Annotated in this window: 46 protein-coding genes, 2 tRNA genes and 3 pseudogenes (1 of these 51 running past the window's edge); 19 read left to right on the plus strand and 32 right to left on the minus strand. The window is 69.1% G+C overall.

Translation table 11 applies throughout. The features are described from left to right. Nucleotides 1-1,384, plus strand: the 3' portion of a protein-coding gene (locus LXT13_RS08010; RefSeq protein ID WP_233371317.1) for a transposase. 5 nt of this gene lie to the left of the window's left edge; 1,384 of the gene's 1,389 nt are visible here — the last part of the coding sequence; its start codon lies beyond the left edge, outside the window; its stop codon occupies nucleotides 1,382-1,384. 123 nt (nucleotides 1,385-1,507) lie between these two features. Here LXT13_RS08010 and LXT13_RS08015 read toward each other — a convergent pair whose 3' ends face one another. Beyond that, complete coding sequence (locus LXT13_RS08015; protein ID WP_233371318.1) at nucleotides 1,508-1,840, minus strand: helix-turn-helix domain-containing protein; 333 nt, start codon at nucleotides 1,838-1,840, stop codon at nucleotides 1,508-1,510. A 152-nt stretch (nucleotides 1,841-1,992) separates the two neighbouring features. After that, nucleotides 1,993-2,865: a LysR family transcriptional regulator gene (locus tag LXT13_RS08020; protein WP_233371319.1), complete on the minus strand. Its 873-nt coding sequence runs from the start codon at nucleotides 2,863-2,865 to the stop codon at nucleotides 1,993-1,995. Nucleotides 2,866-2,906: 41 nt separating this feature from the next. On the opposite strand from LXT13_RS08020, the gene LXT13_RS08025 reads away from it, so the two are divergent. The 5 genes and pseudogenes from LXT13_RS08025 to LXT13_RS08045 form a co-directional block, all read left to right on the plus strand. Continuing rightward, nucleotides 2,907-3,974, plus strand: a complete 1,068-nt coding sequence (locus LXT13_RS08025; protein ID WP_233371320.1) for a zinc-binding dehydrogenase — start codon at nucleotides 2,907-2,909, stop codon at nucleotides 3,972-3,974. 226 nt (nucleotides 3,975-4,200) lie between these two features. After that, nucleotides 4,201-5,139 (plus strand): alpha/beta fold hydrolase, encoded by a 939-nt coding sequence (locus tag LXT13_RS08030; protein WP_233371321.1) that lies wholly within the window; start codon nucleotides 4,201-4,203, stop codon nucleotides 5,137-5,139. Nucleotides 5,140-5,309: 170 nt separating this feature from the next. Continuing rightward, entirely contained in the window at nucleotides 5,310-5,792 is a 483-nt protein-coding gene (locus tag LXT13_RS08035; protein WP_233371322.1) for a nuclear transport factor 2 family protein, read from the plus strand. 58 nt (nucleotides 5,793-5,850) lie between these two features. Beyond that, nucleotides 5,851-6,156 (plus strand): hypothetical protein, encoded by a 306-nt coding sequence (locus tag LXT13_RS08040; protein ID WP_233371323.1) that lies wholly within the window; start codon nucleotides 5,851-5,853, stop codon nucleotides 6,154-6,156. Continuing rightward, a pseudogene (locus LXT13_RS08045) lies at nucleotides 6,102-6,464 on the plus strand (DDE-type integrase/transposase/recombinase); the annotation flags it as partial. The gene LXT13_RS08040 and the pseudogene LXT13_RS08045, both read left to right, overlap by 55 nt. 70 nt (nucleotides 6,465-6,534) lie before the next feature. Here LXT13_RS08045 and LXT13_RS08050 read toward each other — a convergent pair. The 8 genes and pseudogenes from LXT13_RS08050 to LXT13_RS08085 all read right to left on the minus strand — a co-directional run. Beyond that, a pseudogene (locus LXT13_RS08050) lies at nucleotides 6,535-6,858 on the minus strand (VIT1/CCC1 transporter family protein); the annotation flags it as partial. 49 nt (nucleotides 6,859-6,907) lie between these two features. Next, nucleotides 6,908-7,225: a chaperone modulator CbpM gene (locus LXT13_RS08055; RefSeq protein WP_233371324.1), complete on the minus strand. Its 318-nt coding sequence runs from the start codon at nucleotides 7,223-7,225 to the stop codon at nucleotides 6,908-6,910. 5 nt (nucleotides 7,226-7,230) lie between these two features. Further along, nucleotides 7,231-8,199 (minus strand): DnaJ C-terminal domain-containing protein, encoded by a 969-nt coding sequence (locus LXT13_RS08060; RefSeq protein ID WP_233371325.1) that lies wholly within the window; start codon nucleotides 8,197-8,199, stop codon nucleotides 7,231-7,233. Between the two features lie 22 nt (nucleotides 8,200-8,221). Further along, nucleotides 8,222-10,246 (minus strand): arsenical pump-driving ATPase, encoded by a 2,025-nt coding sequence (gene arsA / locus LXT13_RS08065; protein WP_233371326.1) that lies wholly within the window; start codon nucleotides 10,244-10,246, stop codon nucleotides 8,222-8,224. A gap of 10 nt (nucleotides 10,247-10,256) precedes the next feature. After that, nucleotides 10,257-13,061 (minus strand): cation-translocating P-type ATPase, encoded by a 2,805-nt coding sequence (locus tag LXT13_RS08070; protein ID WP_233371327.1) that lies wholly within the window; start codon nucleotides 13,059-13,061, stop codon nucleotides 10,257-10,259. Continuing rightward, nucleotides 13,058-13,417, minus strand: coding sequence for a GNAT family N-acetyltransferase (locus LXT13_RS08075; protein ID WP_349254825.1), 360 nt, complete (start codon nucleotides 13,415-13,417; stop codon nucleotides 13,058-13,060). Before LXT13_RS08075 ends, LXT13_RS08070 begins: the two co-directional genes overlap by 4 nt. A gap of 272 nt (nucleotides 13,418-13,689) precedes the next feature. Then, nucleotides 13,690-15,720: pseudogene (locus tag LXT13_RS08080) on the minus strand (acetate--CoA ligase family protein); the annotation flags it as partial. 12 nt (nucleotides 15,721-15,732) lie between these two features. Beyond that, nucleotides 15,733-16,806, minus strand: a complete 1,074-nt coding sequence (locus LXT13_RS08085) for an NAD(P)-dependent alcohol dehydrogenase (RefSeq protein ID WP_233371329.1) — start codon at nucleotides 16,804-16,806, stop codon at nucleotides 15,733-15,735. Between the two features lie 526 nt (nucleotides 16,807-17,332). Here LXT13_RS08085 and LXT13_RS08090 point away from each other — a divergent pair. Next, a complete protein-coding gene (locus LXT13_RS08090; RefSeq protein WP_233371330.1) occupies nucleotides 17,333-17,644 on the plus strand; it encodes a putative quinol monooxygenase in 312 nt (103 codons plus the stop codon). Here the strand turns inward: LXT13_RS08090 and LXT13_RS08095 are convergent. The 10 genes from LXT13_RS08095 to LXT13_RS08140 form a co-directional block, all read right to left on the minus strand. Continuing rightward, the gene (locus LXT13_RS08095) at nucleotides 17,641-19,344 is read right to left on the minus strand and encodes a magnesium chelatase subunit D (protein ID WP_233371331.1); all 1,704 of its coding nucleotides are present in this window, start codon (nucleotides 19,342-19,344) and stop codon (nucleotides 17,641-17,643) included. The two genes, LXT13_RS08090 and LXT13_RS08095, sit on opposite strands and share 4 nt — an antisense overlap. A 106-nt stretch (nucleotides 19,345-19,450) precedes the next feature. Further along, a complete protein-coding gene (bchI, locus tag LXT13_RS08100) occupies nucleotides 19,451-20,470 on the minus strand; it encodes a magnesium chelatase ATPase subunit I (RefSeq protein ID WP_233371332.1) in 1,020 nt (339 codons plus the stop codon). Between the two features lies 1 nt (nucleotide 20,471). Continuing rightward, the gene (locus tag LXT13_RS08105; RefSeq protein WP_233371333.1) at nucleotides 20,472-21,770 is read right to left on the minus strand and encodes a DUF3422 family protein; all 1,299 of its coding nucleotides are present in this window, start codon (nucleotides 21,768-21,770) and stop codon (nucleotides 20,472-20,474) included. A 41-nt stretch (nucleotides 21,771-21,811) separates the two neighbouring features. Further along, nucleotides 21,812-22,114 carry a high-potential iron-sulfur protein gene (locus LXT13_RS08110; protein ID WP_233371334.1) on the minus strand — a complete coding sequence of 101 codons (303 nt, stop codon included), beginning with the start codon at nucleotides 22,112-22,114 and terminating at the stop codon, nucleotides 21,812-21,814. After that, nucleotides 22,111-22,422, minus strand: coding sequence for a hypothetical protein (locus LXT13_RS08115; protein WP_233371335.1), 312 nt, complete (start codon nucleotides 22,420-22,422; stop codon nucleotides 22,111-22,113). Before LXT13_RS08115 ends, LXT13_RS08110 begins: the two co-directional genes overlap by 4 nt. Next, nucleotides 22,422-23,612 carry a geranylgeranyl diphosphate reductase gene (locus LXT13_RS08120; RefSeq protein ID WP_233371336.1) on the minus strand — a complete coding sequence of 397 codons (1,191 nt, stop codon included), beginning with the start codon at nucleotides 23,610-23,612 and terminating at the stop codon, nucleotides 22,422-22,424. The genes LXT13_RS08115 and LXT13_RS08120 overlap by 1 nt, the downstream gene beginning before the upstream one ends. Continuing rightward, the gene (locus LXT13_RS08125; protein ID WP_233371337.1) at nucleotides 23,609-24,934 is read right to left on the minus strand and encodes a BCD family MFS transporter; all 1,326 of its coding nucleotides are present in this window, start codon (nucleotides 24,932-24,934) and stop codon (nucleotides 23,609-23,611) included. The genes LXT13_RS08120 and LXT13_RS08125 overlap by 4 nt, the downstream gene beginning before the upstream one ends. Further along, nucleotides 24,931-25,809 (minus strand): chlorophyll synthase ChlG, encoded by an 879-nt coding sequence (gene chlG, locus LXT13_RS08130; RefSeq protein ID WP_233371338.1) that lies wholly within the window; start codon nucleotides 25,807-25,809, stop codon nucleotides 24,931-24,933. Before chlG ends, LXT13_RS08125 begins: the two co-directional genes overlap by 4 nt. Before the next feature lie 57 nt (nucleotides 25,810-25,866). Next, nucleotides 25,867-27,372 (minus strand): transcriptional regulator PpsR, encoded by a 1,506-nt coding sequence (ppsR, locus tag LXT13_RS08135; RefSeq protein WP_233371339.1) that lies wholly within the window; start codon nucleotides 27,370-27,372, stop codon nucleotides 25,867-25,869. A 95-nt stretch (nucleotides 27,373-27,467) separates the two neighbouring features. Further along, a complete protein-coding gene (locus tag LXT13_RS08140; protein ID WP_233371340.1) occupies nucleotides 27,468-28,376 on the minus strand; it encodes a cobalamin B12-binding domain-containing protein in 909 nt (302 codons plus the stop codon). A 356-nt stretch (nucleotides 28,377-28,732) separates the two neighbouring features. On the opposite strand from LXT13_RS08140, the gene bchF reads away from it, so the two are divergent. The 12 genes from bchF to puhE are packed head-to-tail and all read left to right on the plus strand — an operon-like array spanning nucleotide 28,733 to nucleotide 42,733. Then, nucleotides 28,733-29,242, plus strand: a complete 510-nt coding sequence (gene bchF / locus LXT13_RS08145) for a 2-vinyl bacteriochlorophyllide hydratase (protein WP_233371341.1) — start codon at nucleotides 28,733-28,735, stop codon at nucleotides 29,240-29,242. Beyond that, nucleotides 29,239-30,522 carry a ferredoxin:protochlorophyllide reductase (ATP-dependent) subunit N gene (locus tag LXT13_RS08150; protein ID WP_233371342.1) on the plus strand — a complete coding sequence of 428 codons (1,284 nt, stop codon included), beginning with the start codon at nucleotides 29,239-29,241 and terminating at the stop codon, nucleotides 30,520-30,522. The genes bchF and LXT13_RS08150 overlap by 4 nt, the downstream gene beginning before the upstream one ends. Nucleotides 30,523-30,534: 12 nt before the next feature. After that, nucleotides 30,535-32,070, plus strand: coding sequence for a ferredoxin:protochlorophyllide reductase (ATP-dependent) subunit B (gene bchB / locus LXT13_RS08155; protein WP_233371343.1), 1,536 nt, complete (start codon nucleotides 30,535-30,537; stop codon nucleotides 32,068-32,070). Between the two features lie 16 nt (nucleotides 32,071-32,086). Further along, complete coding sequence (locus tag LXT13_RS08160; protein ID WP_233371344.1) at nucleotides 32,087-35,845, plus strand: magnesium chelatase subunit H; 3,759 nt, start codon at nucleotides 32,087-32,089, stop codon at nucleotides 35,843-35,845. Further along, nucleotides 35,842-36,750, plus strand: coding sequence for a ferredoxin:protochlorophyllide reductase (ATP-dependent) iron-sulfur ATP-binding protein (gene bchL, locus LXT13_RS08165; RefSeq protein ID WP_233371345.1), 909 nt, complete (start codon nucleotides 35,842-35,844; stop codon nucleotides 36,748-36,750). Before LXT13_RS08160 ends, bchL begins: the two co-directional genes overlap by 4 nt. Then, complete coding sequence (bchM, locus tag LXT13_RS08170; RefSeq protein ID WP_233371346.1) at nucleotides 36,750-37,451, plus strand: magnesium protoporphyrin IX methyltransferase; 702 nt, start codon at nucleotides 36,750-36,752, stop codon at nucleotides 37,449-37,451. Before bchL ends, bchM begins: the two co-directional genes overlap by 1 nt. Then, complete coding sequence (locus LXT13_RS08175; RefSeq protein WP_233371347.1) at nucleotides 37,448-38,911, plus strand: BCD family MFS transporter; 1,464 nt, start codon at nucleotides 37,448-37,450, stop codon at nucleotides 38,909-38,911. The genes bchM and LXT13_RS08175 overlap by 4 nt, the downstream gene beginning before the upstream one ends. 9 nt (nucleotides 38,912-38,920) lie before the next feature. Further along, complete coding sequence (puhA, locus tag LXT13_RS08180) at nucleotides 38,921-39,676, plus strand: photosynthetic reaction center subunit H (RefSeq protein ID WP_233371348.1); 756 nt, start codon at nucleotides 38,921-38,923, stop codon at nucleotides 39,674-39,676. After that, the gene (gene puhB, locus LXT13_RS08185; RefSeq protein WP_233371349.1) at nucleotides 39,673-40,395 is read left to right on the plus strand and encodes a photosynthetic complex putative assembly protein PuhB; all 723 of its coding nucleotides are present in this window, start codon (nucleotides 39,673-39,675) and stop codon (nucleotides 40,393-40,395) included. The genes puhA and puhB overlap by 4 nt, the downstream gene beginning before the upstream one ends. A gap of 12 nt (nucleotides 40,396-40,407) precedes the next feature. Further along, nucleotides 40,408-40,881, plus strand: coding sequence for a photosynthetic complex assembly protein PuhC (gene puhC, locus LXT13_RS08190; RefSeq protein ID WP_233371350.1), 474 nt, complete (start codon nucleotides 40,408-40,410; stop codon nucleotides 40,879-40,881). After that, entirely contained in the window at nucleotides 40,865-41,941 is a 1,077-nt protein-coding gene (gene acsF / locus LXT13_RS08195; RefSeq protein WP_233371351.1) for a magnesium-protoporphyrin IX monomethyl ester (oxidative) cyclase, read from the plus strand. The genes puhC and acsF overlap by 17 nt, the downstream gene beginning before the upstream one ends. Nucleotides 41,942-41,965: 24 nt before the next feature. Then, on the plus strand, nucleotides 41,966-42,733 hold the full coding sequence (puhE, locus tag LXT13_RS08200) for a putative photosynthetic complex assembly protein PuhE (RefSeq protein WP_233371352.1): 768 nt from the start codon (nucleotides 41,966-41,968) through the stop codon (nucleotides 42,731-42,733). A 41-nt stretch (nucleotides 42,734-42,774) separates the two neighbouring features. Here puhE and LXT13_RS08205 read toward each other — a convergent pair whose 3' ends face one another. The 12 genes from LXT13_RS08205 to LXT13_RS08260 form a co-directional block, all read right to left on the minus strand. After that, nucleotides 42,775-43,575 (minus strand): response regulator, encoded by an 801-nt coding sequence (locus tag LXT13_RS08205; protein ID WP_233371353.1) that lies wholly within the window; start codon nucleotides 43,573-43,575, stop codon nucleotides 42,775-42,777. A gap of 121 nt (nucleotides 43,576-43,696) precedes the next feature. Beyond that, nucleotides 43,697-43,773, minus strand: a tRNA-Arg gene (locus LXT13_RS08210). Nucleotides 43,774-43,841: 68 nt separating this feature from the next. Beyond that, nucleotides 43,842-43,918, minus strand: a tRNA-Arg gene (locus LXT13_RS08215). Nucleotides 43,919-44,000: 82 nt separating this feature from the next. Continuing rightward, the gene (locus LXT13_RS08220) at nucleotides 44,001-45,248 is read right to left on the minus strand and encodes a heme biosynthesis HemY N-terminal domain-containing protein (RefSeq protein ID WP_233371354.1); all 1,248 of its coding nucleotides are present in this window, start codon (nucleotides 45,246-45,248) and stop codon (nucleotides 44,001-44,003) included. A gap of 13 nt (nucleotides 45,249-45,261) precedes the next feature. Next, nucleotides 45,262-46,326 carry a uroporphyrinogen-III C-methyltransferase gene (locus tag LXT13_RS08225; RefSeq protein WP_233371355.1) on the minus strand — a complete coding sequence of 355 codons (1,065 nt, stop codon included), beginning with the start codon at nucleotides 46,324-46,326 and terminating at the stop codon, nucleotides 45,262-45,264. Between the two features lie 85 nt (nucleotides 46,327-46,411). Beyond that, nucleotides 46,412-47,155 (minus strand): uroporphyrinogen-III synthase, encoded by a 744-nt coding sequence (locus LXT13_RS08230; RefSeq protein WP_233371356.1) that lies wholly within the window; start codon nucleotides 47,153-47,155, stop codon nucleotides 46,412-46,414. Beyond that, entirely contained in the window at nucleotides 47,152-48,084 is a 933-nt protein-coding gene (gene hemC / locus LXT13_RS08235; RefSeq protein ID WP_233371359.1) for a hydroxymethylbilane synthase, read from the minus strand. The genes LXT13_RS08230 and hemC overlap by 4 nt, the downstream gene beginning before the upstream one ends. A gap of 82 nt (nucleotides 48,085-48,166) precedes the next feature. Next, a complete protein-coding gene (locus LXT13_RS08240) occupies nucleotides 48,167-50,413 on the minus strand; it encodes a DUF6445 family protein (protein WP_233371360.1) in 2,247 nt (748 codons plus the stop codon). A gap of 11 nt (nucleotides 50,414-50,424) precedes the next feature. Continuing rightward, nucleotides 50,425-51,408 carry a cupin-like domain-containing protein gene (locus LXT13_RS08245; RefSeq protein WP_233371362.1) on the minus strand — a complete coding sequence of 328 codons (984 nt, stop codon included), beginning with the start codon at nucleotides 51,406-51,408 and terminating at the stop codon, nucleotides 50,425-50,427. A gap of 5 nt (nucleotides 51,409-51,413) precedes the next feature. Further along, nucleotides 51,414-52,112, minus strand: a complete 699-nt coding sequence (locus tag LXT13_RS08250) for a SapC family protein (RefSeq protein WP_233371363.1) — start codon at nucleotides 52,110-52,112, stop codon at nucleotides 51,414-51,416. 10 nt (nucleotides 52,113-52,122) lie between these two features. Then, the gene (locus LXT13_RS08255) at nucleotides 52,123-53,706 is read right to left on the minus strand and encodes a tryptophan halogenase family protein (protein ID WP_233371364.1); all 1,584 of its coding nucleotides are present in this window, start codon (nucleotides 53,704-53,706) and stop codon (nucleotides 52,123-52,125) included. A gap of 149 nt (nucleotides 53,707-53,855) precedes the next feature. Then, complete coding sequence (locus LXT13_RS08260) at nucleotides 53,856-56,834, minus strand: TonB-dependent receptor (RefSeq protein WP_233371365.1); 2,979 nt, start codon at nucleotides 56,832-56,834, stop codon at nucleotides 53,856-53,858. Between the last annotated feature and the right edge of the window lie 107 nt (nucleotides 56,835-56,941).

Genomic DNA, 56,941 nt, shown 5'->3' on the forward strand with positions numbered 1-56,941 from the left:
GGGACGACAAGCGAGCGGGCAGGATCGGCTCTTCTACTCGTTCAATCTCGAAGACCACGTCCCTCAGAACCACCTGCTGCGCGGCATCGACCGCTGCCTCGACTTCGGCGGTCTGCGCGAGCACCTCGCTGAGCACTACAGCCCGATCGGGCGCCCGTCCATCGACCCCGAGCTGATGCTGCGCATGCTGATCGTGGGTTACTGCTACGGCATCCGCTCCGAGCGCCGCCTGTGCGAGGAACTCCACCTCAACCTGGCCTACCGCTGGTTCTGCCGCCTGAGTCTTGAAGACTCGGTGCCCGATCACTCCACCTTCTCCAAGAACCGCCATGGCCGCTTCCGCGACAGCGGCGTCTTCCGCTGGCTGTTCGACGAGGTCGTGCGTCGCTGCATGGCGGCCGGCCTGGTCAAGGCCGAAGGCTTTGCCGTGGACGCCAGCATCGTGGCGGCTGACGCCAGCAGTCAGCGCGGCGTCCCTGGCACGGATGCCGTCGACTGGAAGGACCCGGCGCTGAGCACCCGCGCCGTGCGCGAGTACCTCCAGGGCTTGGACGCCGAAGCCTTGGGCAAGGTGCTCCCCAAGAAGATCTCGTTGACCGACCCGCAAGCCAGTTGGACGGCGGCCGTGGGCGGGCCCGCCTTCTACGCCTACTCGACCAACTACCTCATCGATGTCGCGCATGGCGTGATCCTGGACGTTCAGGCCACGCCGGCGCACCGCACTGCCGAAACTGAGTCCACCAAAGTGATGGTCGATCGGGTGCAGGCGCAGTTTGAACTCAAGCCCCAACGACTGATCGGTGACACGGCCTATGGCACGGCGGCCATGCTGAGCTGGATGGTCGACGACAAGGGCATCGAGCCGCACGTACCCGTGTGGGATCGCACGCAGCGCGACGACGACACGTTCTCCAGCAGCGAGTTCACCTGGGACGAGCAAGCCAACGAGTACACCTGCCCGCAAGGCCGTCCGCTTCGCAGCCAGTGGCGGGCCTTCAAGATCGAGCGCAGTCACGTCACCAAGGCCGACACCATCATCTACACCGCCAGGAAGCAAGATTGCTCGAGCTGTCCCATGAAGCAGCGCTGCTGCCCCAACACTCCGGTGCGCAAGATCGTCCGCAGCGTTCACGAAGCTGCGCGTGACGTGGCGCGCAAGATCGCCACGACCGAGCAGTACGAGCGCTCACGATGCGAACGCAAGAAGGTGGAAATGCTCTTCGCCCACCTGAAGCGAATCCTGCGGCTGGATCGGCTGCGCCTGCGAGGGCTCAGCGGAGCGAGCGACGAGTTCACGATGGCAGCGGTAGTGCAGAACCTGCGTCGTCTGGCGATCCTGGTGCCGCAAGGTCCGCCGACTCAAGGCATTGGTGCGCCCGCTTGAGGCGAAACCCCACCGACTAACCTCAAAACCGGGTCGAAAGACCTGGCTCTGACGAACAAAGGTGAACTGCGATCGACCGCAACCGGCCTGGCATGACTGAACCTGTGCCGATCACCGACTTCTTCAACAGAATCTGCCCAAAGCGGAAACTCGCCGAACCGCAGCAACATGCTCGCAGCTAGACAGGATCAGAAGCGATCCCCTCGCTGCCTGGCTTCGCCTCGCCCCACGAGGCGTGGCGAGATATTTTGCGGGAGGCAGTCCAAACGCGCGCGAGTATTCGCGGCTCAACTGAATCGGGCTCTCGTAGCCGACGTCGTGTGCAATGGGCGCCACGCTGGCACCCGATGTGAGAAGCACCCGCCTCGCATGAAGGCGCCGCATTTCCTTTTGATACTGAAGCGGACTGAGCGCTGTTGCTGCGTTGAAATGACGAGGGAAGGACGAAACACTCATCGCCGAATGCTTCGGCCAGCTCTTCAACACTAGGAGGGTCGAAGAAGTTCGCACGAATTCTCTGGATGGCCTGGTTGATTCTTGCCAGTGCGGAGTCCGGTGCCACGATGTCGTACAGCATCCAGCCCAGCTCCGGCAACCCTTGACGCAGCTCACTCGACCTGAAGCCCTGGCTCGTGCTCGAGAACGAATTCCAGGAACGCCCTGATCCGCGGGGTTTGCCGAAGGTCCTGGTGGTACCCGACCCAAACGTCACGGCTCGGCGGCGGCTCGGAAACCGGGACTTCGCGTAACCCGGGTATCCCTTTTGCCAGGACTCTGGGCAAGACCGCCAGGCCGCCGCCGTCCGCGCAATGGCGGGCCTGCGCCTCCCGGCTGTTGCTTCCAAAGACGGTTCGCCCCAGTGGATATTGCTTCTTCAGCCAAACGACATCCGGCAGGTCTTCGAACGCCTCGTTCATCGTGACGAGATCGACCTCGGACCCGGCCTTCGGGAAACTTCGCGGCATCGTGTTCGAGCAATAGAGACCGTACGACAGGCGACTGAAGCGTCTTTGGATCACGCCCGCTTCATTGAACGGCGCAATCCGAAACGCGATATCCGCCTCTCGGTGCGTCAGGCTCATCTGCCTTGCATCCGTCAGGAGTTCGATGACGATGCCGGGGTGCGTTCGTCTGAACTCCGCTGCCCATCTGGAAAGAATGGTGGCTCCGAACCAATCAGACGAGGCGACGCGGAGTTGCCCCTGGAGCTCTGCGACCGCGCCCTGTAGCTGTCGCTCCATGGCAAGGAACTCCTCCTCGATGCGCATGGCGTGCGGCAGCAGACGCAGCCCTTCGTCGGTGAGGGAGAAGCCATTGCCGGTGCGCTGAAAGGCTTTCTGTCCCAGTGAGCCCTCCATCGACCGCAGCCGTCGACTCAACGTTGGCTGGCTCAGGCCCGTCAGTCGGGCAGCGCCCGTCAAGGTGCCCGCGCGATGAATCGCCAGCATCAGCCGGATGTCGTCCCATTCGATGCTATTCATATTTGAATTTCCATCATGCATCCCTATGCGTCGACAAATGTATGGCGGAACCCCAGACTTCTTCCACCCCACTACAGGAGCCCGTCATGAGCACCACTGTTCAAGTCGCCACGCAGGAAACGATGCGCGTGGCTGTCGCTGCAAGCGCTGGCGCAGACCTTGTCTTCGAGCAACGTGCCAAGCCGGCGCTCGTTGCTGGCCGCGTCATGGTGAAAGTCGTCGCTGCCGGCCTGAATCCGCTCGACGGCAAGATCCGCATGGCCCAGGCCGCGCATGCCCGGCAGCCACTGCCATCGACCATCGGGATGGATATGTCGGGCGTGGTCGTCGACGTTGCACCGGATGTCAAGGGCTTCAAGATCGGCGATGAAGTGTTTGGCATGGTGGGTGGCGTGGGTGGCAACCCTGGCACGCTCGCGGAATACATCGCCGCCGATGCCCGGTTGCTGGCCACAAAGCCGAGCGCCTTGAATTGGCATGAGGCAGCCGCACTGCCACTGATCTTCATCACCGCATGGGAAGGGCTGGTCGACCGCGCCAAGGTCAAGGCTGGCGACAAGGTGCTGGTGCACGGCGGTGCGGGCGGCGTCGGACATGTCGCCATCCAGATCGCGAAGTCCTTCGGCGCTGAAGTATGGGCGACCGGAACTTCCGCGCAGCGGGGCGTCATCGAGCGGCTCGGTGCCGTGGCCATTGACTACGAGGCCGAGTCAGTGGAGGAGTACGTGAACCGCGCCACAGCAGGCGAGGGCTTTGACGTGGTGTATGACACCGTGGGCGGCAAGACCATCGATGCGGCATTCGCCGCAATCCGCACCTACACAGGACACGTGGTGACCTCGCTCGGGTGGGGCACGCACTCCCTGGCGCCGCTGTCCTTCCGGGGCGCCACCTACTCGGGCGTCTTCACCCTGCTGCCGCTGCTGACCGGGAAGGGCCGCGAACACCACGGCGAGATCTTGCGTGCTGCTGCGGCACTGGCTGATGAAGGCAAGCTGCGCCCCCTGCTTTCGCCTCACCCGTTCGACTTGTCGCAAGCGAACAGCGCCTTTGCGCAGATGGCCGCCCCAAGCAATATCGGCAAGGTCGTCGTCGGCCTGCATGGCTGAACTCGGCGCCTGGCCGGATGCCCGCCCTCATGCAGACGACCTGATGAGCCCCGCTCGCTGACACCTCCTCTGCGGGCGATGCCCAGATTGCCGACCAGCCCGCGCAATCGCGGGCACCCCCTCCCATCAATCTCGAAACGCTTGTCGTGACGAGGCGAGGTGGTGTCTCGCCTTGCAGACCTTTTCACTCACTCACTCACCAAACCGTTCAATTGAAGGACACACCATGAACCGCCTTCCCCGTCTTCTTGCCGCCATGCTCATCGGCGTCACAGCCCTGGCCACCGGCCCGGCTACCGCTTCAGCCCAGCCTCCGGCTGCTGCACAGCAGGTTGTCTCCCAATACATCGCAGCCAACGACGGCACGCCACTGTTCTACAAGGACTGGGGACCAAAAGACGGCCCCGTCGTCTCATTCAGCCATGGATGGCCCCTGAACTCCGATAGCTGGGAGTCCCAGATGCTGTTCCTCGCTGAGCGCGGCTTCCGGGTTATCGCCCATGACCGTCGAGGCCATGGCCGCTCCGGCCAAGCCTGGGCCAACAACAACATGGACCAGTACGCCGACGACCTCGCAGCGGTCCTCGACGCGCTCAATGTTCGCGACGTCACCCTCGTCGGCTTCTCCACCGGGGGCGGGGAAGTGACGCGCTACCTCGGTCGCCATGGCTCAGCACGCGTCAAGCGCCTGGTTCTCGTCAGCGCCGTGACGCCGATCATGGTCAGGAACGCCGACAACCCGAACGGTGTGCCGCTGGACGTCTTTGACGGTCTGCGCAAGGCCTCGCTGGACAACCGCGCGCAGCTCTACAGGGACATCGCCAGCGGCCCATTCTTCGGTTTCAATCGTGCCGGCGCCAAGGTCTCTCCCGGCCTGATCGAGAGCTTCTGGGTCCAGGGCATGCAGGCCAGCCACAAGTCCACGTTCGACGCCATCCAGGCCTTCTCCGAATCCAATTTTGTCGAAGACCTGAAGCGCGTGACCGTCCCCACGCTCGTCATCCATGGGGACGACGACCAGATCGTGCCGATCCAGACCAGTGCCCGGGCCACCGTGAAGCTGGTCAAGGGCGCTCGGTTGATCGAGTACGCCGGCGGTCCGCACGGCATCACGGACACCCACAAGGATCGCCTGAACCAGGACCTGCTGAACTTCCTGAAGTAGGCAGGCCAGCCGCCGCACTTCATGAATTGCGCTACCTCTTGGAATCCACGATCACTGCTGAAGGAGCATGAGATGAAAGCCGTCCAAGTCACCCGTCGTGGCGATCCCGCCGTTCTTGAACTGATGGAGTTGCCCGATCCGTCGCTCAGCCAACTTTCAGGGGTGACGTCATGAGCGATGGACGACAAGTCGAGCAGGTTCTTGCCCGGTATGTGCGGGCGGCTGACCGCCGCAGCAGTGTCGACGTGGCAGCCTTGTTCGCTGCCGACGCCGAGGTCGAGATCCTCCTCAACCAGGACGGCATCAGCCACCCGATCGGGGCGCTCGTGGGTGCCGACACGATCGGACACGCGGTGGCGGGCCTGATGCGCCCCCATCCTGAGCGGGGCTGGAGCCCTCACATGACCAGCAACGCGATCGTCGAAGTGCGCGGGGACAGCGCCACCCTCGAGGCCCAGTTCGTCGTCTTCAATACCGTCGGCTCGCCCCGGCCGGCTGGCGACTGGCCTGATGGTGCTGCCGGCGCCCAGGGTGTGGTGCAGCCGATCGAAGCAGGGTACTACGCGTCGGCGCTGCAGCGCGTTGACGGCGTCTGGAAGATCACCAGGCACCGCATCACGCACGACTTGCCCTATGCATTTCCCGGCGCCTGAGCGGCGCCGGACCACCGCCCATCCCGCGCGGCGCGCGCTGCCTGAAGCCTGGAGTGCCATGACCTCAGCCCTCGAGATCACCACCTTTCGTCTGGTCAAGGGCAAGACGCTGACTGACTTCATCGCCGCCAACCGGGATGTCGATGCGTGGCTGCTGCGCCAGCCGGGATTCAGGTCGCGCTGGATCGCCGAAAGCGATGACCATGAGGTCGTCGATGTATTGCTCTGGGCTTCCTCCGCCGCAGCGCGCGACGCCATGGGCCGGCTCATGGTGGAGCTGGGCGAATCTCCCGTGCATGCCTTGATCCGTCAGGCGACCGTGTCGTGGACGGTCTGCGAGGTCGGACAAACATCAAGTGCCTGACCGTGACCGACGACTTCAGCCACGAGTGCGTGAACATTGCCGTCGCCCACGGCATCGGCAGTGAGTACGACGTGCGGGTGCTGGACCAGGTGGCGCGGTTCCGTGGCTACCCGCAGGCTGTAAGAACCGACCAGGGGCCGGAGTTCACCAGCCGGGCCTTCATGGCCTGGGCCCAGGCCAAGGGCGCGCGCCACATCCTCACCCAGCCGGGCAAGCCCACGCAGAATGCCTACATCGAGCGCTTCAACGGCAAGTTCCGCGATGGGTGCCTCAGCGAGCACTGGTTCCACAGCCTGAAGCAGGCGCGTGTTGCACATTCCTGCAGCTCGGTTCTGCGACCCTGAGGGTTGCTTCGTGCCCAAAGCCGAAGCCCAAGTTGCCGCGCTGCACGTAGATGCCGGCCAGTTCGGCCGTCTCGTGGGTGGCGTCGGTGGCCAGTTCCTCGCGTTCGCGCGCGATGTCGGCCCGCTCGGTGTCGGACTGCGAGCTCACAGAGACGTACTCCCCCGCCGCCATCGACATCGCGCCGGCAACCAGCCCGGCCACGCCAGCCACCAGCACGGCGCCAGGCCCGGCATTGGCGGCGGCCACGCCGAGGATCAGGCTGGCTGTGGAGACGATGCCGTCGTTGGCCCCCAGCACGGCGGCGCGCAGCCAGCCGATGCTGTGCGTGCGATGGCCTTCAATGGGCAGTCCGGGCATGGCGCAACTTTCAATCAAGGGTGGACGGTCAAGGTGTCGTCGGCCCGCGTCATTCGAGGCCGGCGCGCCTCAGCCTGGCGCGCAAGGCACTGATCTCCTCTAGCAGGTCCAGAACCAGGGCTGCGCCAGCGGTGCCGAGGGCGAGATCGGCGTTCAGGCGCAAGGCCGTGCGCGTCGCGCGCAGCGATGGCCCCGTGAAGGCCCAGCGTTGCGGCGCGTCGCCCTCTGGTTGCAGCACGCCTTCGTCGACCAGCGACAGCACCTGGGCCGGGCTGGCACCGGCGGCCTGGCACAGGCCACTCAGGCTGAAGACGATCTCTTCCTCGACGATGACAGCGTCGATCGCATCACTTGAGTTGTCGGCCATGGTTGTCATCCTTCCTGCGCGACGCGTGGATCAAAGTCTGGAAACGCCACCCGAAGCGCGGCATAGGCCGCCTGGGCCGCGTCAGAACCAGCGCGCGGCAGCGTGAGGGTCAGCACGGCATACAGGTCACCGGGCGGCTTGCCCGGCAGGCCACGGCCCTTCAGGCGCAGCTTGCGGCCCTGGGTGGAGCCGGCGGGAACGGTCAGATGCACCTCACCCGAGGGGGTGGGCGCTGCGACGGTGGCGCCCAGCGCGGCTTCCCAGGGCGACACCGGCAGGTCGACATACACGTTTCGGCCATCGACCCGGAACTGCGGGTGCGGCTTCAAGGCGATCTCCAGGTACAGGTCGCCCGCAGGTTCGCCACCGTGGCCAGGGCCGCCCTGGCCCGCGAGGCGCAGGTGCTGCCCCTCGCACACGCCGGGCGGAATGTTGACCTCCAGCTGGCGGTCATGCAGGGCGACATGCCCCCGGGCATCGACCACCGGTACGCGCAGCGAGATCGTGCGGCTTGCACCGCGGTAGCTGTCTTCCAGGTCGATCATCACCTTGGCGTGGTGGTCGCCGCCGGGCGCCTGCCGGCGGCCGCCGTCAGCGGGCCGTACGCCCGGCCCACCGCGCCCGAAGTTCGACTCGAAAAAGGCGCTGAAGTCCTCGGCGCTGGGCGCTTGCCGCCCCCTGGGCCCGGCGCCGCCCCGGCCGCTGAATTCGAAGCCGCCGTCCCAACCCGGCGGCGGCTCAAAGGTTTCGCCGCGCGCGTGGCGCTGGCTGATGTCGTCGTAGGCCGCACGGCGCTCGGGGTCGATCAGGGCTTCATGCGCCTCGGCCACCTCCTTGAACCGCGCCTCGGCATCCGCCTCCTTGCTTACGTCGGGGTGGTACTTGCGTGCCAGCTTGCGGTAGGCGCGCTTGATCTCGTCCTGGTTGGCGTCTCGCTGCACCCCAAGCGTGGCGTAGTAGTCCTTGAATTCCATAGCGTTCCCCTGTGCGGTGGCGTCAGTCAGAGCCGGCGGGTGCGTTGGATGCCTTGGCGACCAGCCTGGACAACTCGGCAAATCCGATCGGCGGCACCGTCAGCCAGGGCAGCGTGAAGAGGCGCCTGGCCAGGCCATGGGCCATGCGTTCCATCTGCTTGCGTTCGCCCGCCAGCCGCGCCGCCAGCAAGGGGTCGCGCGTGCCGGCGGCCAGCACGCTCTTGTTCAGCACCCAGGCATAGGGCTCGATGCCGGCGCGGCGCAGGTCGTCCTGCAGCGCAGCCGCCTGCGACACGGGCGTCGCCTCCGGCAGCGTGACCAGGATGATCTTGGTGTACGTGCCGTCCTGCAGCCGCATCAAGGGCGTCACCACGCGGGCCGCTCCCGGCCCCTCGAATTCCCGCATCATCTGGCGGTGATAGGCGCCGGTGGCGTCCATCAGCAGCATGGAATGGCCCGTGGGCGCGGTGTCGAGCACGACGAAGGCACTGCGGCCCTCGCTGACGATGCGCGAGAAGGCGTGGAAGACGGCCACCTCTTCCGTGCAGGGCGATTTCAGGTCTTCCAGCAGCAGCGCCTGCTCGGCCGCGTCGAGCTTGGGTGACCTGGCCGCCATGATCTTGTCGATGTAGCGCTGCGTCTCGACCTTCGGGTTGATGCGGCTCACGTTCAAGCCCGCCACATCGCCGGCCAAGGTCGAGGCCAGGTGGGCCGCCGGATCGGTCGTGCTGAGGTGCACGGTCTTGCCCCGCGCGACCAGCCCCAGGGCCAGCGCCGCCGCGACCGTCGTCTTGCCGACGCCGCCCTTGCCCATCACCATGATCAGCCCGTGCCCGGCGGCGGCCAGTTCGTCGGCCAGCGCGTCAAGGCCCAGGAGCTGGCTGCGGGCTTCCACGGCCGAAGTCGTGCGCGGCGCGATCGGGCCGGCATCGGGGGTCAGCAGTGCGCGCAACGCGGGGAGGCCGACCGTGTCGAAAGCCCGCAGCAGCACGCGGTCCTGCGGCAGCGCACGCAGCGTTGCTGGCATCGCGTCCAGCGCCTGCTGCCCCAGGTCTTCGATGGCGCGGGCCACGGCGTCGCTGCGCTCACTGGCATGGAACACGCCGTTGATGGCCAGCCGCTGGTTGTGCAAGCCCAGCTCATGCAGCTCAGCCGAGGTGTGCGCCGCTTCATTGATCGCGCCCTTGTCGGGCCGCGTCACCAAAATGACGGTAGTCTGGGCCGGGTCGCTCAGCGCTTCCAGCGCCGCCTTGAAGCGCTCCTCCTGCATCTTCAGCCCCGAATGAGGGCCCAGGCAGGAGGCGCCTCGGTCGTTGCCGTCGAGAAATCCGCTCCAGGCCTTGGGCAGGCTCAGCAGCCGCAGCGTGTGGCCGGTCGGCGCGGTGTCGAAGACGATGTGATCGAAGCGCCCGTCCTTGTCGGACAGCAGCGCGGCGAACTCGTCGAACGAGGCGATCTCGGTGGTGCAGGCGCCGGACAGCTGCTCGCGCACCGTGGAGAGTTCGGTGTCGCTGGCGCCAGTGCCCATCTGCGCCAGCACCCGCTGCCGGTAGGACTCGGCCGCCGTGTCGGGGTCGATGTTCAATACGGACAACCCCGGCGCGCCGGGCACCGGCGTTGGACTGTTGCGCAGCTCGACGCCCAGCATCTCATCGAGGTTGGAGGCCGCATCGGTGCTCACCAGCAGCACCTTCTTGCCGCCATCGGCCAGCGTCAGTGCGGCGGCGGTGGACAGCGAGGTCTTGCCAACGCCGCCCTTGCCGGTGAAGAACAGGTGCCGCGTGGCCTGGGTCAGGAAGCCGGGCGCCTGCGCGGCCGGCGTCAACCAGGCTCGCACCTCGGCATGCGAGGGCAGCCCGCCGCTGTGCACGGCCCGGCCGTCGATGACGACCGCCGGCGTCGCGCTGACGCCGTAACCCAGGATGGTGTCGTGATCCTCGACCTTGATGACCTCGACCTCGGCGCCCTGATCCTTCGCCACCCGCTCGATCATCGCGATGGTGGCGTGGCATTTGCTGCAACCCGAACCTAGAACCTTGATCTGCATTGGGACCTCCTCATGCTGGGCGGAAAGACTGCTTGACTCGCACCACCGCCTTGCGCAGCTCGCCCACCCACAACACGCCACTCGCCATCCCCACGCACACAGCCCACTGCTGCAAGCTCAACGGCGCGGTGCCAAATGCCAGGTTCAGCGGCGGGAAGTGAACCACCGCCACCTGCAACAGCGCCGACAGCATGATCGCGCCCCACAGCCAGCGGTTGACGAACAAGTTGCGGAAGGCGCTGGCCGTCTCCGACCGGGCGTTGAAGCAGTTGAACAGCTGCGCCAGCACCAGCACCGTGAAGCCCGCCGTACGCGCGGTGGCGAGGTCACCCTCCCCTGTAATCAAGCCGCCGGGCAGGTAGAGGTCAATCGTTGCCAGCGTGGCGAGCGCCATCGTCAGGCCCGTCCACACCACGCCCCACAGCATGGGCGCGTCGATGGCGCGCTCGTCCGGCCGGCGCGGCGGGCGGGCCATCACGTCTTCGGTCTGCGGGTCCACGCCCATGGCCAGCGCGGGGCCGGAGTCGGTGATGAGGTTGATCCACAGGATCTGCGTCGCCAGCAGTGGCAGCACCAGCTCCTCGCCTGCGCCGGCACCCAGGCCGATCACGCTGGCGCCGACGACGCCGAGGAAGACGGTCAGCACTTCGCCCATGTTGGACGACAGCAGGTAGCGCAGGAACTTGCGGATGTTGTCGAACAGCGCGCGGCCCTCGCGCACGGCGTCGACGATGGAGGCGAAGTTGTCGTCGGCCAGGATCATCTTGGCCGCTTCCTTCGTCACCTCGGTGCCGGTCTGACCCATGGCCACGCCGATGTCGGCAGCCTTCAGCGCCGGGGCGTCGTTAACGCCGTCTCCCGTCATCGCGACGACGCTGCCGTCGGCCTGCAACGCGGCCACGATGCGCAGCTTGTGCGCCGGGGCGACGCGGGCGTAGACCGAGACGGTGCGCACGGCGTTGGCAAAGCCGGCGGCGTCCAGCCCGTCCAGTTCCGCACCCGTGAGCGCCGGGCCGCATGGCTCGATGATGCCGAGGTCGGCGGCGATGTGGGCCGCCGTGCGCGGGTGGTCGCCGGTGATCATGATGACGCGGATACCGGCGCGCCGTGCCTGCGCGATAGCCTCACCCGCTTCCGGTCGCGGCGGGTCGATCATGCCGACCGTGCCGGCGTAGATGAGCCGGTGCTCCAGGCCTTCGGCGAGCGCCGGATCTTCGGCATCGGACAGCGGCCGGTAGGCCACGGCCAGAGTGCGCAGGGCCGCGCTGGACAGGCGGTCCACATCGGCCAGCACACGCGCCCGCGCCGCATCGTCCAGCGCGATGACTGCCGTGCCCACGCGCTGCCGGTCGCAGCGCTTGAGCAGCACGTCGGGCGCGCCCTTGGTGACGACGACGTGGGCACCGGCCTGCTCATGGTCGCGCTCGACGGTGGACATCATCTTGCGGTCGGAGCTGAACGGCACTTCGGCCACCCGCTCGAAGCGCCGCTGCCGCCGCTCGTCGACGCCCAGCTTGCGCTCGGCGACGAGGAAGGCCGCCTCGGTGGCGTCGCCCTGGATCTCCCACTCGCCACCCGCGCCCTGGCGCAGGTCGGCATTGCCCGCCAGGCTGCCGCCGCTGAGCACGACGATGGCCTCGGCGCGCGCCGGGCCGTCGGCCAGCGGGCGGCCGTGCAACTCGACCGCGCCGTCGGGCGCGTAGCCGACGCCGGTGACGTGGGTCTCGCCCGAGGCCGTGACGATGCGCTCGATGGTCATCTCCGAGCGCGTCAGCGTGCCGGTCTTGTCGGTGCAAATGACCGAGGCCGAGCCCAGCGTCTCGACCGACGACAGCTGCTTGACGACCGCGTTCTTGCGGGCCATGCGCTGCACGCCCAGCGCCAGCACGACGGACAGGATGGCCGGCAGGCCCTCGGGCACGGCGGCCACCGCCAACGACACGCCCAGCAGCAGCACGGTGAACACCACGGCCGCAGAGCGCACGTCACTGAGCAGCAGCAGCGTCGCGACGATCACCACCGCGATGACGACGACCGCGATGCCCAACACTCGGCCGATGCGCACCACTTCCTTTTGCAGCGGTGTCGGCTGCTCGGTCGATGACTCCAGCATGCGGGCGATGGCGCCCACCTCGGTGGCCATGCCGGTGGCGGTGACGACGGCAAGACCTGTCCCCTGCGCCACGGCGCTGCCCTTGAACACCATGTTGAGCCGGTCGGCCAGCGGCGCGGGCGCGGCGAGCGGCGCCGGGCCCTTCAGCACGGCCTCGCTCTCGCCGGTGAGTGACGCCTCCTGGATGAGCAGGCCGGCGCAGCGCAGCAGCCGCGCATCGGCGCCGACGGCATCGCCCTCGGCCAGCACCAGCAGGTCGCCGCGCACCAGGCCATCACTAGTGATGCGCAGCGGCGCGCCGTCGCGCAGCACCGCCGAGGTGGCCGCCGTCATGCGCGCCAGCGCGGCCACCGCGTTGGCCGCGCGCGCCTCCTGGGCAAAGCCGAGCACGGCGTTCAGCACCACCACCAGGGCGATGACGATGGCGTCGACCGGCCAGCCAGCGCGGCCCTCCAACGCCCAGGCAACGAGCGCAATGACGACCGCGACGAGCAGCAGGTAGACCAGCGGGTCTTGCAGCTGCGCCAGCAGCCGGCGCCAGGCCGGCGTGGGTGGCTTGGCGCGCAGGCTGTTGGGGCCGTCGGCGGCCAGGCGGCGTGCGGCCTCGGCGGCAGTGAGGCCGCGCTCGGCGTCGGTGCCGAGCCGGGCCGCGAGGTCCGCTGCGCTGCCGAGCGAGGGATCGACAGCGGGCGAAGGCGTCATGCGGGCGCCGCTTTCGTCGTCAAGTCCAGCACATAGCGCAAGGTCTCATGGTCCGACCCCGCCTGATCGAGCGTGAAGCCGCCCTGCGTCGCCAGCTCGCGCATGCCGGTGTTCTCGCGCAGCACCATGGCCACCACGCGCTGGGTGCCGTGGCCGCGCAGGTAGGCCACCATCTTGTCGAGCAGGCGCTGGCCCAGGCCCTGCCCTTGCAGCTCGGTCGCCAGGATGATGGCGAACTCGGCCTCGACGTTGTCGGGGTCGGCCATGGCGCGCACGACACCGAGCGTGCGCTGCACGCCGTCGGGCTGGGCCTCCATGACGACAAAAGCCATCTCGCGGTCGTAGTCGATCTGCACCAGGCGGGCCAACTCGCTGCGCGGCAGCTCGCGGCGCGTGGTGAAGAAGCGAAGGCGGATGTCCTCCGGTGCCAGCTGTTCGGCGAAGGCGAGGTGCCGCGCCTCGTCCTCGGGCCGGATAGCTGCCGGCCCTGCCAGGCCCAGGTCTCGGCGAGTTCCGCCGGGTAGGGCTGGATGGCGAAGCGCGCCGCGCCCACGCTCGTTGCGGGCAGCACACGCAGCCGGGCGTCCAGCGCGATGACGCCGTCGCCGTCGGCCAGCAGCGGGTTGATGTCCAGCTCGGCCAGCTCCGGCAGGTCGACCAGCATCTGCGACACGGTCACCAGCACGTCGCAGATGGCGGTCATGCGTGCAGGCGCATGGTCGCGGTAGCCGGCCAGCAGCCGGGCCACGCGGGTGCCGGCCACCAGCTCGCGCGCCAGCACGCGGTTCAGCGGCGGCAGGCCGATGGCGCGGTCGGCCATCACCTTCACCGCCGTGCCGCCCTGGCCGAACAGGATGACCGGGCCGAACACCGGGTCCACGCTGGCGCCGACGATCAGCTCCTGCGCATGCGGCCGGCTCACCATCGCCTGCACGGTGAACCCGCTGATGCGGGCTAGTGGCTTGACCGAGTGCACCCGCGCCAGCATCTGGTCGGCGGCCTGCCGCAGCGCCGCAGCGTCGGCCAGCGCCAGCACGACGCCGCCCACATCGGACTTGTGGCTGATGTCGGGCGACAGGATCTTCAAGGCAACGGGGTAGCCGATGCTGGCTGCGGCAGGCACCGCCTCGCCGGCCGAGGGGCCGACGGCGACCGTGGGCACGACCGGGATGCCATAGGCCTGCAACACGGCCTTGGCCTCCAGCTCGTCGAGCATCTCGCGGCCAGCGGCGATTGCCGCCTCGACGACGGCGCGCGCGGCCGCGCGATCCGCCGGCCCGGCCTCGCTGGCGGTCGGCGCCTCGCTGAGCAGAGCCTGGTTGCCGGCGTAGCGGGCCAGCATGGAGAACGCGCGCACGGCTTCCTCGGGCGTGTCGTAGCCGGCCACGCCTGCGCCCTCGAACGTGCGCCGCGCCTCGGCCACACCGGCGTCGCCCAGCCAGCAGCTCATCAGCCGGCCGGCGGCCTCGCGCGCCAGCGGGGCGCAGGCCAGCGCAATGTCCTCGCTGCGCACGATGGCCGTGGGCGCGTGCATGAACAGCACCGTGCCGATGTCGGGGTCGTCGAGCAGCGTGCGCAGCGTGGCGGTGTAGCGCTCGACCGGCGCGTCGCCAATGATGTCGACGGGGTTGCCGCGCGACCAGGTGGGCGGCAGCACGGCGTCGAGCTTGCCGCGCAGCGCGTCGCTCAACGGCGGCAGCTCCACGCCGGTCAGCGCGGCGGCATCGGCCGCCATGACGCCGGGGCCGCCGCCGTTGGTCATCAGCGTCAGCCCGCGCTGTGGACTGCCGCGGAAATGCGCCAGCGTCTCGGCCGCCATGAACAGGTCTTGCAGCGTGTCCACGCGCAGCATGCCGGCGCGGCTGATGGCGGCGTCTATGACCACGTCCGACCCCGCCAGCGCGCCGGTGTGCGAGGCCGCAGCCTGCAAGCCGTTGCCGGCGCGGCCGGCCTTCACAACGATGACCGGCTTGTTGCGCGCCGCCGCGCGCGCCGCCGACATGAACTTGCGCGGCGACTCGAGGGACTCCATGTAGAGCAGGATGGCGCGGGTGTTCGGGTCGCTGGCCAAATGGTCCAGCAGGTCGCCGAAGTCCACGTCGGCCCGCTCGCCGAGCGACACCATGTGCGAGAAGCCGATGCGCCGCGAGCGCGCCCAGTCCAGCACCGCCGTGACCAGCGCGCCCGACTGCGACACGAAGGCGATGTCGCCGGGCAAGGCATCGACATGGGCGAAGCTGGCGTTCAGGCCGATGCGCGGCGACAGCAGGCCCAGGCAGTTGGGGCCCAGCAGGCGCAGCAGATGCGGCCGGGCGGCTTCCAGCGCGGCCTGCTTCTGGGCAGCGCTGAGGCCGGCCGTCATGACGATGGCGGCGCGCGTGCCCAGCCGTCCCAGCTCGGCGATGAGGCTGGCCACCGTGTCGGGCGGCGTGCACAGCACCGCCAGGTCGGGCGGCTCGGGGAGATCGCTAACGCGGCGGAGCAGCGCCACACCATCAAGCTCGGCGTGCTTCGGGTTGACGCCGAACACGCGGCCCGCGAACGTGCCGGCGCGCAAGTTGCGCCAGACGGTCGCGCCGACGCTGCCGGGGCGGCTGGAGGCGCCGACCACCACGACCGAGCGCGGTGAGAGAAGCTGGTCGAGGTGGCGGATGCTCATGCAGCTTTCGCGTTAGGGAGTGATGGCGACCTTGAGTACGCCGTCGCGCTGGTGGCCGAACAGCTCGTAGGCCGCCTCGATGTCGTCGAGCTTGAAGCGGTGGGTCACCATCGCCTCCAGGTTGACGCGCCGCGCGGCGATGACGGCCATCAACCGGCGCATGCGCTCCTTGCCGCCGGGGCAGAGCGTGGTGACGATTTTGTGGTCGCCCAGTCCAGCTGCAAAGGCGCCGAGCGGGATGGTCAGGTCCGTCGAATACACGCCCAGGCTGGACAGCGTACCGCCCGGCCGCAGCACGCGCAAGGACGCCTCGAAGGTCTGCTGCGTGCCCAGCGCCTCGATGGCAACGTCCACGCCGCGGCCATCGGTGAGCCGCATGATTTCTTCCACCGGGTCAACCTTGCTGGCGTCGATGACATGGTCGGCGCCCATCTGCGTGGCGATGGCCAGGCGGTTGGCGAGCCGGTCGACGCCGATCACCATGGCGGCCCCGCTGAGCTTGGCGCCGGCCGCGGCGCACAGGCCAATGGGGCCTTGCGCGAACACGGCCACCGTGTCGCCGATGCGCACGCCCGCGCTCTCGGCGCCGCTGAAGCCGGTGGACATGATGTCGGGGCACATCAGCACCTGCTCGTCGGTCAGCGAGTCGGGCACGGGCGCCAGGTTGGCCATGGCATCGGGCACCAGCACGTACTCGGCCTGGCAGCCGTCGATGGTGTTGCCGAACTTCCAGCCGCCCATGGCCTTGAAGCCGTGCTTGGTGCCGGCACCGTCCTGCGAACCGCAACCGCACAGGCAGGCGGTGCTCCAGCCGCTGGGCGTGATGGCGCCGGCGATGACGCGCTGGCCCTCGCGGTAGCCGCGCACGCCGGAGCCCAGCTTCTCGAGGACGCCCACGGGCTCGTGGCCGATGGTCAGGCCGCGCTCGACCGGGTACTCGCCCTTGAGGATGTGGATGTCGGTGCCGCAGATGGTTGTCGTGGTGATGCGGATCAACGCGTCCTGCGGGCCGACCTCGGGCATGGGCTTGTCGGCGAGCACGATGCGCCCGGGCTCGACGAAGACAGCGGCTTTCATCATGACCATGCGAACCTCCAAATGACGCAACGCGCCCGGAAGAGCCCAGGACGTGAGGGCACCCTACGCCGATGTCAGCGACCGGGTTCAGGTGCAAGCGCTGTCGTCGCGTAGGACAGTGAGCGCAACGCCGTCACCCGCGGCGTTGCTGAACGTTGGTCCCACGGGGTCAATTTCGGCTTTGGGCACAAAGCCACCATCTAGCCGCGGTATCTGCGAGGCAACTACCGCTGCAAAGCAGACCGCCTCAGCCGCGCGCGCGATCGTGCGCAGTCTTGAGCCTTGTGCTGCCCTTGCCGACCTCGCTGCGCTACTCGCGATGTGCGGCCACCGCTGACCTTGCATTTTCCCGGGCCTGCTCCAGGGCGGACTCTATGCGGCTTGTCAGGGCAGTCAGCCTGGTCATTGATCAGCGGTTGCGCGCCTTCCCTTGGCTGCAAACAACAGCTATTCGGGGACCGAACAAATGCGAGCCCGAGACTGCCCGCATGCAGCTCAAAGCCTGAGGATGCGACGAAACCCTCCGAGACTGTGAATGATCATCGTCTTTGGCAATGTGCAAATCGCCCCGCAGCACATGGAGCAGGCCAGGCGGGTCGCCAACGAGCATGTGCAACGCTCACGGGCCGAGCCCGGCTGTATTTCTCATGCCTTCTACGAGGATCCAGAGCGGCCGAGCCGGCTTGTGTTTGTGGAAGAGTGGGAGTCCGCGCAGGCGCTGCAGCAGCACTTTGCCGTGCCGGCGTCGGGCGCCTTCGTGCGTCAGATGGAAGAACTGGCTGCCAGCCCCAGCCATATCAAGCTCTACCAAGCCACCGAGCTGCCCTTTCCCAGGGCCTCGACCTAGCGCATCGCGCCCACCACCCCATGCACCTCCGCCGCCTGCCCATGCGGCAGCGGCACGTAGCGCGCGCCCATCGCCTGGGCCAGCGCCATCGCGGCGGGTTCGGGGCGGGGTGAGGTGTCGATGAGCAGGCTGTGCAGTGCCTCTGCTCGCAGTCGCTTTGCCATGGTGAGCGCATCCTGCGCGGCCTGGGCGCGGCCGGGGGCACCGTCGCGGGCGATGTTGGCGCGGGCGTCGGTCAGGAAGACAAGCACCGCCCTCCCCTCTTCGCGGGCCTGCACGCCGCGGCCGAGCAGCCAGGCGGCTTCCAAGCCGGCGGCCAGCGGCGTGCCGCCGCCGCCGGGCAGGCTGGCAAGCGACCGCCGCGCACGCGCGAGCGAGCGCGTGGGCGGCAGCAGCAGCTCCGCGCCAGTGCCACGGAAGGCAATCAGCGCGACGCAATCGCGGCGCACGTAGCAATCGGCCAGCAGCAGTTCCACCGCGCCCTTGGCCTCGGCCAGGCGATGCAGAGCCTGGGAGCCGGACGCGTCCACGACGAAGACGGTGGTGGTCTGCTCAGGGCGGCGGTAGCGCTTCAGGTGGAAGTCATCCTTGCGCAGCAGCAGCCGGGTGGGTGCGTCGGGCAGGCCGCGTTGATCGCGCTCGCGGCCGCGCAGGCGCTGCCAGGGGATGGCGGCGCGCAGCGTGGCAAGCAGGTCCAGCCGGTGGCCGGCGTGCAGCGTGCCGCGACGTGGGCTCAGCGGCCGGCCGCTCTGCGCCGGGCGGGCCGCGTCGCCGCGGCGGCCAGTGCCGCCGCCAGCGCGCGGCGTGCACCCGGCCAGGCTTTCGAGCAGGCCGGGCGGGATGGCGGCCTGCGCGGCGGCGAGGGTCTGGTCCTGCAGCTCGCGCAACTCGGCAGGCATGGGCGGGTCGCGGTCGTCTGGTGGCGGCGCGGGGTCGGCCGAGGGGTCGGGCGGGGGAGGTGCGGTGCTGGCTTCGGGCGGCTCTGGCGGCGCCGGCAGCGTGCGGGCGCGGGGCGCGAGCACGAGGCGCGCGGCGAGTTCGGCATCGGCCTGCGTGACAGCGCTGCGCCCGGCCAGCGCCGCGGACGCACGGGCCGCGCACCAGGCTTGCCATGCGGTGCGCAGCGACGCGATGCCCAGCGCTGCTGCCGTGGCGCACAGAGCCTGCACGGTAGCGTCATCGCACGTGATGGCCGCGAGGCGGGCGCGGGCGGCGTCGATGGCCGCCGGGTCGGGCAGCGTGCCGGCGGTTGCCGCCGTGACCGTGGCGATGAGGCCCAGCCGCTCGCGCAGCGACGCGGGCAGCGTTTCGTCGGGCTCGATGCCTTCATCCAGCGCCACGAGGCTGAGCGGCACGTGGCGGCCGTCCAGCGCGGCGGCCAGCCGGGCGGCGAGGTGGGCGTCGGCGCGTTCGGCCATCGACAGCAGCAGCACACCACCGGCGGCTTCGGCCAGCAGGCCGGGCTGCTGCACGGGCCGGCCGGCGACGAGGCTGGCGCCCAGGTCCAGGCCGCCGAGCAGCCGGTCGTCGTCCACCTGCAGCGGCACGCGGCGCCAGGGGGTGCCGGCGGGCAGCGCGGCGCGCAGGCCGGCCAGCAGCGCGTCCCGGGCCGGACCGCCCCCCCCGCGAAGACACAGGCCGCCCAGACCGACCGGGTCTACGGCCAGCAGGCAGGCGGCGTAGGTGGCTGGGTCGGTCATGCAGGCCTGCCGGCATCGGTGGGGGTGAGCGCAGCGAACCCCAACATCGAGCGGCGTGGGGGACGTTGGGGATTGAGGGGCTCACCCCAACCTGCGGGTGTCGGTTTCATGCCCACAACTCAGCGACCGCCCGCTCGATGCGCTCGCCCGAGGCCGTTTCGTCCAGCGGGTTGCGGCGCAAGCGGTGGCGCAGCGCGGGCTGGGCCACCTCGCGCAGATGGGTGAGCGTCACGTCGTCGGCGCCTTCCAGCGCAGCCAGCGCGCGGGCAGCGCGCATCAGCGTGAGTTCACCACGCAGGCCGTCGCTGCCCACGGCCAAGCACAGCTCTGCGGCGCGCTGCAGCAGCGCGTCGCCGACGTTCAGCACGGGCAGGCGCTCGCGCGCCTGCAGGATCTGGCGGCGCACTTTGGCATCGGCCTTGGCCCAGGTGGCGGCGAAAGCGGTAGGGTCACGCTCGTAGGCGTCGCGGCGGCGCACGACCTCCACGCGCTGCGCGATGTCGGTGGGCGTGCGCACCTCCACGCTGAGGCCGAAACGGTCCTGCAGCTGCGGGCGTAGCTCGCCCTCCTCGGGGTTGCCGCTGCCGATGAGCACAAAACGCGCGGGGTGGCGCAGGCTCAGGCCCTCGCGCTCGATGACGTTCTCGCCGGACGCGGCCACGTCGATGAGCAGGTCGACGAGGTGGTCTTCCAGCAGGTTCACCTCGTCGATGTACAGAAAGCCGCGGTGGGCCTTGGCGAGCAGGCCGGGCTCGAAGACCTTGACGCCGTCGACGAGCGCGCGCTCCAGGTCCAGCGCGCCGAGCACGCGGTCTTCGCTGGCGCCCAACGGCAGGTCCACCACGGGCACGGCCAGCTCCTCGGTGCGCACGCGCACGCCGGACTTGAGGTGCACGCAGTCGTCGCAGCCGCCGCTGGCCTGCGGGTCGCAGTGGTAGCGGCAGCCCTGCACGGCGCGCATCTTCGGCAGCAGCGCGGCCAGGCCGCGCACGGCGGTAGATTTGCCAGTGCCGCGGTCGCCCAGCACGAGCAGGCCGCCGATGGCGGGCTCCACGGCGCCGATGAGGATGGCGCGCTTCATCTCGTCCTGCCCGACGAGCGCGGAGAAGGGATAGGGGGTGCTCATGTCAATGTGCGTCCTGTTCGCTCGCCCGGTGTCGTGCCCGCCGCACGGCGCGCAGGGCCAGCAGGCCCAGCACCGGCACGGCCATACCAACGACGAGATCCACGTCGAGCCGCAGCCCGAGCGACCGCCCGCCCTTGGCGATGTAGCCGACGACGCCGGCCATGTAGTACACGATGGCCGCGACGGACAGGCCCTCGACAGTCTGCTGCAGCCGCAGCTGCAGCTTGGCGCGGCGGTCCATGGACGCGAGCAGAGCCAGGTTCTGCTGCTCGCGCACGATGTCGACACGCGTGGACAGCAGGTGGCTGGCCTGGGCCACGCGCTCGGAGAGGTCGTGCATGCGCTGCGACACGGTGGCGCAGGTGGCCACAGCGGGCGTGAAGCGGCGGCCCATGAATTCGTCCAGCGTCTGCAGGCCGGTCAGGCGGCGCTCGCGCAGCTCGCCGATGCGGGTGCGCACGAGCGCCGCATAGGCGCGGCAGGCGCCGAAGCGGAACTGGCTGGCGGCCAGGCCGCTCTCGATCTCGGCGGCCAGGCGGGTGAGCTCCTGCAGCAGCTCTTCGTCGTGGCTGGGCTCGCGGGCGCTGCCGGCGGCAATGCTGTCGGCCAGCGCGGCCAGCGACCGCTCGATGGCCAGCAACCGCGGCGACAGCCGACGCGCCACCGGGAAGGCCAGCAAGGCCATCATGCGATAGGCCTCGATCTCGAACAGCCGCTGCAACATGCGGCCGGCAACGAGCGGCGTGAAGCCCTGGTCGATGAGCACGAAGCGACCGAAGCCGTCGGGGTGGGTCAGGAAATCGGAGTAGGCCAGGCCTGCGCCGTCGCCCACGGCGCTGCCGACGACGGTGCTGGTGCCGAAGCTGGCGCGCAGCAGGTCACCCACGGCGTGCCCGTCGTCGGGCGACAGCAGCTCGGCATGGCCTGCGTAAACGGTAAGCCCGGGCACGGCCGACAGCCAGCCGGGCGGCAGTCGCTCGGCAGCCGTGTCGGCGAAGGGCTCGCCCGCCTTGGCCGGCATCAGCAGCGTGTAGCTGGAGAACTCGCCGTGGCGCTCCCACTTCACGCGCAGCGCGCCGATGGCGCCGCTCCAGTGCACCGCATCGGCCGCGGGTGCAGGCTGGCCATGCTGGCGGCACAGCCGGGCCAGATGCGCCAGCTCGCGATCGCGCTCGTCGGCATCCACCAGCACGGCCACATAGCTGCCGCGGCCGGGCGCAGCCAGCGGCTCGGACGGGCGCGCATGCACCTCCAGCGCCAGCGCGCCTCGCTCGGGCAGGTCGGCTGGCAGCAACCTCATGCGATGTGGCCGGCTGGGTCAGCGGATGGAGCCGACGCGCCTCAAGGCTTTTTCACGTAGGCTGTGCACCAGCCCTTGGCCGAGACCTGCTTGCCCGCAAAGATGGGGCATGGGCCCGACGCGGCGCCAGCCTTGCCCTGGTACAGCGCGCAGTTGCCGCAGGCCGAGCCGGGCACGTACTTGGGTTGCTTGGCCTTGTCGATCTTTGACGCATCGGCGTGATAGCCGAGCGACACGGCGGTGGCGTCCTTCTCGTCGACCATGGCCTGGGACCAGGCGCTGCCAGCCACGAGGCTGGCACCGGCAAAGGGAACGAGGCGAATGAACTGGCGGCGGCTGTTCATGGAGTGGACCTTTCGGGGCTGCTGGCGACGGAGGACGGAGATGCGACCGGTCGGCGCCAGCGGGCCCGAAGGTCGAACACATGGCTAAGCCCGGCGGCCGCCAGGCAGGCGGCGATCCAGGCCACACCGGCGCCGCCGAGCCCCAGGCGCAAGGCCAGAGCCAGGCAGAAGCCGGCGAGCAGATTGGGAAGCAGCCCGCGCGGCGCTGCACGGCCCCGGGCCAAAAGCCAGAGCAACTCGATCAGGCTTGCGGCCAGCACCAGCTCGGCGAGCCGCAACGCCAGCGCGGTGTCGTCGAGCGCGGCCATCACACCCGCGCCAGACCCAGCAAGTGGGCCATGTCCTTGAAGAAGATGCGCATATGGGCCAGCGGCCGGGCACGCACGAGGCGCTTGTGCATGTAGGCGTCGAAGGTGAGCTGCTGCACGTCTTTGTCCCGGCAAATGCTGACGAACCGCTCCCGGCGCTTGTCACTGCTGTACCAGAAGCGCTGCATGAGGCCCAGCACCCAGAACACGCGGCCGTGCTCGCGCATGAAGCGCCGGCGCGCGGTGGCTAGCGCGCGAGCATCGCCGGTGGTGAGCAGTTGCGCGACGGCCTCGGCCGCCAGGCGGCCGCCGAGCATCGCGTAATAGATACCCTCGCCCGAGGCCGGCGCGACGACGCCAGCGGCGTCGCCGGCCAGCACCACGTCGCGGCCGTTGTCCCAGCGCGGCAGCGGCTTCATCGGAATGGGCGCCCCCTCGCGACGCAGCGTTCGCGCGTGCGCCAGCCCCGCCGCTGCGCGCAGCTGCATGACGCCGCGGCGCAACGAGAAGCCCTTGTCCGCGCTGCCGGTGCCGACGCTGACGCTGGCACCGTGCGGGAAGACCCAGCCGTAGAAGTCGGGCGACAGCGTGCCGTTGTAGTGCACCTCGCAGCGGCCGGGCGCGTAGCCGGGCGGCAGCGCGTCGGGCACGGCGATGACCTCGTGATACGCGAACACGAAGCGGCCACGGTCGGCGGCGGGCACGGCCTGCTGCGCAACCTGCGAGCGCGCGCCATCGGCGCCGATGACGGCCCGGGTGCGCACGCTGCGCGCGCCACCGTCTGCGCTGAAGTGCACGACGCTGAGTCCGTCGTCATCACGCGTCATACGCTCGAAGCTGCCGACGCACCGCACCGCGCCATGCGACGCCGCGCGTTCGCGCAGCCACTCGTCGAACTGCTGGCGGTCGACCATGCCGACGAAGCCGCCTTCGATCGGGATGTCCACCTCGACGGCCTTCGGCGACACCATGCGTGCGGCGGTGGCCCGGGCCACCAGCAGGTGTTCAGGGATGGCGAAGTCCTGGATGAGCCGCGGCGGAATGGCGCCGCCGCAGGGCTTGATGCGGCCGGCCCGGTCCAGCAGTAGCACGCGGTGGCCCAGGCGGGCGAGGTCGTCCGCCGCCGTGGCGCCCGCGGGGCCGCCGCCGATGACGACGGCATCGAAGTCCACCGCTGCGGCAGCGCTCATGCGGCCCTCCCCAGCGTGCCGACGAAGACCGGCGGTCGCGGCGTGGCCGCAGGCTCGACCCGCGCCGCCAGTCGGGCCGCGGCGAGGAACAACGCCCCATTGGCCGCGAACACCAGCGCATACGCCGCCCCGGTGCCGGGGATCAGCCAGCGGGCCAGGTCGCTCGCCGCCGTGCCGACGATGCCGCCTAGCGCAAAGGCCTGAGCCTGCGCGGCGCCCCACAGGCCCATGCGCACACCCTCCCGGCCCGGCCCGCCTGCGCCGGCCAGGCCCATCATCGAGCCGATGGCGGCAATGGAGAACGCGCCGGTGCACAACCCGAGCAGAAAGACATTGGCCTTCAGCGGCCAGCCCGGGCCGACGAGCCCTGCCATGACGAGACCCGACAACGCGAGGCCGGAGGCCACACAGCCCCAGACCGTCCAGCCCCGCAGGGTGCCCCAGCGCCCGCCAGCCCAGCGGCTGCCGCTGCCGGCGGCCAGCAGCATGCCGAGCAGCGCGCCGCCATGCTGCGTGCCCGACAGGCGGGTGGTGCCGCCAGGCGTCAGACCGAAGACCAGGCCGGCGAAGGGCTCCAGGATGAGGTCTTGCATGCTGTAGGCCAGCATCGAGACGAACACGAAGACCGTGAAGCGACGCGCCAGCGGCTCGGCCCAGGCGCTGCGCAGGGCCTGACCGAACGGCGCCGGTACCGCGGCCCGTTCGGCCGGCTCGGTGCTGTCTGAGGTGCCTTCCAACCGGAACAGTGCGAGCGCCGCCACGCCTACGGCCACCACCGCTACGCCGCCGGCCACGGCCAGCAGCCGTTGCGGCGAGAACGGGTCCAGCAGCGCGCCGGACACGCCGGCCGTCACGACGAAGCCGGCAATCATCAGCATCCACACCGTGGTGGCCGCCGCCGCGCGCCGCTCGGCGGGCACGCGCTTGGCCAGCAGCGTCAGCAGCGAGGTTCCGCTGGCCGCCACGCCCAGGCCGATGAGGCCGTAGGCCAGCAGCGCCAGCACGACGCCCGCAGCCAGGTGCTCCCCCATCAGCACGGTGGCGAGCGCCGCCAGCCAGCCGCCGGCCGCCAGCGTCACCATGCCACCCAGAATCCACGGCGTACAGCGCCGGCCCTGGTCGGCCCCGTGTCCCATGCGCGGGCGTGCCACCTGTACAGCGTAATGCCAGCCCAGCAGCAGGCCCGGCAGCAGCGCAGGCAGCGCCATCTCCACCACCATCACGCGGTTCAGCGTGGACGTGGTCAGCACGACGATGGCACCGAGCGCGGACTGCACCAGCCCGAGCCTCAGCACGCCCAGCCATCCCAGGGATCTGCTCATGCCATCACTCCCCGCAGCGCGAACGCGCTGACCAGCATGCCCGACACGTAGAGTGGCACGCCAGCACCGCTGTACCAGAGCGCCCGCTGCACCGGCTGCGCGATGAAGCGGGCCATCATCAGCCCCTGCACGGCCAGCAGCCCGGCCACGCCGGCCGCGTGAGCGGGCTGGCCCCAGCTCAATAGCAGCGCGACAACGACCGCCTGCGGCAGCGCCATGACCGCCGACGCCACGCGGGCGGCGCGGTCCGCACCGAGCATGACGGGCAGCGAGCGGATGCCCATCTGCCGGTCGCCGGCCATGGACTTGAAGTCGTTCAGCGTCATGATGCCGTGGGCGCCCAAGCTGTAGAGCAACGCCAGTGCGAGAGAGCGGGTGTCCGGCCACTGGCCCATGGCCATCACGGCGGCGCCGGTCGTCCAGGCGAGCCCCTCGTAGCACAGGCCACAGGCGGCATTGCCCCACCAGCCGTTTCGCTTGAGCCGTAGCGGCGGCGCGCTGTAGGCCCAGGCCAGCAGCAGCCCGAGGCCCGCAGCGATAAAGCCCGCCGGCCCCAGCTGCCACGCCAAAAGCAGCGACAGCACGGTCCACAACAGGGCGATGTAGAGGCCCCAATGCCCCGGCATGCGGCCCGACGGGATGGGGCGCTGCGGCTCATTGATCGCATCCACATGGCGGTCGAACCAGTCGTTGACGGCCTGGCTGGTGGCACAGACGAAGGGCCCAGCGAGCAGGACGCCGGCGACGATGACCGGCCAGCGCCCCTCGGCCGGTAGGCCAGAGGCCACGACGCCGCAGCCAAAAGCCCACATCGGCGGAAACCAGGTGATGGGCTTGAGCAGTTCGGCGACGGCCGAAAGAGCTGGGCGCTGCATGCAGCCTATTCTGGGCTGACGCAGGCGAATGTCAATATAGATTTACATTGCAGACCGTCAGTCAGCTCGACTGCGATCCTCCGCCGGGAGGCGTCCCTCCTGCCCGAACTCCAGGATGCCGTAACGACGCAGCTTCACATACAGGCTCTGCCGCGACAGCCCCAGCATCTCGGCGGCCGAGGCGCGGTGATCGCGTGTGAGCTCCAAGGCGGCCTCGATGCACAGCCGCTCGATGAGATCGGTCGTCTCGCCGACGATGTCCTTCAGCGGCAAGCGGCCCACCAGGCCAGTGAGTTGTTCGACCGATCGTGGAAGCTGGCGCGGCGTGCGGCCGTCGGCCGGCAGGCGACGCGCGACATCACGAATCGCAAAGCCCAGACAGGCCTGCGGGCCATCGGGCACGGCCACGGCCGAGATCTCGACGGGGCTGGGCTCGCCCAGCCCGCTACGCAACGTCGTCGGGAACAGGCGCAGCACACCGTGCTGGCGCAGGTTACCGACCAGCACGTTCATGTCGACGGACGTGCGCCCGAGCCAGCGGTCCAGCGGCTGGCCCTGCACCGAGTCGCCGGGCGGGAGCTGCACCATCTCGCTGAACGCCTGGTTCGCGCTCAGGATGCGCCCCTGCATGTCGGTCAACACGAACGCGTCGGGCAAGCTGTTGACGACGTCCAGCAGCGACGGCCCTTCGGGCGCGCGGGTGGACGATGCCGACGCGCGCGGCGCCTCGGTGCACGGAGCCGACAGCCTCACCATCAACAGTATCGTGCTGTCCTGCTTGAAGGCCGAGGCCGCCAGACGCAGATCGGCCGGCGCGTTGGCCAGGCGCACGCTCGCATCGTCGCTGCGACCGGCGCTGCGGGCCTGGGCGAGCCGCGCTTGAGCATCGCCCAGACTGTCCGCCGCCAGCAGCTCCATGAAACTGCGACCCACGATGCGCTTGTTGGCCTCGCCCACAAGCCGCGCTGCCGCGGCGTTGTGCTCCAGCACGACCAGCGAGTTGGCGTCCAGCACCATCACGGCCTCCTCGACGGCCTCGAACAGCAGCCGGTAGCGTGCCTCCGTGTGGCGCAGCCGCAGGTAGTCACGCTCCATGGACTGCTGCGCGTCCACCAGACGCTGCTGCACGGCGGCGACGTCGCGCAGGTCTCGCCCGAGGGCCAGCACGCCCGCCTGCGCCCCCAGCGGCACGACGCTGTAACTGACCGGCAGGTCCACGCCACCCGCCAGCGCGTGCGTGACTTGGCGTTCCGGTCGCGGACCCTGGCCATCGAGCGCGGTGCCGTGCACGGCAGTGGCCAGCATGGCGGTAACCTTGCCGCGGTTCTCGATGGTGACAGTCTCGATCCAGCGCCGCCCGATCCACTGGCGCAGTTCGACGAGCTCGGCGGCATGGCTGCCACCCAGGGAGACGTCACGGATGACGCCCTGGGCATCGACGACGAGGGCCAGGTCCGTCGCCGCCGCGACGACGCCCGCGAGAACGTCGGCACTGAGCTCCGGGAAATGGCGCTCTGGCGCTTCGAACAGCTGGCTGGCGACCGAGGTGCCGGGGGTTTGCATCAAGCGTCCTGCGTTTCAAAGGGCTTCGCACGAGGCGCCGCCGAAAGACCTGAGGGCTGATCGGTGCAGTCGGGTGGACTAGAAGGCGCCTGACGTCAGGCTCTCCTGACATTGGGGCTGAGGCTGTCCTGAGCCAGCGACACGGCCACCCGCGCCTCGCTGGCCATCGCATCAGCCCCGCAAAGCCGAGCCAGGTCAGGCACCTGGGCCGCCATGGGCCCACCGACCATCACGTAAAGCCGCGGGTTGGCCGCCGCCTTGCGCATGTCAAGAATAGCAGACGCTATCTGCGGCAGCCCCTCGCTCGCGGAGATTGACAGCCCGAAGACGTCGAACCACTGACGCGCCAAGCGCTCGCCGATGTCATGCCAACTGGACTTGGGTTCGCAATCGACGTCCCAGCCGGCGCGGCTAAAGAACTCTGCAGCCATCGTCACGCCGAAGGTGTGCTGCGCACCAGGCACGGCCGCCAACAGGATGCGGCGGCTGTTGGCATCAAAAGGGACGACACGGTCCGGCCGGATCGACTCCTCGTGGAGGACGCGCTGCAACCGCCACAGGCCGATGGTCACCTGGGAAAAGTTGTAGACGTCCTCCTCCCATAGCTCGCCCAGATGGCGGGCGCACGGGGCAAGCAAGTCCAGGAAGACCTGCTCCTGCGTGGCACCGGCCTCGATGAGACTGCGGACATAACGGATGGCGCGCTCGGCATCGTCATGCACCGCGAGTTCGCTGAGCGCATGCACATGGGCCTCGGTCAGCACCAACGGCGGCCCCGGCTCCCGCAGACTCAGCGGCTGCGAACGGTGCAGCAGCATCAGCCGCGGGATGATCTCCAGCTCGACGATGCGCGACAGCTGCAGCTGCTGAGAACTGACCAGCCGGTGTGGCCGGTCATCGCGGGCCGACGCGGCGGCCAGCATGCTGTCCAGCGTCAAAGGAGCAGCCGCACCCGCATCGGGGCCGCCCGGCGACGGCGCAGGCGCCGTGGGTTGGGGTTGCAATGGCTGCTCGACCAGCCTGTTTGTCGTCCATCCAGCCACCACAGGTCTCCTCGGCGGTGGATTGGCAGCAAGGGTTCCATCTGAGCGACCGGAGAACTTGGCCCCGGAACTCGACGCACGGTGGCGTCAGAAATCGCTACTGCTAACCGTTTCGATAGCTCTGAACCGTGTTCTTGTTCGTGACTGCGTTCTGGTCGATCAGCTTTCGTTGACAGACTGGCCTGACTAGCCTGACTGAATGTCTGCGCTGAACTGGCTGTCGTCAACCTGATTTACCTGAAGCTCATTTGAATGTCCATTTTTCATTACGTCAATCTGGATTGACATTCCGGAATGACGGGCCTAGATTCGCCCACATGCTGCATCCGGCCGCCCCCCACCTCCCGCTGAGGCCGCATGCGCCCGCGCAGCGCCTCCCGCTCTACAGCCCGGCCGAGCGGGCCCGCCGCGACGCCACGCGCTGGACGCTGGTGCAGGGTGTGCTGGCTCCTGTGCAGTTCCTGGTGTTCATGGTCAGCCTGGGGTTGGTGCTGCGCTTTCTGATCACCGGCCACGGCGAACACGCAGCCGTGCTGTCGGTGCTGGTCAAGACGATGACGCTCTACGCCATCATGATCACCGGCTGCGCCTGGGAGAAGGTCGTCTTTGGACGCTGGCTGTTTGCGCCGGCCTTCTTCTGGGAGGACGTGTTCAGCATGCTGGTACTGGCCCTGCACACGGCCTACGTTTGCGCCTGGATCACGGGCTGGCTGGACGCCAGGCAGCAGATGCTGCTGGCTCTGGCGGCCTATGCCAGCTATCTCGTCAATGCCGCGCAGTTCCTGCTGAAGCTGCGCGCGGCGCGCCTGGAGGGAGCCGCCGCATGAGCCCCGTCATCCCCATCCAGGCCGACGCTGGCTGCAACAGTGCCCCCGTGCTGCGCGAACGCGGTCAGCGCGAGGTGTTCTGCGGGCTGACCGGCATCATCTGGCTGCACCGCAAGATGCAGGACGCCTTTTTCCTGGTGGTGGGTTCGCGCACCTGCGCGCACCTGATCCAGTCGGCGGCCGGCGTCATGATCTTTGCCGAGCCTCGCTTCGCGACCGCCATCCTCGACGAGCGCGATCTCGCCGGCCTGGCCGATGCCCAGGAGGAACTGGATCGCGTGGTGCAGCGGCTGCTGGAACGCCGTCCAGACATCCGGCTGCTGTTCCTCGTAGGCTCCTGCCCATCGGAAGTTATCAAGCTGGACCTGTCGCGTGCGGCCGGCCGACTGAACCAGCGATTCAGCCCGCGGGTGCGGGTTCTGAACTACTCCGGCAGCGGCATCGAAACGACGTTCACGCAGGGCGAGGACGCCTGTCTCGCCGCGCTGGTGCCCGAGCTCCCGGCCGCGCCGGCCCGGGCGGTTGCGGAGCTGCTGGTGGTCGGTACTTTGGCCGATGTGGTGGAGGACCAATTCCGCCGGCTGTTTGAGGCGATGGGACTCCGTCGGGTGACCTTCTTCCCGTCGCGCAGTTCGACCGCATTGCCGGCCGTGGGCCCGTCCACGCGCCTGCTGCTGGCCCAACCCTTCCTCGGCGACACCGCCAAGGCTCTGGAAGCGCGTGGTGCCCGGCGCGTGCCGGCCCCCTTCCCTCTCGGCGCCGAAGGCAGCGCGGCCTGGCTGCTGGCGGCCGCGCTCGCGATGGGCGTCGATGCCACAGCAGCCGAGAAGGCTATCGCCCCCGCACGTCAGCGGGCCATGCAGGCGCTGGCCCCGCACCGCGCCACGCTGGCCGGCAAGCAGGTGTTCTTCTTCCCCGATTCGCAGCTGGAGATCCCGCTGGCCCGCTTCCTGGCCCGCGAGCTTGGCATGCGGCTGACCGAGGTCGGCACGCCTTATCTGCACCGCCAGCACCTGGCCGAAGAGCTGGCCCTGCTGCCTGCCGGCACGGCGCTTTCCGAAGGCCAGGACGTCGAGCGACAGCTCGACCGCTGCCGCGCTGCGCAGCCGGACCTGGTCGTCTGCGGCCTGGGTCTGGCCAACCCGCTGGAAGCCGAGGGTCTGACGACCAAGTGGGCCATCGAGCTGGTGTTCACACCCATCCAGGGTTTCGAGCAGGCGGGCGACCTCGCGGGCTTGTTCACCCGTCCCTTGCGGCGCCGTCAGCTGCTGGCGGCCTGAAGCGAGCACGGCATGCAGCTCACCCTCTGGACTTACGAAGGCCCGCCCCACGTCGGCGCGATGCGAGTAGCCACGGCCATGCGTGGCGTGCACTACGTGCTGCACGCGCCCCAGGGAGACACCTACGCCGACCTGTTGTTCACGATGATCGAGCGTCGTGGGGAGCGCCCGCCGGTGACCTACACCACCTTCCAGGCGCGCGACCTGGGCGGCGACACCGCCCAGCTGTTCAAGGACGCAGCCCGCGACGCCTACGCGCGCTTCCAGCCGCAGGCGCTGCTGGTGGGCGCGTCCTGCACGGCCGAGCTGATTCAGGACGACCCCGGGGGGCTGGCTGCCGCCCTGCAGTTGCCGGTGCCGGTCATCCCGCTGGAGCTTCCGGCCTACCAGAAGAAAGAGAACTGGGGCGCTTCCGAAACCTTCTACCAGTTGGTGCGCACGCTGGCTGTCAAGCCCGCCACGCCGCGCGTCAAGGGGCCGCAGCCGCGCTGCAACCTGCTGGGCCCGACGGCGCTGGGCTTCCACCACCGCGACGACTTGCGCGAGATCACACAGCTGCTCGTGCAGCTCGGCATTGCAATCAATGTCATCGCGCCATGGAGCACCACACCGGCCGACCTGGCACGGCTGGCGGACGCCGACTTCAACGTCGTGCTCTACCCAGAGATCGCCCAAACGGCCGCCGCATGGCTCACGCGCAGCTTCGGCCAGCCAGCGACGAAGACCATTCCCATCGGCGTCCAGGGCACCCGCGAGTTCATCGCCGAGGTCGTCGAGCTGGCCGGGCTGGAGGCGAACGCCGCCGGCCCGCAGGACGCCGCGTCGCGTTCGCCCTGGTACGCACGCTCGGTCGATTCCACCTACCTGACCGGCAAGCGCGTATTCGTGTTCGGTGACGCCACGCACGCGATCGCTGCCGCACGCGTCGCGTCGCGGGAGTTCGGCTTCCAGGTCGTGGGCCTGGGCAGCTACAGCCGAGAGTTCGGCCGCGAGCTGCGCGCCGCCGCCGCCGGCTACGGGCTGGAGGCGCTGATCACGGACGACTACCTGGAGGTTGAGGCCGCCATCACCGCCGCCGCGCCCGAGCTGGTGCTGGGCACGCAGATGGAGCGCCACATCGCCAAGCGGCTAGGCCTTCCGTGCGCGGTGATCTCGGCGCCCATGCATGTGCAGGACTTCCCGGCCCGCCATGCCCCGCAGATGGGGTTCGAAGGCGCCAACGTGTTGTTCGACACCTGGGTGCATCCGCTGATGATGGGGCTGGAGGAGCATCTGCTGAGCATGTTCCGCGGCGACTTCGAGTTCCACGAGGATGCCGCGCCGTCCCACCTGGGCCGTGCCGCTGCGCCGGCATCGTCGGCACCCATCGAGCTGCCCGCCACGAGCCCGGCCGCATGGACAGCCGATGCCGAGCAGGAGCTGCGCAAGATCCCCTTCTTCGTGCGGGCCAAGGCCCGCCGCAACACCGAGGCGTTTGCGCTCAGCCGCAGCCTGCCTCTGATCACGCTGGAGACGCTCTATGACGCCAAGGCGCACTTCAGCAAGTAGCGCCGCAGCGCCGGCGATGAACGTGGTCATCGTGACCATGGACAGCCACCTGGCCAGCGCCGCCGAGCGTGCGCACGTCGCGCTGGCGCGCAGTCTACCGGGCATGCGTCTGACCGTGCATGCCGCCGCCGAGTGGGGCGACCAGCCCCAGGCGTTGGCGCGATGCAAGGCCGACATCGCCTCGGCCCACATCGTCATCGCGTCCATGCTGTTCCTGGAGGACCACTTCCTGCCCGTTCTGGCCGACTTGCAGGCCCGCCGCGAGCACTGCGATGCGATGGTCTGCGCGATGTCTGCCGGCGAGGTCACGCGGCTCACGCGCATGGGTCGCTTCGACATGGCCACCCCGGCCAGCGGCGCGCTGGCCTTGCTGAAGCGGCTGCGCGGCAAGCCCGGCGGCAAGGGTCCGGCTCAGGGCAGCGCCGGCGCCCAGCAGATGAAGACGCTGCGCATGCTGCCCAAGATCCTGCGCTTCATCCCCGGCACCGCGCAGGACGTGCGGGCCTACTTCCTGACCCTGCAGTACTGGCTGGCCGGCTCGCAGGACAACATCGCCAACATGGTCAGGCTGCTCGTCGAGCGCTATGCCGATGGCCCGCGGCGGGTGCTGCGCGCCGCGGCGCTGCCGCAGCAACCCATCAGCTATCCCGAGGTGGGCGTCTACCACCCGCAGATGAACCACCCCTCGGCCACCGGCCTGATGGCCACTGCACTGGACGCGCTGCCCAAGGTGGCCACCACCGGCACGCGCGGCACGGTGGGACTGCTTCTGATGCGCTCTTACGTGCTGGCTGGGAACGCGGACCACTACAACGGCGTCATCACCGCGCTGGAGGCGCGCGGCCTGCGCGTGATCCCGGCGTTCGCGACCGGCCTGGACCAGCGACCCGCCATCAGTGCCTACTTTCAGGACGAGACCGGCCGCCCGCGCATCGACGCACTAGTGTCGCTGACCGGCTTCTCCCTCGTCGGCGGCCCGGCCTACAACGATTCCAAGGCCGCTGAGGACGTGCTGGCCGCGCTGGATGTGCCCTACCTCGCGGTGCACCCGGTGGAGTTCCAGACGCTCGACCAGTGGGGCGGCTCCTCGCGTGGCCTGCTGCCGGTGGAATCCACCATCATGGTGGCCATCCCCGAGCTAGACGGCGCCACCGGCGCGATGGTGTTCGGCGGCCGGGCCAACGGCACTCACATCGCCTGCACCGGCTGCAGCCACGCCTGCCGGTTCGATAACGTCGTCGACTCGCACGACATGCACAGCTGCATCGAGCGCGCCGACGCGCTGGCCGCCCGCGTCGGCAAGCTGGTGGACCTGCGCCGCAGCGAGCGCGCCGAGCGCCGCGTCGCGGCCGTGATCTTCAACTTCCCGCCCAACGCGGGGGCGACCGGCACGGCCGCCTTCCTCTCGGTGTTCGAGTCGCTGCACAACACGCTGGCGGCGATGGCCCGCCAGGGCTATACGGTGGAGCTGCCCGCCAGCGTCGACGAGCTGCGTGAACGGATCATTCGGGGCAATGCCGAACGCTTCGGCGCGCTAGCCAACGTGCACCACCGCATCCACGCCAACGAGCACCTGCGGCGCGAGAAGCACCTCAAGGAGATCGAGGCGCATTGGGGCCCCTGCCCCGGCAAGCAGCAGACCGACGGCAGCCACATCCAGATCCTCGGCGAGCGCTTCGGCAATGTCTTCGTTGGCATCCAGCCCGCCTTCGGCTACGAAGGCGATCCGATGCGGCTGCTGTTCGAGCAAGGCTTCGCGCCCACGCATGCGTTCTCGGCCTTCTATCGGTGGCTGCGCGAAGACTTCGGTGCCCACGCGGTGCTGCACTTCGGCACGCATGGCGCGCTGGAGTTCATGCCCGGCAAGCAGTCCGGCATGTCGGCACGCTGCTGGCCCGACCGGCTGATCGGCGACCTGCCCAACCTCTACCTCTACGCGGCCAACAACCCGTCGGAAGGCAGCATCGCCAAGCGCCGCGCCGCCGCCACGCTGGTCAGCTACATGACGCCGCCGGTGGCCGAGGCCGGGCTCTATAAGGGGCTGGTGGAGCTCAAGGAGCTGCTGGAACGCTACCGAGGGCTGGAACCCGAGGCTGCAGCCGAGCGCGGCGAGCTCGCCACCATGATCCAGGCGCAGGCCGCCACCTTGGACCTTGCCGCCATCGAGCCGGCCTGGCTGGATGCAGAAAACGCGATCGGGCGCCTCCGCGAGGCCGTGCTGGAGCTGGAATACACGCTGATCCCCTACGGCCTGCACGTAGTGGGCCAGGCGCCCAGCGCGGCGGAGCGGGTGGATCTGCTGATGTCTTTCGCCGAGGCGTCCGAAGGCGTCAAGCCGGACCGGGCCGTCATCGAGGCGCTGGTCACCAACGGAATGCCGGCCGACAACGACGACCTGGAAGACCTGGCCTTGCTGCAGCGACTGGCCGACATGGACCAGTTGATGGCCGAGGACCGCGAGATCGACGGCATCCTGCGCGCGCTGGACGGCCGCTTCCTGCGCCCCGCGCCGGGCGGCGACCTGCTGCGCACGCCCTCCATCCTGCCCACTGGCCGCAACCTGCATGGCTTCGACCCCTTCCGTCTGCCAAGCGCCTATGCCGTGAAGGACGGCGCCCGCCAGGCCCAGCGCCTGCTGGACAAGCACATGGCGTCCGGTGCATCGCTGCCCGAGTCCATCGCGATGGTGCTGTGGGGCACCGACAACTTGAAGAGCGAAGGCGGCCCCATCGCGCAGGCGCTGGCGCTGATGGGCGCACGTCCGCGCTTCGACAGCTACGGGCGGCTGGCAGGCGCGCAACTGCTGCCGCTGGCCGAACTGGGAAGGCCTCGCATCGACGTGGTCATCACGCTGTCGGGCATCTTCCGCGACCTGCTGCCGCTTCAGATCAAGCTGCTGGCCGAGGCCGCCTTCCTCGCGGCCAGCGCCGACGAGCCGCTGGCGCAGAACTTCATCCGCAAGCATGCGCTGGCCTTCCAGGCCCAGCATGGCGGCGACCTGGAGGCCGCCTCGCTGCGGGTATTCGGCAATGCCGAGGGCGCTTACGGCGCCAATATCAACAGCCTCATCGACAACAGCCGCTGGCATGACGGCGACGAACTGGCCGAGACCTACAGTCGCCGCAAAGGCTTTGCCTACGGCCGCGCGGGCCGGCCGGTGCAGCAAGCCGCGCTACTGCAGAGTGTGCTGGCCGACGTGCAACTGGCCTACCAGAATCTCGACTCGGTGGAGCTGGGGGTCACGACGGTGGACACCTACTTCGACACGCTGGGCGGCGTCAGCCGCGCCATCAAGCGCGCCAAAGTCGCCAAGGATGGCGCCGCGGCCGCGATGGCACCGGTCTACATCGGCGACCAGACCCGCGACGGTCTGGGCGGCGGCACCGTCCGCACGCTCAGCGAGCAGGTCGCGCTCGAGACACGCACCCGCATGCTCAACCCAAAGTGGTTCGAGGCCATGCTGCAGCACGGCTACGAAGGCGTGCGCCAGATCGAGGTGCATGTCACCAACACGCTGGGCTGGTCCGCCACCACAGGTCAGGTGGCGCCCTGGGTCTATGAGCAGCTCAGCGCCACCTTCGTGCTCGACCCGGCCATGCGCGAGCGCCTGGCCCAGCTGAACCCGACGGCCTCGACGCGCGTCGCCCACCGCCTGCTGGAAGCCGTGGACCGCGACTTCTGGCAGCCCGACGCCGCCACGCTGCAGGCCTTGCGCCAGGCCGGCGACGAGTTGGAAGACCGCCTCGAAGGCGTCACTGAAAAGGCTGCCGCATGACGACGACCACTGCCATCCCCCTCGCCGAGATCGGCAACCGACGACCGGACGGCGCCGGCAGCGTCCAGGTGCAGATGGACCCCACGGTCCAGATCGGCACCGCCAAGTGCTTCGCGATCTACGGCAAGGGCGGCATCGGCAAGAGCACGACGTCCAGCAACCTGTCGGCGGCGTTTTCCAAGCTGGGCAAGCGCGTGCTGCAGATCGGCTGCGACCCCAAGCATGACTCCACGTTCACGCTGACCAAGCGCATGCTACCCACCGTCATCGACGTGCTGGAAACCGTGAACTTCCATGCCGAGGAACTGCGCGTCGAGGACTTCGTCTACGAGGGCTACAACGGCGTGATGTGCGTGGAGGCCGGCGGCCCGCCCGCGGGCACGGGCTGCGGCGGCTACGTGGTGGGCCAGACGGTCAAGCTGCTGAAGGAGCACCACCTGCTGGAGGACACCGACGTCGTCATCTTCGACGTTCTGGGCGACGTGGTGTGCGGCGGCTTTGCGGCGCCGCTGCAGCATGCCGACCGCGCCATGATCGTGACGGCCAACGACTTCGACTCCATCTTCGCGATGAACCGCATCGTGCAGGCCATTGGCGCGAAGGCGAAGAACTACAAGGTGCGGCTGGGCGGCGTCATCGCCAACCGCAGCGCCGCCACCGACCAGATCGACAAGTACAACGAGCGCATCGGCCTCAAGCTCGCGGCCCACTTCCCGGACCTCGACGTCATCCGCCGCAGCCGGCTGAAGAAGTCGACGCTGTTCGAGATGGAGGGCTCGCCGGAGCTGGAGAAGGTGCAGGCCGAGTACCTGCGCCTGGCCGCATCGATGTGGCTGGGCGGTGCCCCCCTCGCAGCGGTCCCGATGAAGGATCGCGACCTGTTCGACCTGCTGGGGTTCGACTGATGAAGCCCGCCGACTACGTCCAGCGCCGCGCGCAGATCGAGACCTACTTCGACCGCACCGCAGCCGAGGCCTGGGCGCGCCTCACGTCCGATGCGCCCGTGGGCCGCATCCGCGCCAGCGTGCGCGCAGGCCGGGACCGCATGCGCGGCACGCTGCTGTCTTGGCTGCCTGCCGACCTGCGCGGGCGCCGGCTGCTGGATGCCGGCTGTGGCACCGGCGCGCTGGCCGTGGAGGCGGCGCGCCGTGGTGCCGAGGTGGTGGCCATCGACCTGTCCCCCACGCTGGTGGACCTGGCCCGGCAGCGCCAGCCGGTGTTCGACAGCGGCGGCAGCATCGAGTTCCGCTCGGGTGACATGCTGGACCCGGCCCTGGGCGCCTTCGATCACGTCGTCGGCATGGACTCGCTGATCCACTACGAGCCGGCCGACGCCGTCGCGGTGCTGGCCGGGCTGGCCGAACGCACGCACCGCTCGGTGCTGTTCACCTTCGCGCCGAGCAACCCGGCGCTACAGCTGATGAAAGCCGTCGGCCAGCTGTTCCCGCGCGGCAACCGCTCACCTGCCATCGTGCCCGTCACGGAACAGCGGTTGTACCGGCTCATCGATGCCCACCCACGGCTGCCGGCCTGGGAACTGCGTCGCAGCGAGCGCATTTCCGGCGGCTTCTACACATCGCAGGCCATGGAACTGGTGCGGCCATGAGCGTCGTCTCGCCCCGCCAGCTGAACCAGCGCCTGGCGCTGAAGTGGGCGCGGCTGAGCCTGAAATTCCTGCCGTTCGCCGATGTCGCCACCACAGAGCTGCCGGTGCCGCGACTGCTGCGGCTGGCGCTATTCCAGGTGTCGGTCGGCATGGCCTACGCGCTGCTGGTGGGCACGCTGAACCGCGTCATGATCGTGGAGCTGGGCGTGGCCGCCTGGGCGGTGTCGCTGATGGTGGCGCTCCCGCTGCTGGCGGCGCCGTTCCGCGCGCTGGTGGGCCACCGGTCGGACCATCACCTGTCCGCGCTGGGCTGGCGGCGTGTTCCCTACCTGTGGTTCGGCTCGCTGCTGCAGTTCGGCGGTCTGGCCATCATGCCGTTCGCGCTCATCCTGCTGCAGCCCGGTGCCGAGGCCAGCGCCCAGCCCGGCGGCGTATGGGCCGGGCGGCTGGCGGCGGGCCTTGCTTTCGTCATGGTGGGTGCCGGCATGCAGACCACGCAGACCGCCGGCCTGGCTCTGGCCACCGACCAGGCCCGGCCCGACACGCGGCCCCGCGTCGTCGCGCTGATGTACCTGATGCTGCTGCTGGGCATGGTGGCGGCCAGCGGCATCTTCAGCCTGGTGCTGCAGGACTTCTCGCCGACGCGGCTCGTCGCCGTGGTGCAGGGCGCGGCGCTGTCGACGATGCTGTTGAACACGCTGGCGCTGTGGAAGCAGGAGGCGCGCGGCACCGTCAGACGCGTGGCTGCGGCCGATGCGACGCCGCCGTTCCGCGAGGTCTGGCGGCGCTTCGCGGCCCAGCCGCAGACGCGCCGATTTCTCATCGCTGTCGCACTGGGCACCGCTGCGTTCAACATGCAGGACATCGTGCTGGAGCCCTATGGCGGCGCCATCCTGAAGCTGCCGGTGGCCGCCACCAGCCTGCTGACCGCCGGCATGGCGCTGGGCTCGGTCGTCGCCTTCGCGTTGGCCGCGCGGCTGCTCGCGCGCGGGTTCGACGCGCACCGGCTCGCCGCCCTCGGACTGCTGGTGGGCATCGTGGCGTTCTCGGCCGTCATCTTCGCAGCGCCGCTGGACTCGGGCTGGCTATTCCGCGCCGGCAACATGCTCATCGGCCTGGGCGGCGGGCTTTTCGCCGTCAGCACGCTGGTCGTGGCCATGGGGCTGGAAAACGCTGGCGGCGCAGGCCTTGCGCTGGGCGCCTGGGGCGCCATGCAGGCCACCGCCGGCGGCCTGGCCGTCGCACTGGGCGGCGTGCTGCGAGACGGCTTCGAGGCGCTGGCCGCCCACGGCTGGCTGGGCTCGGCGATGTCCGAGCCGCAGGTGGCCTACAGCGTCGTCTATCACCTGGAGATCGCGCTGCTGTTCGGCACGCTGATCGCCATCGGTCCCCTGGTGCGTCCCCACAGCGCGCCATCCCCTTCGCGCCAGCACTTCGGGCTGGCGGAGTTCCCAGGCTAGGAGGCCTCCATGCAAACCGGTGCCATCACGGGCTATGTCGACGTCGCCCAGCTCGTGCTCTACGCGTTCTGGATCTTCTTCGCGGGCCTCATCTACTACCTGCACCGCGAGAACAAGCGCGAGGGCTACCCGCTGGAGTCCGACCGCTCGCGGGCCATCACCGTGCAGGGCTGGCCGGCCGTTCCCGAGCCCAAGACCTTCAGCCTTGCCAACGGCGACACGGTGCAGGCACCCAACGCCCGACGCGACCAGCAGCCGCCGCTGCACGAAGGGGCCTACCGCGGCGCGCCGCTGCAGCCCGAAGGTGACCCGCTGCTGGCCGGCGTGGGCCCGGGCAGCTGGGCCGACCGCGCCGACGTGGCCGACCTGACCTACGAAGGCGTTCCGAAGATCGTGCCACTGCGCGCCGCGCCCGGCTTCGCTGTGGCCCACCAGGACGTGGACCCGCGCGGCTTGCCGGTGCTGGGCGACGACGGCGCCGAGGGCGGCCGCGTCGTGGACCTTTGGGTGGACCGCTCCGAAATGCTCTTCCGCTACCTGGAGGTGCAGGTGGCCAGCGGCGCCCGCGTGCTGCTGCCAATGAACTTCGCCCGCGTGCGCGAGCGCCACGTGCTCGTGAAGTCGCTGCTCAGCCACCAGTTCGCCCGCGTGCCCGCCACGCGCTCGCCCGAACAGGTAACGCTGCTGGAAGAGGAAAAAATCATGGCCTACTACGGCGCCGGAACGCTCTACGCGACGCCGCAGCGCCAGGAGCCGCTGCTGTGAGAGCCGCGCGTTCTCTCGTCAGCGTGCTGGCGCCGGCCCACGAGCATGAGTTCGAGGCGCGGCGCGGTCTGCCCGAGGCGCTGCCGGAGGGCGAGACGCAGCTGTGGCAGGGCAGCCCGAGTGCCTGGTTGCTGGCACGGCAGGCGTTGCATGTGGACATGGTGGCGGCGTACTTCGGCGCGCTGGTACTGTGGCGCGCCGCTGCGAACTGGCATGACGGCGCGTCGACGGGCGACATGCTGAGGGCTGTGGCCGGCATGCTGCCGCTGATCGCGCTGGCGCTCGGCCTGCTTGCCACCATCGCGGCGCTGATGGCGCACACGACGGTCTACACCGTCACCAACCGCCGCGTCGTCATGCGCGTGGGCATCGTGCTGAGCATCAGCTTCAACCTGCCGTTTGCGCAGATCGCTTCCGCGGGCTGGCGCCAGCGTGGCGCGGGCGGCGACATCGTGCTGACGCTAGCCGGTCCCGACCGCATTGCCTACTTGCACCTGTGGCCGCATGTGCGGCCCTGGCGGCTACGGCACACGGAGCCGATGCTGCGTGCACTGGCCGACGCGCCGGCCGTGGCGGGGGTGCTGGCCACCGCCTTGCGGCAGGCCGAGGCCGAACGGCAGCCGGCGCCGATGAGGGCCGTCATGCTCGCGCCTGCGGCGGCCTCGCCGGCGGCGGGGCCGGTCACCGCCACGCCGCAGGCGTTGCCACAGGCCAGCTGAGCCGACGCTGCCATGAACACCCCGGCCTCCTCCACCGTGCCCACGTTGCCGCTGTCGGCGCTGGCGACGCTGGTCCTGGTCAGCCTCGTCAGCGTCGCCGTGCTGCGGCTGTCGGGCGTGAGCCCCGTGCAGCAGGCCGACGCTGCGACGCAGGCGGCGCGCCAGCTGCGCTTCGAAGACCGGGCCGATGGCGGCATCGCGGTGCGCGACGCCGCGACCGGCGCGCTGCTGGACACCGTCGCACCGGGCACCAACGGCTTCCTGCGCAGCGCCATGCGTGGCCTCGTGCGCGAGCGCAAGCGCCAGGGCCTGGGGCCCGAGCAGCCGTTCGAGCTGCTGGGCCGCGCGGACGGCCGACTGACGCTCGTCGACCCCGGCACGGGCCGGCGCATCGACCTCGAATCCTTCGGCCCCAGCAACGCGGCGGCGTTCGCCCGGCTGCTGCCGCCCCCACCCACCGGAGACCGCCATGACGCTGACCGCTGAACTGCAGACGCCCGAGGACGCCGCCCGCCTGGCCAAGGCCGAGACGATGCTGACGCCGCGCTTCTACAAGACCGACTACGCGGCGATGGACCGGCTCGACATGAGCCCCATCCGCGCCGAGTGGGATGCGATGCTGGCCGAGTACGAGGGGGACAACAACCACGACCACTTCACCCGCACACCCGAGTTCGCAGCCGAAGTAGCGGCGCTGTCGGCCGACTGGTCGCCGCAGCTGCGGCGCGACTTCCAGGACTTCCTCGTCAGCTCGCTGACCAGCGAATACTCCGGCTGCGTGCTCTACAACGAGATCGCCAAGGCCGTCAGCAACCCCGACATCAAGCAGCTGATGCGCTACCTGACGCGCGACGAATCACGCCACGCGAACTTCATCAACCAGTCGCTGAAGGACTTCGGCCTGCAGGTCGATCTCGTCGGCCTCAAGCGCACCAAGGCCTACACCTACTTCAAGCCCAAGTACATCTTCTACGCGACCTACCTGTCCGAGAAGATCGGCTATGCGCGCTACATCAGCATCTACCGCCAGCTGGAGCGGCATCCGGAGAAGCGCTTTCATCCGATCTTCAAGTGGTTCGAGCGCTGGTGCAACGACGAGTTCCGCCACGGCGAATCGTTCGCGCTGATGATGCGCGCCCAACCCCACCTGCTGCAGGGTGCCAACACGCTGTGGATCCGCTTCTTCCTGCTGGCCGTCTACGCGACCATGTACGTACGCGACCACACGCGGCCCTGGCTCAGCGAGGCGCTGGGCATGGACCCAACGGACTACGACTACCGCGTGTTCGACATCACAACGGCCATCTCGCGCCAGGTGTTCCCGCTGAGCCTGGACACCGACGCGCCGGCCTTCCGCGCCGGCATGGACAGGCTCTGCACCATCGCCGTCGCCAATGACCGCGCCAAGGCACGCGGCGGCCTGCTGGGCAAGCTGCAGCAGGGCTGGTGCGCCGCGCGCGCCTCGCTGTGCTTCGCGCGTCTGTACCTGCTGCCGGTGAAGCACAGCGAGCTGCCGCGCGAGATGCGCGTCGCACCGAGCTGGTAGGCCCTGGCTCCACCGAGAACCACCATGCAACACGGCTGGCCCGCGCTGTACACGCTGCTGCTGTGGTGGTTCAGCACGGGCGTCATTCTCTACCTCAACGGCCTGCCGCGCGAGACGCACAAGTGGACGATGCTGTCGGCCACCGTGCTGCTGGGCGTCTCGCTGCTGGGCGTGGCGGTGACGGCGTCCGACACGCGCGTCACCGGCGCCTACCTGGCGTTCACCGCCGGGCTGATGATCTGGGCCTGGCAGGAGGTGGGCTTCCTGCTGGGCTACGTGACCGGCCCGCGCCGGCGCGCCTGCCCGCCGCAGGCCCGCGGCTGGCGCCGGGCGGGGCATGCCGTCATGGCCATCCTGTATCACGAGTTGGCACTGATGGTGCTGGGCGCAGCCGTGCTGGCGCTGACCTGGGGGCGTCCCAACCAGGTCGCCACCTGGACCTTCGGCGTGCTGTGGCTGATGAGACTGTCGGCCAAGCTCAATGTGTTCCTCGGTGTGCGCAACCTCAACGAGCAGTTCCTTCCAGAGCACATCCGCTACCTGCACAGCTACTTCCGCCAGCGCCCCAGCAACGCGCTGTTCCCGGTCAGCGTCATTGCCGTCACGGTGCTGGCCGCCGCGGCCTGGCACGGCGCCGTGGCGATGAGCGTCAGCGCCTTCGAGGTGACAGCCTGCAGCTTCGTCGCGATGCTGCTGAGCCTGGCACTGCTGGAGCACTGGTTCATGGTGCTGCCGCTGCCCAGCGAGCGGCTGTGGAACTGGGGCCTGCGCTCACGCGCGCCGCACGCCTGACAGGCCCCGCGGTCGGAGCCGACCGCTGCACGGCACACCGGTCACGCGCTCAGTGCTGATCGACCTGCTGCGATCGACGAGGCGGATGTTGCCGGGGCGCCGGAGGACATCTGGCGCGGCGACAGCAGCTCACCGAGCAGCGCCCACCAGGCAGGCCCCGCCATCGGCTTGAGACACCGGGCGCCGAAATCCGGCTCACCGCGCGGTGCGGCGGGCTGAGGGCGGTCGGTGTAGAGCACCGTCGCCGCAGGCTGCGGGAGCGATCGCGCGGCGATCAGCAACGAGCGCGCCGGCAGAGGAGCCACGTCACCGCAGATCATCAGCGCGGGCTGCAGCTCGGACAGCAGCACAGTCGCCTGCTGCGCGTCCACCGCCGACTGGACCTCGAACTCGGCGGCATACAGCAACTCCGCCAGAGGCTCGATACAGCCGGCATCGGGGTCGATGATCAGCGCGACAAGGCCGCGCCCCAGTGGCTGCGGTGCCTCGGCCGGCAGGCCAAGGCCGAACTGCGCTCGAACCTCGCCTCGAGCTGGCACGTGCAGGCTTTCGGCGATGCCGGAGGCGTGAAGGCAAGCGAGCAGCCCTGGGTGACCGGTAGCAACCACCGTCGCCATGCCGGCGAAGGCGTGGGCAGGCGGCGCCAGCAGCCGCTGCCAGGTCAACACCACCGCGGCCTGGGAGACGGACCGCGCTTCCCTCGCCGGCAGCCGGACCGCCGGCCGCGCGCGAAAGCTGGCCTCGCTAGGTTGTTGAACGTCGGACGAGTCGCCACGCGCACCGCCGCGAAGGCGGCATCCCGACGCGTTCAGCTCCGACCGCGCAGGCCGCCGACGCCACATGCCACGATGCTGGCGCAGCGACGCCGAAGCGTCGATCCGGGAGACGGCGGAAGAATCCCGCGGCCCAAGGAAAAACGGGTTAGCGCCTTGCGGTGCTAACCCGTTGAAATCTTCTTATTTTTGGTGCGGCTGGCAGGATTCGAACCCACGACCCCTTGGTTCGTAGCCAAGTACTCTATCCAACTGAGCTACAGCCGCTTGAGTTTGATACTGATAAGAACAGGCTGGCACCTTTTAGTGCTAACCCATTGATTTTCTTGTTGTTCTGGTGCGGCTGGCAGGATTCGAACCCACGACCCCTTGGTTCGTAGCCAAGTACTCTATCCAACTGAGCTACAGCCGCTGAAGCCTCACAGTATAACCAATTCTTCGGGTCGTCAGCAAGAGTCCGGCAGTTGACGATGGCGCGCGCGTACGTGGATGGCTTAGGGCAAGCGGGCCGCGGCTTCGAAGCAGCGCGCGCGGCGGGCCTCGTCGCCCTGCTGCTCTGCCAGCGCCGCCAGGGCCAACCAGCTCCGGCGGCGGGCGGCAGCGGGCATGCCGGCATCTTCGGCCACGGCCTCCAACATGAGCCGCGCCTTGCCCCACAGCTGGCGCTCGGCCAGCGCATGGCCCAGCGCATAAGCCAGAGCCCGCTCGCGCGGATAGCGCGACTGCGCGGACTCCAGTCGCTGCAGCCAGTCCGGCCCGCAACCGGCCAGCACCGGCACGAGGGCCTGGGCGAGCGCGGCGCGGTCGTCCGCCGTGAGGTCTCCCAGGTCATCGAAGAAGGGGCGCAGCCAGCCGCGGCCGTCGTCCGGCGCGCCCAGCAGGCCGGCGCATTGGGCGGCACGGGCGGCGACGAGCGGATCGCGCCGGTCGGCGGGGTCCAGTTGTTGCCAGACGGTGCGCAGCTGGTCGACGTCGCGGGCGCCGTCCAGCGCCTCGAAGGCGAGCGAGCGCAGCAGGCCTTGCGCGGCGACCTTGGAGAAGGCCTGGTGCTTGGCGAGCAGCCGCGCAGTGCGCAGCGCATCCAGCGGCTGCTGGGCCAGGCGTGAGGCCTGCAGCCGCAGCCGCAGCGCCTGGGTGCGGCGCGAGACGCCAGGCGGCAGTTCGCCCAGCAGGCTCAGCGCCCGCGGCGCGTCGCGGTCATCGAGCGCCCACTCGGCGGCCAGCAGGCGGGCGCCGTCTTCATGGCCACGGGCGCTGCCACTGCGACGCGCCAGCTCCAACGCGCTGCGTAGTTGATCATCGCGATGGCGGCGATCTTGAAGCCGGTGGGCGCTGGCGGCCGCCAGCAAGTGGGCCAACGCCATGAAGGCCTGGTCCGCCGCCAACTCGGGCGTGGCCGACTGGATGGCCAGCGCCCGCTGCGCGGCCTTCTGCGCACGGCTGAAGCGGGCGCCGAAGAGTTCGACCAGCGCTTCACGCAATGCTAGCTGCGCACTGCGCTCGCGCTGCGCCAGGCGCCATTCGCGGGCACGGCGCGGCAACGTCGTCAGCGCCTCGATCGCCTGGATCGCTGTGACCAGCGCAAAGCAGCCTGCCACCAGCAACAGCAGGAAGAGGTTGAGCGAGATATCGAGCCGCCAGCCGGCCCAGTAGAAGCTGGCAAGGCCGTCGTTGCTGCCGAGCGTGAGCGCCGCGACCACGGCGACGGCGAACAGCAGGACCAGCCAGATGACGAGGCGCATGGTGGGCGCCTCCTCAGCGGCCGGCCGCGGCAGCGGTCAGCGCGGCGAGCGTGTCGTCCGGCCGCGGTACGCTGACCTGGCGGGCCTGGCCAGCCACCTGGCGCAGCAGCTCGGCAACGCCGGCGACCTTGCGCGAGCGCGTGTCGAAGTAGCGGCTCAGCGTCTCCTGGCAGTCGCGCAGGTCGGACTGTGCCGTGTCGAACTGGCGGCTCAGCAGCGCCAGCCGGGCGTTGAGAAGCCGCAGCTTGAGGTTCTCGCGCAGGAAGAAGCTCTGATCGGGCGAGACCAGCGCCGCCTCGGGATGCTCGATGCGCGTGACGCGCAGCAGCGTCTTGGCCTCGCCCCAGGCCACGCCCGTCCACGTCGCCAGTTGCTGCGTGGCCTGCCACCACCACAGCGACAGCTTGCCGTCTGCCGCGGCAGCTTCCTGCTCGCGCTGGAACTTGAGGGCCCGATCACGCTCCCGCGCAGCGGCGTCGGCCCGGCGCTCCTCGCGCACCGGCGTGTCGGCGCCGGAGACCAGCGGCAGCTCGTCCGCCATGCGGACGACCTCGTCGAGTTTGATCGTCAGCGTGGACACGTCGACGACGGCAACGGCCTTGACACGGTCCAGGTCTCGCGCGACGGCGCGGCGCACGCCTTCCATGCGCGGCTGTTTGTAGCGCAGCAAGCGCTCATCGGCCTGCTTCAAGGCGGCCACCAGCGGCTCGGCGCTGCCGGTGATCTGCGTCTGCTGCAGCGCGACGCGCAGCGCGGCCTCGATGTCGCCGACGACGTTCTCGTCCCGCGAGCGGGACATGGACTGGATCAGCTCCTCCAGCTGGCCGCGCTGCAGCGCCACCTCGGCCAGGCGCGCCTCCAGCAGCGACACCTTGGCCGCCGTGTCGCGGACCAGCTCGGCCGACTGCTTGGCCGCCAGACGCGCCTCGGTGGACTGGGCGGCGCTGGCTTCCTGGCGGCGCACCAGCTCCTGCTCGAGCGACTGCTGGCGCGACAGGCTCTGCCAGGCCAGCGCCACGCAGACCAGCACCGCCGCGCCCAGCAGCGCGAGCAGCCAGGGCAGCCAGGCCGGCAGCAAAGAAGGGGACGGGGGCAGCGGGGCCGCGGGCTCCGCCGTGGGGACAACAACAGGGACGGGCTCGGTCACAGTGCACCAGATTCTGTCAGAGGCGTTTCAGCGCCCGCGTCACCGCTTCCGGGTCGGGTCGCGCCAAAACGACAGGGTCGAAGCCGGCCGCGCGGGCGGCATCGGCAATGCGTTCGTGCGTGGTGATGGCCCGCTGGCCCGACAGCCGCGCGCTGTGCAGGTGGCCCACCGCCTCGGCGCTGCTGAACAGCCAGGCAAAGCGCTGCGGCGCGGCGCGTACCTCGTCGAGCAGCTGCGCCTCGGCGGCGTCGAACTGCGGGCCGCTGCGGTGGTAGACGGTCACGGCGTCGACCTGCGCGCCGGCCTCGACCAGCCGCTCGGCCAGCCACTCGCGGCCGCCATCGCCGCGCAGCAGCAGCACGCGGGCGCCGACCCAGTCGCGCCGCGGCTGCAATTGCAGCCACAGGTGCTCGGAGTCCAGGCTGGCGGCGTCGGCCGCGGGCTGGACGATGCACGATGGCGGCACGCCGTGATCCGCCAGCGCCTGTGCGCTGCCCGGGCCCACGCAGGCCGCGAGCGTCTGCGCGGGCCACGGACGCGCACCGGCCTGCGCAAAGAAGTGCTCGACGGCATTGGGGCTCACGAAGACGGCCAGGTCCACCGCCGGCAACGCGGCCCAGGCGGCCACGACGGGCGCCGGGTCACGGGCCGGCAGGATGTCGATCAGCGGCAGCGCCCTCGCGTCCACGCCCAGCGCCGCCAGGCGCGCCAGCCAGGCCGCGCACTGCGGCCGCGGGCGCGTGACGATGAGCGTGGTCATCCGGGCAGGTAGGAGCCCGCGCCGAGGTCGCGCAGCCGGGCCGCGGCCTGCTGGCCCAGCGCACGGGCTGCCTGCACGTCGGTCACGTCGCCCGCGACGCTGGCGCGCAGCAGCGGCGACGCATGCGCCTCGGCATGGCCCAGCGCAGCGTCCAGGCACAGCGTGCCGCCCTGCCAGCGGCCGTGGGCCGCCAGCGGCAGGCTGCAGCTGCCGCCCAGCGCGCGCGAGACGGCCCGCTCGGCCTCGCAGGCCAGCAGCGTCGGGCGGTGCACCAGGCGGTCGAGTGACTGGGCCAGCGCCTCGTCGTCGGCTCGAATCTCGATGCCCAGCGCGCCCTGCCCGGCGCAAGGCAGCATCTGGCCGATGTCGAACAGGCTGCGCACGCGGTGGCCCAGGCCCAGGCGCTTGAGGCCGGCCGCTGCAAGGACGATGGCGTGGTAGCCGCCCTCGTCAAGCTTGCGCAGCCGCGTGTCGAGGTTGCCGCGCAGGGGCTCCACGCGCAGGTCGGGCCGCAGGCTCAGCAGCTGCGTCACGCGACGCAGGCTGGAACTGCCGACGACCGCGCCCTCGGGCAGTTCCTCCAGCGACGCATAGTCGTTGGCGACGAAGGCATCGCGCGGGTCCTCGCGCTCCAGCACGGCGGCGAGCATGAAGCCGTCGGGCAGCTCCATCGGCACGTCCTTCAGCGAGTGCACGGCGATCTGCGCACGACCTTCGGCCAGCGCCGCTTCGAGCTCCTTGACGAACAGGCCCTTGCCGCCGATCTTGGACAGCGTGCGGTCGAGGATCTGGTCGCCGCGGGTCGTCATGCCCAGCAACGAGGCCGTCAGGCCCAGTTCGTCGGCGAGGCGGGCCTGCACATGCTCGGCCTGCCACAGTGCCAGCCGGCTCTCGCGCGTGGCGATGATGAGGGGGGTGGAAGCGGTCATAGGGCCCGGATTATCGAGGCCGCGATGCCGGGTTCACCAATGCACGTTCGTCGGCCACGCACAGAGGCACAACGCCCGCCCCTCAGGCCCGGCGGCTCTTGAAGAAGGCGTTGACCATCAGCCGCCCCAGGCCCGTGTGGTAGGCGGCCTTCTGCGCGGCCCAGCGGATGTCGCCGGAATGGAAGATGCCGCCGTTGTAGAAGACAGCCCGGTTCCAGCGTGCCGGCAGGCGGCCGATGACCTCGAAGTAGCGGTTGCTCGCCGTCATGTAACCCGGCGGGATGCCGTACTTGTCACCGAAGGCGCTGGCGTCGAGCGTGCTGGAGTCGCGCATGAACTGCGCGGTGTCGGCATCCGACATCAGCGAGCGGAAAAACACCGTGCCGCCCAGCTGCTCCTCGCGGAAGAGGTAGAGCACGGCGGCGGCCATCATCTCGTCGTGCTGAAGGCCGGAGTCGTCACGGTGGCAGATGCGCTGGCGGGCGTCGAGCGTCGCAGCGTCCTGCGTGACGCGGCCGAAACGGGCGTACATGCCCAGCGACGGGCCGGCGCCCAGTGGCTGGCGCAGCTGCTGCTCGAAGAAGCCGCCCAGCGCATCCGACAGCGGCTGCGGCAGGTCGAGCTGCGGGCCGGGATAGGGATGACCGGGGATGGGCTGAAACTGGCCGCTCGCTGCCTGGGCGAGCGCCACCAGCGCGTCCGGGTCGCGGGCAAAGTCGTCGATGACGAAGACCGGCGAGCCATCGTCCAGCGTCAGTTGCTCGATGCGCGCCGCGGGGTTGACGAGCAGCGCCGGCGACGCGGTAGGGGCAGCCTTGGCCATCGCGTCGGGCGGCGGCGCCGGGCAGAACTGGTTGATGAACTGCTGGTGCTTGGGCAGCTTCATCAGCGTGCGGGCCACGTCCTTGCGCACATCGCCGAGGAAGTCGGCGAGGTTGCGGTCGTCCATGTTGCGCGTGATGGGGTGGTGGCTGGCCGGCGTGATGCCCTGCCCCATCATGACCTGCACCCAGGAGTTCTCGGCGAACAGCTCGCCCTGGCGCAGCATGATGCGGCCGGTGTCGCGGAAGTGCTGGACGCGGTGCTTCAACAGCGGCGGCAGCTCCATCTCGCGGCAGGCGCGCCACATCGGCGAGTCCGTGCGATTGGTGACGTGGTAGTGCAGGATGATGAAGTCGCGGACCACCTCGATCTGCTCACGCGCCTGGGCGTTGTACTCGTCGATGTCGCTCTGGCGCACGCCATCCGTCGGGAACAGCTCGACGAGGCGGGTCAGGCCCTTCTGGATGAGGTGGATGCTGGTGGACTCCAGCGGCTCCAGGAAGCCGCTGGACAGGCCGATGGCGACGCAGTTCTTCTTCCAGACCACGTCACGCTGGCCGGGCGTGAACTTGATGACGCGCGGCTGGCGCAGCACCTCGCCCTTCACGTTGGCCAGCAGGGCCGCCTTGGCGTCGTCGTCGCTGATGTGACGGCTGCTGTAGACGAGGCCGTTGCCGACGCGGTGCTGCAGCGGGATGCGCCATTGCCAGCCCCAGGGGTGCGCGATGGAGCGGGTGTAGGGCACGGGCTCGCCGACCGACTGGGTCTGCACGGCGACGGCACTGTCGCAGGGCAGCCAGTGCGACCAGCTTTCGTAGCCCACGCCCAGTGTCTGCCCCAGCAGCAGCGAACGCATGCCGCTGCAGTCGATGAAGAAGTCGCCCTCGACGAGCTCGCCGCCGTCCAGCGCCAGGCCGGTGATGTCGCCGCTGGCCGGGTCGGTGTGGACCTGGAGGATCTTGCCTTCCAGGCGCCTGACGCCGAGCGCCTCCGAGTAGCGGCGCAGGTACTGGCCGTAAAGCGTCGCGTCGAAGTGGTAGGCGTAGTTGATGCCGTTGTCGGGCAGCAGCGCGAAGCGGTTGTCGAGCGCGGCGCGCAGCTCCAGGCAGTAGTCGCCGTAGTCGCTGGCCAGGCCGCGCTTGCGGCCCTCCAGCCAAAAGTGGTGGAAGCCGGCAGTCCAGTGGCCCTTGCCCGTGCGGCCGAAGGAGTGAAAGTAGTCCTCGCCGACATTGCGCCAGTTCTCGAAGCTGATTCCGAGCTTGAACGTCGCCTGCGTGGCCTGTATGAATTCCTTCTCCTCCAGGTCCAGGATCTCGTGCATGAAGTGCAGCGTCGGGATCGTCGCCTCGCCGACGCCGACGGTGCCGATCTCCTCCGACTCGACGAGACGGATGTCGACCTGCTTGCCCAGGCACTTGGACAGGCCGGCCGCCACCATCCAGCCGGCCGTGCCACCACCGGCAATGACGACGCGCCGGACGGGTTTCGATGCAGCGTTCACGTTCATGGGGCGAAGATCTATCGGTTGAGCCGCTTCAGCAGCATGGAGCGCAACTGCCGGGCCAGGTTGTCATCCATCGGTGCGAGGATGCTGCGCGCCGGCGCCGGGATGTGCGCGGCCGTCTGCTCGTCGGCGTCGAAGATGTAGTGGTCGAACAAGGCCCGCCAGGCATCGCGCTGGGCCGGCGGCAGGTCACGCAGCGACAGCAGGGCCATCATCAGCGTGTTCAGCGGCGTGTCCATGAAAGGCGGCGACTGCCGCCACCAGAAGTTGACCAGCGCGTTGATCGGCTCCAGCGCCTCGACGGCGTGCCACCACTGGCTGGGGATGAACAGCGCGTCGCCGGGCAGCAGGTCGAATACCTGCGCGTGCTCCAGCGCCTGCGCGTAGCGCGGGAAGCGCGCGAAGTCGGGCCGCACATGATCCACGAGGCTGATCGGCTGGCCCGCCGGCGTCAGGTCCAGCGGCCCGATGTACAGGTTGGCCACCTGATCCGGCGGGAACAGCGTGAAGCGCCGCCTGCCGGCGACGACGCAGGCGATGTTGTCCGGCAGGTCGAAATGCGTGGCCACCTGCATGCGGTTGCCGAGCCAGAAGCTCACCAGCGGCGCAAAGCCCGTCAACTCGGGCAGCGCGTTCTCGCGGCCGAGGCCCGGGAAGGCGCTGTCGATCTCGGTGGAGCCGAGATAGAAGGTGTCGCGGGGGACGGCCAGCAGTTCGTCCAGCAGCGCACCGAAGGTGTGGACCTCCCGCTGGAAGTTGAAGCCGCTGAAGTCCTCGTTGTAGAAGAAGCGCCCGCCGATCTCCGGCGCCCCGCGCCACAGCGCCAGACGGGTCTCCGTGCCGAAGCCGCGCAAATAGTCGCAGAAGTCCTCGTCCGAGCGCTCGGCCGCCTGCACCAGCGGCCAGTGCCGCACCAGGCCGCGCAGCAGCACAGGCTGCGTGGACTGCAACACCCCGGCCGGCAAGGCGCCGGCTTGCATGCCGACAGACTCAGACATGGCGTTCAGACGGCCTCGTTGGCGAGATGGCGCTTGATGAGCTTCGTGAAGTTCGACATGGACGCCATCGCCATGTAGATCGGCATCAGATAGTCCGCCTGGTGCAACAGCGCCACGGCGCTCGCATCGAGGGCGGCCAGCCGCTCCTCGTGGATCATGTAGTAGCCGACCAGCTGGCCCCGGCTGCCGTCCGGCCGCTCGACGTCCAGCACGAAGGACTCCAGCAGCTCGTGCGCCATCAGCGTCTGTACGAAGTCGGTCGTGGCCTCCAGCCCCTCGTGCAGCGAGCGCAGCATCGCGTTGGCGTTTTCGAGGAACTCGGTGGTCCCGCCATGGGGCAGGAACACCGCCTCGCCTTCGGCGCCATGGCTGATGCGCGGGCTGTCCATGTTGACCATCATGCGCAGTTCGTCGTCGGCGATGCCGATCGAGAACGGCAGGCGCTGGATCGACAGCGGCAGGTAGTCGGCATCCCAGCCACTGTCGGTCAGGAACAGGTTCTCCCCGTCCTGCAGCCCGAACAGTGCCGCAGGCACGAAACCGCCCTTCTCGTCCGGCTGGAAGACGATCGGGTAATGCGCCTGCAGCCGGCGGAACTCGTTGACCGTGGCGGGTGCGGACATGACGTCGTCACCCCATTGCGCGCCGCGCTGGGTGATGATGCGGAGGTCTTTGTGCTGGACGTTGTTGAGCAGTTGCAGCATGGGTGTCGGGTCAGGATGATGCGGCGGCCGGCATGCCGTTGGCGCGGATGTGGTTGATGAGATCGCGGTGGCGAGGCAATGCGCCCAGCAGCCGCTTGGTGAGCGTCGTCACGTCCTTCAGGCCCGCCTCGGCCGCGGCCAGGCGATCGGCCCGCAGCGCCCGGACGGCGGGCTTGAACTTCATGCCGTACAGCACGTACTGGTAGCTGGCAGCGGGAAAGACCTCTTCGTTGCGGTAGAAATCGTTGCGCGACGGCGCACGGTGGGCCCAGAGCTGCAGCAGCTCGCGCAGCGACTCGGGCTGCGAGTCGGCAGTACGGTGGTCGCGCCAGTAGTCGGCATCGTCCCGCTCGCTCAGCACGTAGTGCAGCTTCAGGAATTCGATGATGCGGGACCAGCGGTAGGCGAAAGACTCGTTGAAGCGCTTGGCGACGAGGTCCATGTCGGCGCGGTTCGCCGGCATCTCGTCGCGGATGAGCGCCGACGACAGCTCGATCAGCGCCAGCGCCGAGGCTTCCAGCGGCTCGATAAAGCCGGCCGCCAGACCGACCGCGACACAGTTGCGATGCCAGAACTGCTCGCGGTAGCCGGGGCTGAAGCGGATTCGACGCGGCGCCATGTCACCCAGCTTCAAGTCGCTGCGTTGCAGATAGCCCATCAGCGCACGCTCGGCCGCGGCGTCGTCGACATGGCTACTGGAGTAGACCAAGCCGATGCCGCGGCGGGTGGGCAGGCCGATGTCCCACGTCCAGCCTTCTGCATGGGCCGTCGAGATGGTGGCGGAGGCCAGCGGCGCCTGCTCACTCGCGTGCGGCACCTGCACGGCCAGCGCGCTGTCGTTGAAGAGCACGTCTTTCTGGGAGCGCCAGCCGATGCCGTAGTGCTGGCCCAGCAGCAGGCTGGCCAGCCCGGTGCAGTCGATGAACAGGTCGCCTTCGATGTCGCCATGCTCGCGGGTCGCGAGCGCCGCGATGTCGCCGTTCTCGCGCGAGCGCACTTCGGTGAAATGGCCAACGATGTGGCGCACGCCGAGCTTAGTCGTCGCATGCCGCTGCAGCAGATGGCCGAGCTTGACCGCGTCGAAGTGGTAGCCGTAGTTCATGACGCCACCGAAACCGGGTGTGGTGGTCTGCTTGGGCGCGAGGCGGGCGTCACACACCTGTGGCTGCGCGCAGACGCTGTCGGCGAAGGAGCGAGCCTGATCGCCCTGCAGCCATGCCGCGGCGAGTTCGGCATCGCCGTAGCCGTGAGGCAGCGTGAACGGATGGTAGTAACGATCGCTTTCGCCACCCCGCTGCCAGCCATCGAAGCGGGAGCCCTGCTTGAAGGCGGCATCGCATTCGCGGATGAGATCGACCTCGGCCAGGCCGATGCGGTGCAGCGTTGCGCGCATCGTGGGCCAGGTCCCCTCGCCGACGCCGATGGACGGCACGTCGGGCGATTCGATCAACGTGATCTGCAGCGCGCCAAGGCCGTCGCCGCCCCATTCCGCGGCCAGCGTGGCCGCGGTCAGCCATCCTGCCGAGCCCCCGCCCAGGACCACGATCCGTCGCACGGGGGCCGCCATCGGCCCGGAGTTCATCTCGGAGTTCATGTCGGAGGAGTATGACCGCACCGCCCAGGCCGCGCAGTCAGGAGGAACTCTGAAAAACGGTTTGGCCGGAGCGGGCGTGGATGCCTGCTCCGGCCAATGAAGCACCCGGCGAACGCCGCACAGGCGTCACCGGGAGCAGTCGTCATCGCTCAGAAGCGATAGCGGGCGCCGATCAGGTAACGGCGGCCGGTCTGAACAGCCGACACCAGCATTTCGTTGGTACGTCCGTGCTGACGGATGTAACCATCGTTGAGGTTCAGCAGGTCAAGCTGGAACGTCAGGTTCTTGCCAAGCTTGTAGCCGATGGACGCATCCACCTGGCCGTACGGCTCGGTGTAGACCGGGTTGTTGCCGTTGCCATCGCTGGTAGCCGCGAGGAACTCGCCACGCCAGTTGTAGGCTGCACGGACAGACCACACATCGTTCTCGTAGAAGCCCACCACGTTGGCCGAGTCGCTGACGCCCAGCAGCGCCGCCTGTTGGTCGGTGCGCGTGTTGTCAAACTTCAGGCCCGTCTTCACCTTGGTGTAGTTGCCCGAAACGCCGAAACCGCTGCTGCCGAACATATGCTGGAAGTTCAGCTCCAGGCCCTTGATGGTGTCGCCAGGGCCGTTCTTGAAGGTCGTGACCTTGAACGGAATCAGCGTCGCATTGGGGACGGCGCTTGTGATGGTGCCCAGCACTTCTGGAATGTTCAGTGCGCTGGTGGGGTTGACACCTGGCTGGCCGTGGTAGTTATTGAAGATGTAGTTACGGATGCACAGCGGCTGCGTGCCGGTTGCCGTGCAGGCTGCCAGAGCGGCGTTGTAGTAGTCGCCGCTGGCTGGGTTGAGAATGCCCGGCACCGTGGTGTCCACAGTCGACAAGGTGACGAAGTTGCTGACCTTTTTGTAGAAGGCACCCGCGGCCACATAGCTCGACTTGGCGTAGTAGTACTCTGCCGACAGGTCGAAGTTCTTCGACTTCAAAGGCTTGAGAGCCGGATCACCCGTGGAGCCCGTGCCACCGCCATTCGGGTTCGCGGTGCCACCAAGGCTCAAGCCGCCCTGCATCTGATTCCAGCCCGGGCGACCGATGTTCTCGCCGTAGCTGGCCCGCACCTTGACGTTGTTGGCCAAGTCAGCATCCCAATCGATGCTCGGGAGCCAGTAGTTGTACTTGCCGGACTTGGTGCCGAACGTCGTGCTGCCTGAAGGCAGGTTGATCTCGTTCTGCGAACCCCACACCGTCGTGCCCGAACGATCAACCACCTGAGACGAAGAGTCCACCTTGGTGCTCTCGTAGCGCAGGCCGATCGACACGTTCATGGGGATGGCCGTGTCGAAGGCATGATCCCATTGGCCGTAGGCCGACGTGGACTTCTCGGTCGCACGCCAGTCATCGCCCTTCGTGTAGTCAGGCGCCGCGGCGAAGTAGGCCTCGGCCTGTTCCTTCGTCATGCCGGGCGTGTTGGCCTGCTTGATCTTGACGGCGCGATCACGCAGGCTGGCGAAATCCGCCATGTAGAAATTCGGGAACAGGCGGGGGTCGTCGTGGCCCGGAATCCGGCTGAAGAAGCCGCCCAGGCTGTAGGTGCCGGTGGTAATACCGGCGAACTGACCCAGCGAAGGCGCGACACCACCCCAGTCGTTGTTCTGGTTGTTGTAGCTCGCCGAACGGTTCTTGGTCTTCGTGAAGCCCAGGCCAGCCGACAGTTTGTTGTCGTCGTCGAGGCGATAGGTACCGCGCGCCTGTGCCTGATCGACCGTCTGATCGCTGAGGTTGTTCCGGAACTGGGTACCCGTCACGTTCAACTGGGTGTCGTCGAACTTTTGACCGGGAAGGGCAAGGATCGGAAACTTCTTGTCGTAGTAGGCCGTCGCGTTGCCCTGATTGAACATCGCCAGGTCCATCGTCGAGTACGTACCGTACGGGCTGTCCGGTGTGGTCTTGGCTGTGGAGTGATGAGCGTCGAGGTCGAAGCTCAACGCGTTGCTCAGCTTCCATTCGGCGTTGAAGCCGGTGGAGTTGAGCTTGGACTTTTGAGCATACTCACCCGTGTTGAGTGCCAGGTCATGCTTGCCGTCTTCCCAGATGGCCGTCTGCGTGACCGGGGCCGCGACTGCCCCCTTGGTGAACTCGGTGGCGGGACTGCCGTTCAGATTGCCGGAGAACGAGTTGTTGAACCAACTCGACATCTCAGCATTCTTGGACTTGGAGGAGTAGATCGCCAGCGTGTGGTCGACGGTGAACTTCAGGTCTTTCGTCGGCGCGAACTGAATCACGGCTTGGCCGTTCAGACGCTCGCGCTCCATGCCCGTCAGCGAATATCGCAGGTCACGGGAAGTCGCGTACAGGCCCGTCGGCTGGTTGACGATGTTGCCTGCCGGGGTGACGCCCTTCACCGCTGGGTCATTCGTGCCCCAGCCGTTCTGGGTGTACGCCTTGTTGAATCCCGAGTCACGCTTGGAATAGCTGCCGCTGATGGCGATGCCCAGAGTGCGGTCGCCAAACGTGTCGCTGTAAATGCCGGAGATTTCCGGCGTCGTCTTTGAACCTTGCAGCGAACTGGGCAGGCGGCCCACGGAAGCGTCGTAATTCGCTTTGACGCCGATGCTGGCAATGCGCTCGCGCACGTCCAAAGGTCGGGCCGTTTTCACGTTGATCGTGGCACCGATACCGCCGGTGGGCGACTCGGCACGAGCCGTCTTGTAGACCTCCAGGGCGGAGATCGAGTCGGACGACAAGTTCGCGAAGTCGAACGCCCGCGACCCGTTTGCGCCGGCACCTTCGAAGCCGATCAACGCCGTCGGCATCTGGCGGCCATTCAGCAGCACCAGGTTGAAGTCGGGCCCCACACCGCGGACGGTGACCTTGGAGCCTTCGCCGTTGGCGGCGCGGTCAATCGAAACGCCGGCGATGCGCTGCATCGATTCGGCCAGGTTCGTGTCCGGAAACTTGCCGATGTCCTCGGCGACGATGCCGTCCACAAGGCCGCGAGCCTCGCGCTTCAGATTGACAGCGCTGTCAAGTGACTTGCGAATACCCGTGATAACGACGGCTTCGAGTTGCTGTGTCGGCGCGGCCCCTTCCTGCGCCTGAACCACGCTGGCGCCAGCGAGCAATGCGAGCGTCGAAGCGACTGCCACCGGGCGAAGCTTGAGCGCTTGCGCGGGTTGCCGGCGGGTTTTGGGAATCTGGTGATGTCTCAATTTGTCTCCTTGCTGGGTTGGCTCATGGACAAGCCGACTAACGA

This window comes from Pelomonas cellulosilytica (assembly GCF_021353265.1).
Lineage (GTDB): Bacteria > Pseudomonadota > Gammaproteobacteria > Burkholderiales > Burkholderiaceae_C > Pelomonas > Pelomonas cellulosilytica.

Bases quoted from the DNA above. Each gene is read 5' to 3' on its own strand.
- LXT13_RS08160 (WP_233371344.1), top strand. From the start codon at position 32,087: ATGAACGTGGTCATCGTGACCATGGACAGCCACCTGGCCAGCGCCGCC.
- LXT13_RS08120 (WP_233371336.1), bottom strand. From the start codon at position 23,612: ATGAGCGCTGCCGCAGCGGTGGACTTCGATGCCGTCGTCATCGGCGGC.
- LXT13_RS08085 (WP_233371329.1), bottom strand. From the start codon at position 16,806: ATGGTCATGATGAAAGCCGCTGTCTTCGTCGAGCCCGGGCGCATCGTG.
- LXT13_RS08250 (WP_233371363.1), bottom strand. From the start codon at position 52,112: ATGCTGCAACTGCTCAACAACGTCCAGCACAAAGACCTCCGCATCATC.
- LXT13_RS08040 (WP_233371323.1), top strand. From the start codon at position 5,851: ATGACCTCAGCCCTCGAGATCACCACCTTTCGTCTGGTCAAGGGCAAG.
- puhE (WP_233371352.1), top strand. From the start codon at position 41,966: ATGCAACACGGCTGGCCCGCGCTGTACACGCTGCTGCTGTGGTGGTTC.
- LXT13_RS08110 (WP_233371334.1), bottom strand. From the start codon at position 22,114: ATGAACAGCCGCCGCCAGTTCATTCGCCTCGTTCCCTTTGCCGGTGCC.
- LXT13_RS08015 (WP_233371318.1), bottom strand. From the start codon at position 1,840: ATGAGTGTTTCGTCCTTCCCTCGTCATTTCAACGCAGCAACAGCGCTC.
- LXT13_RS08055 (WP_233371324.1), bottom strand. From the start codon at position 7,225: ATGGCCGACAACTCAAGTGATGCGATCGACGCTGTCATCGTCGAGGAA.
- LXT13_RS08025 (WP_233371320.1), top strand. From the start codon at position 2,907: ATGGCGGAACCCCAGACTTCTTCCACCCCACTACAGGAGCCCGTCATG.
- LXT13_RS08115 (WP_233371335.1), bottom strand. From the start codon at position 22,422: ATGGCCGCGCTCGACGACACCGCGCTGGCGTTGCGGCTCGCCGAGCTG.
- bchI (WP_233371332.1), bottom strand. From the start codon at position 20,470: ATGAGCACCCCCTATCCCTTCTCCGCGCTCGTCGGGCAGGACGAGATG.
- LXT13_RS08095 (WP_233371331.1), bottom strand. From the start codon at position 19,344: ATGACCGACCCAGCCACCTACGCCGCCTGCCTGCTGGCCGTAGACCCG.
- LXT13_RS08150 (WP_233371342.1), top strand. From the start codon at position 29,239: ATGAGCCCCGTCATCCCCATCCAGGCCGACGCTGGCTGCAACAGTGCC.
- bchF (WP_233371341.1), top strand. From the start codon at position 28,733: ATGCTGCATCCGGCCGCCCCCCACCTCCCGCTGAGGCCGCATGCGCCC.
- LXT13_RS08105 (WP_233371333.1), bottom strand. From the start codon at position 21,770: ATGAGGTTGCTGCCAGCCGACCTGCCCGAGCGAGGCGCGCTGGCGCTG.
- puhA (WP_233371348.1), top strand. From the start codon at position 38,921: ATGCAAACCGGTGCCATCACGGGCTATGTCGACGTCGCCCAGCTCGTG.
- LXT13_RS08035 (WP_233371322.1), top strand. From the start codon at position 5,310: ATGAGCGATGGACGACAAGTCGAGCAGGTTCTTGCCCGGTATGTGCGG.
- bchL (WP_233371345.1), top strand. From the start codon at position 35,842: ATGACGACGACCACTGCCATCCCCCTCGCCGAGATCGGCAACCGACGA.
- LXT13_RS08060 (WP_233371325.1), bottom strand. From the start codon at position 8,199: ATGGAATTCAAGGACTACTACGCCACGCTTGGGGTGCAGCGAGACGCC.
- LXT13_RS08020 (WP_233371319.1), bottom strand. From the start codon at position 2,865: ATGAATAGCATCGAATGGGACGACATCCGGCTGATGCTGGCGATTCAT.
- bchB (WP_233371343.1), top strand. From the start codon at position 30,535: ATGCAGCTCACCCTCTGGACTTACGAAGGCCCGCCCCACGTCGGCGCG.
- arsA (WP_233371326.1), bottom strand. From the start codon at position 10,246: ATGCAGATCAAGGTTCTAGGTTCGGGTTGCAGCAAATGCCACGCCACC.
- LXT13_RS08030 (WP_233371321.1), top strand. From the start codon at position 4,201: ATGAACCGCCTTCCCCGTCTTCTTGCCGCCATGCTCATCGGCGTCACA.
- chlG (WP_233371338.1), bottom strand. From the start codon at position 25,809: ATGCAGCGCCCAGCTCTTTCGGCCGTCGCCGAACTGCTCAAGCCCATC.
- LXT13_RS08090 (WP_233371330.1), top strand. From the start codon at position 17,333: ATGATCATCGTCTTTGGCAATGTGCAAATCGCCCCGCAGCACATGGAG.
- acsF (WP_233371351.1), top strand. From the start codon at position 40,865: ATGACGCTGACCGCTGAACTGCAGACGCCCGAGGACGCCGCCCGCCTG.
- puhC (WP_233371350.1), top strand. From the start codon at position 40,408: ATGAACACCCCGGCCTCCTCCACCGTGCCCACGTTGCCGCTGTCGGCG.
- LXT13_RS08240 (WP_233371360.1), bottom strand. From the start codon at position 50,413: ATGAACGTGAACGCTGCATCGAAACCCGTCCGGCGCGTCGTCATTGCC.
- ppsR (WP_233371339.1), bottom strand. From the start codon at position 27,372: ATGCAAACCCCCGGCACCTCGGTCGCCAGCCAGCTGTTCGAAGCGCCA.
- LXT13_RS08230 (WP_233371356.1), bottom strand. From the start codon at position 47,155: ATGACCACGCTCATCGTCACGCGCCCGCGGCCGCAGTGCGCGGCCTGG.
- LXT13_RS08255 (WP_233371364.1), bottom strand. From the start codon at position 53,706: ATGAACTCCGAGATGAACTCCGGGCCGATGGCGGCCCCCGTGCGACGG.
- hemC (WP_233371359.1), bottom strand. From the start codon at position 48,084: ATGACCGCTTCCACCCCCCTCATCATCGCCACGCGCGAGAGCCGGCTG.
- LXT13_RS08205 (WP_233371353.1), bottom strand. From the start codon at position 43,575: ATGTGGCGTCGGCGGCCTGCGCGGTCGGAGCTGAACGCGTCGGGATGC.
- LXT13_RS08245 (WP_233371362.1), bottom strand. From the start codon at position 51,408: ATGTCTGAGTCTGTCGGCATGCAAGCCGGCGCCTTGCCGGCCGGGGTG.
- LXT13_RS08175 (WP_233371347.1), top strand. From the start codon at position 37,448: ATGAGCGTCGTCTCGCCCCGCCAGCTGAACCAGCGCCTGGCGCTGAAG.
- bchM (WP_233371346.1), top strand. From the start codon at position 36,750: ATGAAGCCCGCCGACTACGTCCAGCGCCGCGCGCAGATCGAGACCTAC.
- LXT13_RS08125 (WP_233371337.1), bottom strand. From the start codon at position 24,934: ATGAGCAGATCCCTGGGATGGCTGGGCGTGCTGAGGCTCGGGCTGGTG.
- LXT13_RS08220 (WP_233371354.1), bottom strand. From the start codon at position 45,248: ATGCGCCTCGTCATCTGGCTGGTCCTGCTGTTCGCCGTCGCCGTGGTC.
- LXT13_RS08070 (WP_233371327.1), bottom strand. From the start codon at position 13,061: ATGACGCCTTCGCCCGCTGTCGATCCCTCGCTCGGCAGCGCAGCGGAC.